At 70.4% G+C, this 55,681-nt stretch carries 53 protein-coding genes (2 of these 53 cut by a window edge); 21 read left to right on the forward strand and 32 right to left on the reverse strand.

Going from position 1 to position 55,681, the window contains the following annotated elements:
• The 3 genes in view from KLK06_RS07750 to KLK06_RS07760 are tightly spaced (at most 58 nt apart) and all read right to left on the reverse strand, a layout consistent with a single transcriptional unit that may run on beyond the window.
• On the reverse strand, nt 1-149 hold the 5' portion of the coding sequence (locus KLK06_RS07750) for an ABC transporter permease (protein WP_214634594.1). Its footprint begins 727 nt before the window's first position; only the first 149 of its 876 coding nucleotides appear in the window; its start codon is at nt 147-149; the stop codon falls past the left edge of the window.
• 10 nt (nt 150-159) lie between these two features.
• Nucleotides 160-993 (reverse strand): ABC transporter permease, encoded by an 834-nt coding sequence (locus KLK06_RS07755; RefSeq protein WP_214634595.1) that lies wholly within the window; start codon nt 991-993, stop codon nt 160-162.
• Between the two features lie 58 nt (nt 994-1,051).
• Nucleotides 1,052-2,071: an ABC transporter substrate-binding protein gene (locus KLK06_RS07760; protein ID WP_214634596.1), complete on the reverse strand. Its 1,020-nt coding sequence runs from the start codon at nt 2,069-2,071 to the stop codon at nt 1,052-1,054.
• Between the two features lie 404 nt (nt 2,072-2,475).
• On the opposite strand from KLK06_RS07760, the gene KLK06_RS07765 reads away from it, so the two are divergent.
• From KLK06_RS07765 to KLK06_RS07775, 3 genes are all read left to right on the forward strand, one after another.
• On the forward strand, nt 2,476-3,024 hold the full coding sequence (locus KLK06_RS07765) for a nuclear transport factor 2 family protein (RefSeq protein WP_214634597.1): 549 nt from the start codon (nt 2,476-2,478) through the stop codon (nt 3,022-3,024).
• Complete coding sequence (locus tag KLK06_RS07770) at nt 3,021-4,358, forward strand: FAD-binding oxidoreductase (protein ID WP_214634598.1); 1,338 nt, start codon at nt 3,021-3,023, stop codon at nt 4,356-4,358. The genes KLK06_RS07765 and KLK06_RS07770 overlap by 4 nt, the downstream gene beginning before the upstream one ends.
• 150 nt (nt 4,359-4,508) lie before the next feature.
• On the forward strand, nt 4,509-5,231 hold the full coding sequence (locus KLK06_RS07775; RefSeq protein WP_214634599.1) for a VIT1/CCC1 transporter family protein: 723 nt from the start codon (nt 4,509-4,511) through the stop codon (nt 5,229-5,231).
• Between the two features lie 26 nt (nt 5,232-5,257).
• On the opposite strand, the gene KLK06_RS07780 is transcribed toward KLK06_RS07775, so the two are convergent.
• The 8 genes from KLK06_RS07780 to KLK06_RS07815 all read right to left on the reverse strand — a co-directional run bounded on the left by KLK06_RS07780 (nt 5,258) and on the right by KLK06_RS07815 (nt 15,482).
• Nucleotides 5,258-5,449: a LysE family transporter gene (locus KLK06_RS07780; protein ID WP_214634600.1), complete on the reverse strand. Its 192-nt coding sequence runs from the start codon at nt 5,447-5,449 to the stop codon at nt 5,258-5,260.
• A gap of 145 nt (nt 5,450-5,594) precedes the next feature.
• Nucleotides 5,595-5,948, reverse strand: coding sequence for a spore germination protein GerW family protein (locus KLK06_RS07785; protein ID WP_250904974.1), 354 nt, complete (start codon nt 5,946-5,948; stop codon nt 5,595-5,597).
• Between the two features lie 24 nt (nt 5,949-5,972).
• Entirely contained in the window at nt 5,973-8,069 is a 2,097-nt protein-coding gene (locus KLK06_RS07790; protein ID WP_214634602.1) for an alpha-galactosidase, read from the reverse strand.
• A gap of 66 nt (nt 8,070-8,135) precedes the next feature.
• On the reverse strand, nt 8,136-9,509 hold the full coding sequence (gene zwf / locus KLK06_RS07795) for a glucose-6-phosphate dehydrogenase (protein ID WP_308168143.1): 1,374 nt from the start codon (nt 9,507-9,509) through the stop codon (nt 8,136-8,138).
• 1 nt (nt 9,510) lies between these two features.
• Nucleotides 9,511-11,142 carry a glucose-6-phosphate isomerase gene (gene pgi / locus KLK06_RS07800; protein ID WP_214634603.1) on the reverse strand — a complete coding sequence of 544 codons (1,632 nt, stop codon included), beginning with the start codon at nt 11,140-11,142 and terminating at the stop codon, nt 9,511-9,513.
• 71 nt (nt 11,143-11,213) lie between these two features.
• Nucleotides 11,214-12,920, reverse strand: a complete 1,707-nt coding sequence (locus KLK06_RS07805; RefSeq protein ID WP_214634604.1) for an IlvD/Edd family dehydratase — start codon at nt 12,918-12,920, stop codon at nt 11,214-11,216.
• Nucleotides 12,921-13,079: 159 nt separating this feature from the next.
• Nucleotides 13,080-14,966, reverse strand: a complete 1,887-nt coding sequence (locus KLK06_RS07810) for a hypothetical protein (protein WP_308168144.1) — start codon at nt 14,964-14,966, stop codon at nt 13,080-13,082.
• Between the two features lie 132 nt (nt 14,967-15,098).
• Nucleotides 15,099-15,482 (reverse strand): ATP-binding protein, encoded by a 384-nt coding sequence (locus KLK06_RS07815; protein WP_214634605.1) that lies wholly within the window; start codon nt 15,480-15,482, stop codon nt 15,099-15,101.
• A gap of 108 nt (nt 15,483-15,590) precedes the next feature.
• On the opposite strand from KLK06_RS07815, the gene KLK06_RS07820 reads away from it, so the two are divergent.
• From KLK06_RS07820 to KLK06_RS07835, 4 genes are all read left to right on the forward strand, one after another.
• Entirely contained in the window at nt 15,591-17,894 is a 2,304-nt protein-coding gene (locus KLK06_RS07820) for a phosphoketolase (RefSeq protein ID WP_214634606.1), read from the forward strand.
• Nucleotides 17,870-19,057, forward strand: a complete 1,188-nt coding sequence (locus tag KLK06_RS07825) for an acetate/propionate family kinase (protein WP_214634607.1) — start codon at nt 17,870-17,872, stop codon at nt 19,055-19,057. Before KLK06_RS07820 ends, KLK06_RS07825 begins: the two co-directional genes overlap by 25 nt.
• Before the next feature lie 480 nt (nt 19,058-19,537).
• The gene (locus KLK06_RS07830; protein ID WP_214634752.1) at nt 19,538-20,482 is read left to right on the forward strand and encodes an acyl-CoA desaturase; all 945 of its coding nucleotides are present in this window, start codon (nt 19,538-19,540) and stop codon (nt 20,480-20,482) included.
• A gap of 393 nt (nt 20,483-20,875) precedes the next feature.
• Entirely contained in the window at nt 20,876-21,892 is a 1,017-nt protein-coding gene (locus KLK06_RS07835) for a hypothetical protein (protein ID WP_214634608.1), read from the forward strand.
• A 155-nt stretch (nt 21,893-22,047) separates the two neighbouring features.
• Here the strand turns inward: KLK06_RS07835 and KLK06_RS07840 are convergent, their stop codons facing one another.
• The 3 genes from KLK06_RS07840 to KLK06_RS07850 all read right to left on the reverse strand — a co-directional run bounded on the left by KLK06_RS07840 (nt 22,048) and on the right by KLK06_RS07850 (nt 24,603).
• The gene (locus tag KLK06_RS07840) at nt 22,048-23,463 is read right to left on the reverse strand and encodes an NAD(P)/FAD-dependent oxidoreductase (protein ID WP_214634609.1); all 1,416 of its coding nucleotides are present in this window, start codon (nt 23,461-23,463) and stop codon (nt 22,048-22,050) included.
• 97 nt (nt 23,464-23,560) lie between these two features.
• Complete coding sequence (locus KLK06_RS07845; RefSeq protein WP_214634610.1) at nt 23,561-23,767, reverse strand: hypothetical protein; 207 nt, start codon at nt 23,765-23,767, stop codon at nt 23,561-23,563.
• Between the two features lie 260 nt (nt 23,768-24,027).
• Nucleotides 24,028-24,603, reverse strand: coding sequence for a TetR/AcrR family transcriptional regulator (locus KLK06_RS07850; protein WP_214634611.1), 576 nt, complete (start codon nt 24,601-24,603; stop codon nt 24,028-24,030).
• 114 nt (nt 24,604-24,717) lie between these two features.
• On the opposite strand from KLK06_RS07850, the gene KLK06_RS07855 reads away from it, so the two are divergent.
• On the forward strand, nt 24,718-25,371 hold the full coding sequence (locus KLK06_RS07855) for a DUF2218 domain-containing protein (RefSeq protein ID WP_214634612.1): 654 nt from the start codon (nt 24,718-24,720) through the stop codon (nt 25,369-25,371).
• A gap of 262 nt (nt 25,372-25,633) precedes the next feature.
• The gene (locus KLK06_RS59650; protein ID WP_250904977.1) at nt 25,634-25,894 is read left to right on the forward strand and encodes an NlpC/P60 family protein; all 261 of its coding nucleotides are present in this window, start codon (nt 25,634-25,636) and stop codon (nt 25,892-25,894) included.
• 386 nt (nt 25,895-26,280) lie between these two features.
• Here the strand turns inward: KLK06_RS59650 and KLK06_RS07865 are convergent, their stop codons facing one another.
• Nucleotides 26,281-26,733, reverse strand: coding sequence for a calmodulin-binding protein (locus KLK06_RS07865; RefSeq protein WP_214634614.1), 453 nt, complete (start codon nt 26,731-26,733; stop codon nt 26,281-26,283).
• 198 nt (nt 26,734-26,931) lie between these two features.
• Complete coding sequence (locus KLK06_RS07870) at nt 26,932-27,153, reverse strand: hypothetical protein (RefSeq protein WP_214634615.1); 222 nt, start codon at nt 27,151-27,153, stop codon at nt 26,932-26,934.
• Nucleotides 27,154-27,256: 103 nt separating this feature from the next.
• Between KLK06_RS07870 and KLK06_RS07875 the strand changes: the two genes are divergently transcribed.
• The gene (locus KLK06_RS07875; protein ID WP_214634616.1) at nt 27,257-27,598 is read left to right on the forward strand and encodes a hypothetical protein; all 342 of its coding nucleotides are present in this window, start codon (nt 27,257-27,259) and stop codon (nt 27,596-27,598) included.
• Between the two features lie 227 nt (nt 27,599-27,825).
• Entirely contained in the window at nt 27,826-28,557 is a 732-nt protein-coding gene (locus tag KLK06_RS07880) for a peptidase inhibitor family I36 protein (protein WP_214634617.1), read from the forward strand.
• Nucleotides 28,558-29,731: 1,174 nt separating this feature from the next.
• Here the strand turns inward: KLK06_RS07880 and KLK06_RS07885 are convergent.
• From KLK06_RS07885 to KLK06_RS07935, 11 genes are read right to left on the reverse strand one after another with little or no spacing between them, the layout of a single operon-like run.
• Nucleotides 29,732-31,060: a lanthionine synthetase LanC family protein gene (locus tag KLK06_RS07885; RefSeq protein WP_214634618.1), complete on the reverse strand. Its 1,329-nt coding sequence runs from the start codon at nt 31,058-31,060 to the stop codon at nt 29,732-29,734.
• 43 nt (nt 31,061-31,103) lie between these two features.
• Nucleotides 31,104-32,165, reverse strand: a complete 1,062-nt coding sequence (locus tag KLK06_RS07890; protein ID WP_214634619.1) for an LLM class flavin-dependent oxidoreductase — start codon at nt 32,163-32,165, stop codon at nt 31,104-31,106.
• A 1-nt stretch (nt 32,166) separates the two neighbouring features.
• Nucleotides 32,167-33,159 (reverse strand): aldo/keto reductase, encoded by a 993-nt coding sequence (locus KLK06_RS07895; RefSeq protein WP_214634620.1) that lies wholly within the window; start codon nt 33,157-33,159, stop codon nt 32,167-32,169.
• A complete protein-coding gene (locus KLK06_RS07900) occupies nt 33,156-34,181 on the reverse strand; it encodes an aldo/keto reductase (protein ID WP_214634621.1) in 1,026 nt (341 codons plus the stop codon). Before KLK06_RS07900 ends, KLK06_RS07895 begins: the two co-directional genes overlap by 4 nt.
• An 11-nt stretch (nt 34,182-34,192) precedes the next feature.
• Complete coding sequence (locus tag KLK06_RS07905; RefSeq protein WP_214634622.1) at nt 34,193-35,407, reverse strand: acyl-CoA dehydrogenase family protein; 1,215 nt, start codon at nt 35,405-35,407, stop codon at nt 34,193-34,195.
• Complete coding sequence (locus tag KLK06_RS07910; RefSeq protein WP_214634623.1) at nt 35,404-36,366, reverse strand: hypothetical protein; 963 nt, start codon at nt 36,364-36,366, stop codon at nt 35,404-35,406. The genes KLK06_RS07905 and KLK06_RS07910 overlap by 4 nt, the downstream gene beginning before the upstream one ends.
• Entirely contained in the window at nt 36,363-37,592 is a 1,230-nt protein-coding gene (locus KLK06_RS07915) for an LLM class flavin-dependent oxidoreductase (protein ID WP_214634624.1), read from the reverse strand. The genes KLK06_RS07910 and KLK06_RS07915 overlap by 4 nt, the downstream gene beginning before the upstream one ends.
• Nucleotides 37,593-37,601: 9 nt before the next feature.
• Nucleotides 37,602-39,245, reverse strand: a complete 1,644-nt coding sequence (locus KLK06_RS07920) for an ABC transporter ATP-binding protein (RefSeq protein ID WP_214634625.1) — start codon at nt 39,243-39,245, stop codon at nt 37,602-37,604.
• On the reverse strand, nt 39,242-40,099 hold the full coding sequence (locus KLK06_RS07925) for an ABC transporter permease (RefSeq protein ID WP_214634626.1): 858 nt from the start codon (nt 40,097-40,099) through the stop codon (nt 39,242-39,244). The genes KLK06_RS07920 and KLK06_RS07925 overlap by 4 nt, the downstream gene beginning before the upstream one ends.
• Nucleotides 40,100-40,110: 11 nt before the next feature.
• Nucleotides 40,111-41,073: an ABC transporter permease gene (locus tag KLK06_RS07930; protein ID WP_214634627.1), complete on the reverse strand. Its 963-nt coding sequence runs from the start codon at nt 41,071-41,073 to the stop codon at nt 40,111-40,113.
• Nucleotides 41,052-42,767, reverse strand: coding sequence for an ABC transporter substrate-binding protein (locus tag KLK06_RS07935; RefSeq protein ID WP_214634628.1), 1,716 nt, complete (start codon nt 42,765-42,767; stop codon nt 41,052-41,054). Before KLK06_RS07935 ends, KLK06_RS07930 begins: the two co-directional genes overlap by 22 nt.
• Before the next feature lie 192 nt (nt 42,768-42,959).
• On the opposite strand from KLK06_RS07935, the gene KLK06_RS07940 reads away from it, so the two are divergent.
• Entirely contained in the window at nt 42,960-44,018 is a 1,059-nt protein-coding gene (locus KLK06_RS07940; protein ID WP_214634629.1) for an LLM class flavin-dependent oxidoreductase, read from the forward strand.
• 21 nt (nt 44,019-44,039) lie between these two features.
• On the opposite strand, the gene KLK06_RS07945 is transcribed toward KLK06_RS07940, so the two are convergent.
• Nucleotides 44,040-45,152: an LLM class flavin-dependent oxidoreductase gene (locus tag KLK06_RS07945; protein WP_214634630.1), complete on the reverse strand. Its 1,113-nt coding sequence runs from the start codon at nt 45,150-45,152 to the stop codon at nt 44,040-44,042.
• A gap of 91 nt (nt 45,153-45,243) precedes the next feature.
• Nucleotides 45,244-46,017: an IclR family transcriptional regulator gene (locus KLK06_RS07950; RefSeq protein ID WP_214634631.1), complete on the reverse strand. Its 774-nt coding sequence runs from the start codon at nt 46,015-46,017 to the stop codon at nt 45,244-45,246.
• Nucleotides 46,018-46,143: 126 nt separating this feature from the next.
• On the opposite strand from KLK06_RS07950, the gene KLK06_RS07955 reads away from it, so the two are divergent.
• From KLK06_RS07955 to KLK06_RS07990, 9 genes are read left to right on the forward strand one after another with little or no spacing between them, the layout of a single operon-like run.
• The gene (locus KLK06_RS07955; RefSeq protein ID WP_214634632.1) at nt 46,144-47,118 is read left to right on the forward strand and encodes an ABC transporter substrate-binding protein; all 975 of its coding nucleotides are present in this window, start codon (nt 46,144-46,146) and stop codon (nt 47,116-47,118) included.
• Nucleotides 47,111-48,097, forward strand: coding sequence for an ABC transporter substrate-binding protein (locus tag KLK06_RS07960; protein ID WP_214634633.1), 987 nt, complete (start codon nt 47,111-47,113; stop codon nt 48,095-48,097). Before KLK06_RS07955 ends, KLK06_RS07960 begins: the two co-directional genes overlap by 8 nt.
• Nucleotides 48,094-48,915, forward strand: coding sequence for an ABC transporter permease (locus tag KLK06_RS07965; RefSeq protein ID WP_214634634.1), 822 nt, complete (start codon nt 48,094-48,096; stop codon nt 48,913-48,915). Before KLK06_RS07960 ends, KLK06_RS07965 begins: the two co-directional genes overlap by 4 nt.
• Nucleotides 48,912-49,622, forward strand: a complete 711-nt coding sequence (locus KLK06_RS07970) for an ABC transporter ATP-binding protein (protein WP_214634635.1) — start codon at nt 48,912-48,914, stop codon at nt 49,620-49,622. The genes KLK06_RS07965 and KLK06_RS07970 overlap by 4 nt, the downstream gene beginning before the upstream one ends.
• A 57-nt stretch (nt 49,623-49,679) precedes the next feature.
• Nucleotides 49,680-49,805, forward strand: a complete 126-nt coding sequence (locus tag KLK06_RS61345) for a hypothetical protein (RefSeq protein ID WP_284734900.1) — start codon at nt 49,680-49,682, stop codon at nt 49,803-49,805.
• On the forward strand, nt 49,805-50,596 hold the full coding sequence (locus tag KLK06_RS07975; protein ID WP_214634636.1) for an LLM class flavin-dependent oxidoreductase: 792 nt from the start codon (nt 49,805-49,807) through the stop codon (nt 50,594-50,596). Before KLK06_RS61345 ends, KLK06_RS07975 begins: the two co-directional genes overlap by 1 nt.
• Nucleotides 50,586-51,689 carry an LLM class flavin-dependent oxidoreductase gene (locus tag KLK06_RS07980; RefSeq protein WP_214634637.1) on the forward strand — a complete coding sequence of 368 codons (1,104 nt, stop codon included), beginning with the start codon at nt 50,586-50,588 and terminating at the stop codon, nt 51,687-51,689. Before KLK06_RS07975 ends, KLK06_RS07980 begins: the two co-directional genes overlap by 11 nt.
• A complete protein-coding gene (locus KLK06_RS07985; protein ID WP_214634638.1) occupies nt 51,686-52,591 on the forward strand; it encodes an ABC transporter substrate-binding protein in 906 nt (301 codons plus the stop codon). The genes KLK06_RS07980 and KLK06_RS07985 overlap by 4 nt, the downstream gene beginning before the upstream one ends.
• Before the next feature lie 5 nt (nt 52,592-52,596).
• Nucleotides 52,597-53,616 carry an LLM class flavin-dependent oxidoreductase gene (locus tag KLK06_RS07990; protein WP_214634639.1) on the forward strand — a complete coding sequence of 340 codons (1,020 nt, stop codon included), beginning with the start codon at nt 52,597-52,599 and terminating at the stop codon, nt 53,614-53,616.
• 27 nt (nt 53,617-53,643) lie between these two features.
• Here the strand turns inward: KLK06_RS07990 and KLK06_RS07995 are convergent, their stop codons facing one another.
• The 3 genes in view from KLK06_RS07995 to KLK06_RS08005 are tightly spaced (each overlapping or abutting the next) and all read right to left on the reverse strand, a layout consistent with a single transcriptional unit that may run on beyond the window.
• Nucleotides 53,644-55,080, reverse strand: a complete 1,437-nt coding sequence (locus KLK06_RS07995) for an MFS transporter (protein WP_214634640.1) — start codon at nt 55,078-55,080, stop codon at nt 53,644-53,646.
• A complete protein-coding gene (locus KLK06_RS08000; protein ID WP_214634641.1) occupies nt 55,067-55,552 on the reverse strand; it encodes a GNAT family N-acetyltransferase in 486 nt (161 codons plus the stop codon). Before KLK06_RS08000 ends, KLK06_RS07995 begins: the two co-directional genes overlap by 14 nt.
• A protein-coding gene (locus KLK06_RS08005; protein ID WP_214634642.1) for an ABC transporter substrate-binding protein crosses the window boundary here: on the reverse strand, nt 55,549-55,681 show its final stretch. 845 nt of this gene lie beyond the right edge of the window; the window shows 133 of its 978 coding nt (coding positions 846-978); the start codon falls outside the window, past its right edge; it ends in the stop codon at nt 55,549-55,551. Before KLK06_RS08005 ends, KLK06_RS08000 begins: the two co-directional genes overlap by 4 nt.

Raw genomic sequence — 55,681 nt, forward strand, 5'->3', positions numbered from 1 at the left:
GTCCAGAGCGCTCCGGCCATCTCCGAAAGCGGCGGGAAGTAGAAGCTGCCGCTCCTCGCTGTGGCCACCCACAGGACGGCGACCACCACCACCGGCAGCCAGAGCTGCTTGAGGAAGGACCTGACGAGGCCGTTGGACACGATATGCATTCTCCTCACCTCAGCTCGCCTGCGCCGGGGGCCGCCAGCGCAGCAGCCTGGTCTCCATGACACCTGACAGCCGATTGATGGAGTAGCCGATCACGCCCGCCGTGATGATGTAGGCGTAGGCGGCGGCCGAGTTGCCGCTCTGCTGTTCCTGGGTGACCATGTGGCCGATGCCGGGCAGGGTGGTCAGGATCTCCACCCCGATCGCCACCAGCACCGAGGTCGTCGCGGCCAGCCGCAGACCGGTCATGATCGATGGGAGGGCGCTCGGCAGGATCACGCGGCGGAAGCGGAGCAGCCGCGGAATCCGGTAGCCGCGGACGGTCTCCTGGATCATCGGCTCCACGCCGCGAGCGCCGTACTGCGCCTGCAGGAAGATCGGGAAGACGCAGGCGATGAACACGACCGTGGCCTTCATCCCCGATGTGGACCCGAGCACCAGCAGGAAGACCGGGAGCAGAGCGATGACGGGGAACGACCTGAGCACGTCCACCAGCAGCCGTGAGGACTGCTCGACGGCGGCGTAGGTCCCGCTCACCAGGCCGAGCGGGACGCCGATCACGATGGCCGCCGCGAGCCCGGCCACCGCGCCGCGCAGGGTGTCGCCGAGCGCGCCCCAGAACTCGCCCGTGCCCGCCATGGCGGCCAGTTCTCCCGCCACCGCGCGCGGGCCGGGCAGCGCGCTCGCGCTCACCATGCCCACGGCGCTGACCAGCGTCCAGACCGCGAGTACGAGCAGGAAACAGAGAAGCTGAAGCCATATGGTCTTGTCACGGCCGTCGCCGGCCTTCGAGCCCCGCGTGGACTCGTAGGCCGGCGCGGATCCTCGGCCGGTCGATGTCGCCATCAGTCGCCGCCTCGAAATCGATGTCGGTGTGCCGTGCTGACGCCGTTGTGCCGCCGGCTCAGCTGGAGGTCGTGGTGGTCGGGGCCTTGTCCCAGTAGAGGGAATCCTGGGCGGGTGCCGACTTGATCAAGCCGAAGGCGACCATCGAGGTGATGACCGTCGAGAGGGTCTTCGTGTTGATCTCTTTGCTGTAGATCTGGATGGTCCGCTTGGCGATGTAGTCGGCCGGCAGCTTGGTGTACTTGGTGTCGACCGCGCGCACGGCGTCGGGGTGGGAGTTGGCGTAGTCGATTCCCTTGGCCACCGCGCCGATGAACTTCTCCGCCACGGCGGGGTTCTTGGCCAGGAATTCGGTGCTGGAGAAGATCAGCGCCTGGGGCAGGCCCGGCAGCGCGTTCGTCCCCTCGCCGATGGCGCGCATGCCCGCGGCCTTGCCCGCGTCGTAGAACGTGGCGAAGGTGTAGGCGGCGTCGACCTTGCCCGTGCCCACGGCGTCGATCAGGGACGTCACCGGCAGCGCGACGAACTTGATCGTGCCGGGGTCGGCGCCCGCCTCCTTGGCCGAGTACTCGCAGATGAACTGGAGCGTACCCCCCAGGGCTGGCAGGCCGATGGTCTTGCCGCCGACGTCGGCGAAGGTCTTGATCGGGCTATCGGCCTTGACCAGCAGGCCGTCGGAGGGCGCGGTCTTGGTCGTGGAAGCCTGAAGCTGGGTGACGATCCTGACCGGCAGCTTCTGGGCTGCCGCCTTGAGGAATCCGGAGCTGTCAGTCATCGCGAACTGTGCCTCGCCGTTGGCCACCGAGGGCGCGTTCTGCGAGGTGTCCGCGGCCCCTTCCTTGATCGTGACGTTGAGGCCGGCCTCCTTGAAGAAGTTCTGGTCCTGCGCGATGAAGAGCGGCTCGAAGGTGGATCCGGTCGAGCGCAGGATCGTGACCGACGTCAGCCCGCCGGCGTCGGTCTTCACCTCGGAGCCGCCCGCGCCGCAGGCGGCGAGGGCGGTGACCGCGACGAGGACCGCGGCGGCGGCGCGGAGGCTACCGAGGGTGGGGCGGAGGACAATGCTCCGTGACGACATTTGTGCTCCTTTGCCAACGCGTTGTCGCGGTGGTTCAGCGAGGGCTTCGACCGTGGCGAGTAACCAGCGGCAACGTGGCCGAAACATACTGTCGACATTTGCCTCCGTCAAGGCTTTGGCCGAAATCGACCCGAATCCTGTCGACACTCCCCTTGTGGGCGAGTGGTCGAACGGCCTCGGAATCGCGGCCCACCACTCCCACGAACCCTCTCAGATAGCCCTCTGACATCGCCTTTGGAGCAAGAGCGGGGGCTTCGGCGAAGGCCGCGATCCGTCGGCCGACATGCGGAGGGCGGACCCTCGATTTCTCTTCCACTTTGCAGGGTTGACCCGCATTACTGTCGACACTATGTTGCAAAGGGCGATGTGCTGAGGCCCCACGCCGACACGGGAGAGAGACCTTCATGACCACCAAGGCCGGCGCCCGGACGCTCCCCCCGCAGGCATGGGCCCACCGCCAGGGAAAAATCGACATGCGACCGCTCGAACCCGGCGACTGGAGTGCCGGAGCACTCGCCGCGCGGGCCCAGATCGCCGAGGCGTTCAACCGATTCGCCACCGCGCACGACGAGGCCAGGGTCGACGTGGTTGTCTCGTGCTTCACCGAGGACACCGTCTTCGAGGTCGCCCAGGGCAAGGCGGAGCCGTTCACCAGCTTCACCGGCCGGGCCGAGCTGTTCGACCGGCTCACCCGGATCATCGCCGAGCAGGGCGACCAGCGCAGGCACGTGATGGGCAACATCCTCGTCGAACGGCTCGACCTGGCCGAGGGCACCGCCGCCGCGCTCGCCTTCAGCGTGGTGACCGTGGCGGCCGACGGGCTCACCCTCGGCGCGAGCGTGATCTACACGGCCGAGTTGCGGCGGGAGGACGATGGCTGCTGGCGTTTCGCGTACTTCTTCATCGGCATGGACTCCTACTCCGGTGAGCGGCCGAAGGCCGGCGAGAAGTGACCACAGGCGGGAGGAGTGAGTTCACCGGCCGTCTGGTGGGCCGCTACGACCCGGGCTACGAGCGACTGCGCCGCGCCGCCATCTGGAACGCCCGGCGCCCGGACCGCTTTCCCGACCTCATCCTGCTCGCCGCCGACGAGGCCGATGTCGCCAGGGGCGTACGGCTGGCGGCGGACCGCGGGATGCGGGTGGGCATCCGCTCCGGCGGGCACAGCTGGATCGCCAACGGCGTACGGAACGGCGGCCTGCTCATCGACCTGTCCCGGCTGGCGGAGATCCGGTTCGACGAGGCGACCGGGCTGGTCGCGCTGGGACCCGCCGCCCGCGGTGCCGCCGTCGACGCCGCCCTCGCGCGGTTCGGCCGTTTCTTCCCCACCGGGCACGCGCCGAGCGTCGGCGTCGGCGGATTCCTCCTCGGCGGCGGGTATGGCTGGAACTCCCGCGTGCACGGGCCGGCCTGCCTCAGCATCGAGGCGGTCGACGTGGTCACCGCGACCGGTGAGATCGTGCGCGCCGACGCGGGCGAGCACCCCGGCCTGCTGTGGGCCGCCAGAGGCTGCGGACCCGGCTTCTTCGGTGTGGTCACCCGCTTCCATCTCCGTACGTACCGGCGACCGACGATCCATCGGGCGGTCCGGACCTACCCGCTCGATCGGCTCGACGAGGTGGTGACCTGGTCGCAGGAGACAGCCCCGTGGCTGCCCGCGCGGCTGGAGATCGCCATCAAGATCGGCGCCCCACCCGGGGAAGCGGAGAAGGTGATCACGATCGTCGGCACCGCGTTCGGCGAGGACGGCGCGGCACTGCTCGACGCCCTCGCCGACGCTCCCTTCGCCTCGCCTACCGGCGACGGGTCACCGCCCTCGCCCATCACCATGGCGGACCTCTACGAGGAGTCGGGAAGGTGGTCGGAGGCCGGCCTGCGCTGGGCGGTCGACGGGATCTGGACCGACGGCCCGACCGCCGACGTGGTCGCGGGTACGCGGGCGATGGTCGAGGCGATCCCCGGCTCCGGCTCATTCGTGTTCATCCTGCCCTGGGGCGCCTACCGGGCCGACGTACCGGCCGCCTGGTCGGTGCAGGCGGCCAATTACGTCTCTCCGGTGGCGGCATGGACGGACCCGGCCCTCGACGGCCGGCACCGCGCGTGGGTGACGGACACCACCAAGGCGATGGAGCCGGTGTCGCGCGGCGTCCAGTTCAGCGACGCCGATCCCGCCTCCCGCCCCGACTCGGGCCTGTCACCGCGATCCCAGAGCCGGTTGGCCGACCTTCGCCACCATTACGACCCCAACCGCGTCTTCACCTCGTATTTGACCGCCGCCGACCTGTGACCCTCGGGGTGAGCGGGGGGTGAAGCATCCCGCACACACGTTCGCAACCCGCTGCTCCGCCGCAGGTCAGGGAAGCCTCCCCTTCGTTGCGGATCATCGTGATATCTGCCTAAATTTCGTACTAAGGCGTTATCGAAGCGGAGGACTTTCATGACCATCGAGCTCGACCGGCCGTACTCTCCCGAGAGGCACCACCGCCACCGAGACGTGACCGGCGGCTGGCTGCGGCCGGCGGTGTTCGGGGCGATGGACGGGCTCGTGTCCAATTTCGCGTTGATCGCCGGAGTCGTGGGCGCGGCGGGTGCGGGGCGGGGTGCGGTGCTCGCCGGGTGCGCCGGGTTGATCGCGGGGGCGTGTTCGATGGCCGCGGGCGAGTACACGTCCGTGAAGTCGCAGACGGAGCTGATGCGGGCCGAGATCGCCGTGGAGCGTCGTGAGCTGGCCCGCGACCCCGAGGGGGAGCTGGCGGAGCTGACCGCGATCTACCGGGCCCGCGGGCTGGACGCCGAGCTGGCGGGGCGGGTGGCGGCGGGGCTGTCGGCCGACCCCGAGCAGGCGTTGCGCGTGCATGTGCGGGAAGAGCTGGGCGTCGATCCCGACGACCTGCCGTCGCCGTACGTCGCGGCCGGGTCGTCGTTCGGCGCGTTCGCGGCCGGGGCGCTGGTGCCGCTGGCGCCGTTCCTGTTCGGGGCGTCGGGGCTGGCGGTGGCGCTGGTGCTGAGCCTGGTGGCGCTGTTCGGGTTCGGTGCGGCGGTGGCGCGGATGACGGCCCGCCCGTGGTGGCTGGGCGGCCTGCGCCAGCTCGCGCTGGGCGCCGGGGCGGCCGCCGTGACGTTCGGCCTGGGCCACCTGCTGGGCGTCACCGTCTCATAAGCGGCTACTCCAGCGTTCGTAGGCGGCTACGGCCGGGTGGCGTTGGCCAGGTTGACGCCGAGGGCGATGAGGGGCGCGCCCGTCAGCCCGTCGACCGCCTTCCGCACCGTCGGCCTGGCGAAGACCTTGCGCAGCGCCCCCACGATGTTGGCCACCAGGAGGAACCACAGCACGGTCCCCGCCAGGGCGATCACCGACAGCGTCAGCGTGTCGCCCATGGACGCACCCTCGCTGACGAACTTAGGCGGCTCCGACGACCTTGACGATGGTGAACGCCATCGCCGAGGCCGCCAGCATCACCACACCGGCGAAGGCCACCACTTGCGGCACAGAGGTCATGACGCTCACCTTATGGAAGAAAAATCAGCGCTTGCGGCTTTTCTTGAGGATCGCCCGGATGGTCAGCAGCAGCACGACGGCCACGATCTGGCCGCCGATGACGATGCGGTTGACGTCGACCGCCGGCTGCCAGCGGACGTCGCCGTCCTTGACCACGTACACCCCGGCGGGGATGGCGCCGTAACCGAACCCGCCGCCGCCGCCTTCGCCGCCGGGCACGGCGTCCGGCCCCGAGGAGGCCTCCTGCCTGCCCATGCCCCCGCCGCCGCCCTGGATGATCCGGGCGACGGGGATGACCGTGACGTCGCCCTGCTGAATCGGGTCGCCGAAGACCCGCTTGACGGTCACGGAGTCCTTCGAGCGTTCCACTAATTCCATGAAGTTCATTCCCACATGCTGACCCTAGACCCGGCGCAGCACCACCATCTCGCTGCGGTAGTCGGGGCCGGAGTGGAACCACGTGGACAGGGTGAGCCCGTGGTGCATCAGCGTGGCCCCGTGCCAGGAGCCGTCGGGCCCCGCGTAGACGGCCGCCGGGTCGAGCCCGGCCAGCCGCAGCCGCCGGGGTGGCTGCTTGTCCAGCGCGAACGGGTTGTAGGCGAGCACGACCACCTGGTCGCCGAGCGTGTACTGGACGGCGGAGGCGGTCTCGCCCGGCGTCCCGGCCAGCCGGTGCAGCGTTCCGTGCTGGATCACCGGCCGGACCGCCTTGTAGTCGGCGATGAGCCGCCTGGCCTCGTCGAGATCCGCGGCGCTCCATCGGGTGAGGTCGCCGCCGACGCCGAGCGTGCCCGCCATGGCCACGTGGAAGCGGTAGCGCAGCGGCACCTCCCGGTGGGTGATCGGGTTGGGGCTGTCGGTCACCCAGCACGACATGGCGCTCGCCGGGTAGAGGTAGGAGAAGCCCCGCTGGATCACCTGCCGGTCGCGGGCGTCGGTGTTGTCGGAGGTCCACACCTGGTCCGTACGGTGCAGCATGCCGAAGTCGGCCCGGCCGCCACCGCCCGAGCAGGATTCGATCCGGAGCCGCGGATGGCGTCTGCGCAGCTCGTCCATGATCGCGTAGACGCCTCGGGTGTGCTCGATCCAGAGCAGGTCGCCGCCCTCGGCCCAGCCCGCCTGGCTGAAGCTGCGGTTCATGTCCCACTTGAGGTAGTCCAGGCCGTACGCGCGGACGAGCTGGTCGAGCCAGCCGAGCGCCCACTGGCGCACGTCGTCGCGGGCGTAGTTGAGCACGAGCTGGTTGCGCATGGTGTCGCGGCGGCGCTCCGGGTAGTGCAGCACCCAGTCGGGGTTCTTCCGGTACAGGTCGCTGTCGGGGTTGACCATCTCGGGCTCGACCCAGAGCCCGGCGCGCAGGCCAAGGTCGTGTACGCCCTGGAAGAGGGGGCGCAGGCCGTCCGGGAAGCGCTCGGGGTTGGGCCACCAGTCGCCGAGCCCGCGCGTGTCGTCGGTGCGGGCGCCGAACCAGCCATCGTCCACCACGAACAGCTCCACGCCGAGATCGGCGGCGCGGCGGGCCAGGTCGAGCTGGCCCTGCTCGGTGACGTCGAACCCGGTGGCCTCCCACGAGTTGTACAGGACGGGCCGTTCCTCACCGGGCGTGGGCAGGACGTGCTTGCGGGCGTAGTCGTGCCAGGCCCGGCTGGCGGCGCCGTACCCGCCGGCCGTGTGCAGGCCGAGCGCGGACGGGGTGCGCAGCGACGCGCCGGGGGCGAGCGGCCAGGTGAGGCCCTCGTGGCCGAATCCGGCGCTCACCGCCACGTCGCCTTCGGGGCGGCGCTGCGTGGTGAGCCGCCACGAGCCGCTCCAGGCGAGCGCGACGGTCCAGACGTCGCCGGTGTCCTCGGTGGCGTCGCCGAGCATGATCCACGGGTTGGCCTTGTGCGAGGTGGTGCCGGTCCGGCTGCCGAACGTGGTCTCCCCCGCCGGCAGCTCGCCGCTCCGCAGGTGCGTCTCGCGGCCCCATCCGCCGGCGGCGCCGGTGTAGCGGAAGCCCGCCTGTTCGGGGATCACCCAGCTACCCGAGTCGAGCCGGCGCAGCCGTACCGGCGCAGCCGACTCGTTGGTGACGCTCACCCAGCGCTCGACGACGTCGCAGTCGTCGTGGACCCGTACGTGCAGGCCCACCCGGAGGCCGTAGGCGTGGTCGCGCAGGACCACCTCCATCTCGTTCTCCCCGAGGACGGCGTCGTCGAAGCCGAGCTCGACGGAGCGGATCTCGCCCTCGTAGACGGCCTGGAGCGAGGGCACGCCCCAGCGCCGGCCGCCGTCGACGGGCAGCAGTTCGGACGCGTCGTCGGGGTCGAGGAAGCCGGTGACGATCCAGCCGGGGGCGTGCTCGGCGACCTGGCCGAGGGCCGCGGCGGGTAGCCGCGGCCCCCAGTACCACTGCACGACACGGGTGTCCTCGCCGGATTCGACGCCGAAGACATAGGAGGTATTACGGGTGAGTGCCGCCCAAGTGTGCTCGTGGGCCGGAACAGGGATGAGGGGCATGCCTGCGATCGTCGGACCTATCGGCCCCGCCGTCAATGCCACCCACCGGTCCCCGCCCGCCCGGGATCAGTCGAAGGAGGTCGAGATCTCGTGCCACCCGCCGGGCGCGATCTTCTCGGCCTCCTTGGGCCCCCAGCTCCCCTTCGGGTACGGCAGCGGCCGGTCCGGCAGGTCGAGGATCGGCTGGACGATCCGCCACGACTCCTCCACCAGGTCGAACCGGGCGAACCGCCGGGGATCGCCACTCACCGCGTCGGTCAGGATCCGCTGGTAGGCGGCCTCCAGCGGCCCGAACACCTTGGTGAAGTCGACGCTCACCGGCACCACCCGGGTCCGTTGCTGGCCGGGCTCCTTGGCCAGCACGTCGAAGGTCACCCCGGCGTCCGGCTGCAGCCGGAACCTGACCAGGTTGGGGCTCAGGTGCGGATCGTCCTCGAACAGCGTGACCGGCGGCTTGCGCAGCTCGGCGACGATCTCCAGGTCGGTCACCGGCAGCGCCTTGCCGGAGCGGATGCAGAACGGCACCCCGGCCCACCGCCAGTTGTCGACGTAGGCGCGCAGCGCGACGAACGTCTCGGTGGTCGAGTCCTTCTTGACGCCCTTGGTGTCGAGGTAGCCCTCGTACTGGCCGCGGACCACGTCGGCGGGCGTGACGGCCTGGACGGCGCGCAGCACCCGCCACTTCTCGTCCAACTGGGCGCGGGCGTCCTTGGACGGCGGCGGGTCCATGGCCAGGATGGCGAGGAGTTGCATCAGGTGGTTCTGGACGACGTCGCGGATCGCGCCGTTGGCGTCGTAGAAGGCGCCCCGGTCGGCCACGTCGAAGTCCTCGGCCATGGTGATCTGGATGCTGCGGATGTAGTTGCGGTTCCAGATGGGTTCGAGCAGCATGTTGGCGAACCTGAACACCATGAGGTCCTCGACCGGCTCCTTGCCCAGGAAGTGGTCGACCCGGCGCAGGTGGTCCTCGTCGAAATACTTCAGCAGCTCGGCGTTGAGCGCCCGGGCCGAGTCCAGGTCGCTGCCGAACGGCTTCTCCACGACGAGCCTGGCGTCCCTGTTGAGGCCCTCCCCGGCCAGCCCCTCGGCCACGGCCGTGAAGAACGCGGGCGGCACGGCCAGGTAGTGGACCAGGAACCCCTTGCCCGCCACCTCCTCGCGCAGCCGGGCGAACGTGGCGGAGTCGCGGTAGTCGCCCGCCACCAGCCGCAGGTTGCCCGCCAGCTTCTCGAACGCCGCGTCGTGCACGCCGCCGCAGGCCGCGCGGGCGTGCTCGCGCAGCCCGTCGAGGTCCAGGTCGGTCTTGGCCACGCCGATGATCGGCAGATCGAGCTCGCCTCGGGCGGTGAGCTGGTAGAGGGCGGGCAGGAGCATCTTGCGCGCGAGGTCACCGGTGATGCCGAACAGGACGAGCGCACCCGCGCCCTTGATCACCTTCACCTCAGACGCGCCTTCCGCGCAGCTCGCGGTAGCGCCGGACGAGCCGTTCGGTGGAGGCGTCCGGGAAGTCGCCCGGCGGTTCGTCCGAGGTGAGCGCGGGCGCCAGGTCGAGCGCCATCTTCTTGCCCAGCTCGACGCCCCACTGGTCGAAGGAGTCGATGCCCCAGATGGTGCCCTCGACGAACGTCATGTGCTCGTACAGCGCGACGAGCTGGCCGAGCGTGGACGGGGTGAGCTTGGTGGCCAGGATCGTGGAGGTGGGCCGGTTGCCGGGCATCACCTTGTGCGGCACGATCTCGGCGGGCGTGCCCTCGCCGGCGATCTCCTCGGCCGTCTTGCCGAAGGCCAGCGCCGACGTCTGCGCGAGCAGGTTCGCGGTGAGCAGGTCGTGCATGCCCTCCCGGTCCTCGTACGGCTCGGCGAACCCGATGAAGTCGGCGGGCACCAGCCGGGTGCCCTGGTGCAGTAGCTGGTAGAAGGCGTGCTGGCCGTTGGTGCCCGGCTCGCCCCAGAAGATCTCGCCCGTGTCGGTCGTGACGGGTGTGCCGTCGGCGCGTACGGACTTGCCGTTGGACTCCATGGTGAGCTGCTGCAGGTAGGCGGGGAAGCGGTGCAGCCGCTGGCTGTAGGGCAGGACGGCCCGGGTCTGGGCGCCGAAGAAGTCGTTGTACCAGACGCCGAGCAGCCCGAGCAGCACCGGCATGTTGGCGTTGAACGGCGCGGTGCGGAAGTGCTGGTCCATGGTGTGGAACCCGGCCAGCATCTCGCGGAACCGATCGGGCCCGATCGCGATCATCAGCGACAGGCCGATGGCGCCGTCGTAGGAGTAGCGCCCGCCGACCCAGTCCCAGAAGCCGAACATGTTCGCGGTGTCGATGCCGAAGCCGGCGACCTTCTCGGCGTTGGTCGAGACTGCCACGAAGTGCTGGGACACGGCGTCCTCGCCGAGCGCGCCGACCAGCCACTGGCGGGCGACCTTGGCGTTGGTGAGGGTCTCCAGCGTGGTGAACGTCTTGGAGCTGACCACGAACAGCGTGCTCGCGGGGTCGAGTCCGGCCAGGTTGCCGGTGATGTCGGCCGGGTCGATGTTGGACACGAACCTGGCCGTGATGCCGGCGTCGGCGTAGTCGCGCAGCGCCTCGTACGCCATGGCCGGGCCGAGGTCGGAGCCGCCGATGCCGATGTTGACGACGGTGGTGATCGGCCGGCCGGTGGCGCCCGTCCAGTCCCGCCGCCGGACCCGGTCGGCGAAGGCGCTCATCTTGTCGAGCACGGCGTGCACGTCGGCGACGACGTCCTGGCCGTCGACCTCCAGGTTGGCGTCCCGGGGCATGCGCAGCGCGGCGTGCAGGACGGCCCGGTCCTCGCTGACGTTGATGTGCTCGCCCCGGAACATCGCGCCGATCCGGTCGCGCAGCCCGGCTCGCTCCGCCAACTGGACGAGGAGGTCGATCGTCTCGTCCGTGGCGCGGTGCTTGGCGTAGTCGAGGTAGAGATCACCGGCGGTCAGCGTCATCCGCTCGGCGCGGCCGGGATCCTCCGCGAACAGCTCGCGCAGATGCTTGCCCGCCAGCTCCCCGTGGTGCTTGTCCAGTGCCGCCCACTCCTGGCTCTGGGTGATGTCGCCGCCCACTCTTCCTCCTGATGCCGTCAAGCCGATCACATTAGTCCCGTACCCGGGAAGATATCGCGCGGGACTCCAGGTCAGTGGGATTCCCTGCCCACGGCGTCCCCACTCGAACCTGTGAGGAAGTCCAGGTCGACGCCCTTGTCGGCCTGCATGACGTGGTCGACGTACAGGCGCTCCCAGCCGCGCCGCGGGGCGGCGTACCCGTTCACGACCGGCTCCCTGGCCGCCAGCTCGGCGGCGGGGACGTCGACGTCGAGGCGCCTGGCCGCGACGTCGAGGACGATCGGGTCGCCGGTCCGCACCCGGGCGAGCGGCCCGCCGGCCGCCGCCTCGGGCGCGGTGTGCAGCACGACCGTGCCGTACGCGGTGCCGCTCATCCGGGCGTCGCTGATGCGGACCATGTCGCGCACGCCCTTGGCCAGCAGTTTCGCGGGCAGCGGCAGGTTGCCGACCTCGGGCATGCCCGGGTAGCCCTTGGGCCCGCAGCCGCGCAGCACCAGCACCGACGTCTCGTCGACGTCCAGGTCCGGCGAGTCGAGCCGGGCGTTGAGGTCCTCGACGCTGTCGAACACGACCGCCCGGCCGCGGTGGCTCAGCAGTTCGGGCGAGGCGGCGGCGGGCTTGATCACCGCGCCGTCCGGCGCGAGGTTGCCGCGTAGCACCGCGATCCCGGCATCGGGCAGCAGCGGGTCGGCGCGCCGTCGGATGACGCTCTCGTCCCAGATCTCCGCGCCGGCGAGGTGCGCCACGAGCGGACGGCCGCTGACGGTCAGCGCCGCCGGATCGAGCAGGTCCTCGACCTCCTTCAGTACGGCCGCCAGCCCGCCCGCCCTGAACAGGTCGTCCATCAGGTGCCGCCCCGCGGGCTGGAGGTCGGCCAGCAGCGGCACCCCGCGGCCGGTCCGGTCGAAGTCGTCCAGCTCCAGCTTGACGCCGAGGCGCCCGGCGATGGCCAGCAGGTGCACGACGGCGTTCGTGGAGCCGCCGATCGCGGCCAGCGTCACGATCGCGTTGAGGAACGATCCCCTGGTCATCACCTGACTCGGCCGGCGCTCCTCCTTCACCAGCTCGACGGCGAGGCCGCCGGTCTCGTGGGCGCGTTCGAGCAGTCTGCTGTCGGGGGCGGGGATGCCCGCCGTGCCGGGGAGCGTCATGCCGAGGGCCTCGGCTACGCAGGCCATGGTGGAGGCGGTGCCCATCGTGTTGCAGTGGCCGCGGCTGCGGATCATCGACGACTCCGAGCGCAGGAACGCCTCGCCGGACAGCGTCCCCGCGCGTACCTCCTCGCTCAGCCGCCACACGTCGGTGCCGCAGCCGAGCGGGACGCCGCGGAAGTGACCGGTCAGCATCGGGCCGCCGGGCACCACCACGGCGGGCAGGTCCACCGAGGCGGCGGCCATCAGCAGCGCCGGGATGGTCTTGTCGCAGCCGCCGAGCAGCACCACGCCGTCGATCGGGTTGGCGCGCAGCATCTCCTCGGTGGCCATGGCGGCCAGGTTGCGCCAGAGCATCGCGGTGGGCCGGACGTTCGTCTCGCCGAGGGAGACGACGGGCAGGTTGAGCGGGACGCCGCCGGCCGCCCACACGCCCTGCTTGACGCTGTCGGCCACCTCGTCGAGGTGGGAGTTGCACGGGGTGAGGTCGGAGGCGGTGTTCGCGATCGCGATGTGCGGACGGTCCCCGTCGAACGCGGCGTCCGGCAGGCCGCGGCGCATCCAGGCGCGATGGATGTAGGAGTTGCGGTCATGGCCCGAGTACCAGCGTGAGCTGCGGAGCGGCATGCCCTCATCCTGGCATCCCGCCATTTGACGATGAAACCGGCGGCCCGTGCGGAGGCACGGGCCGCCGGGGGCGTGATCTCACCGGCCGCCGGGCGTGAGATCACGATCCTGGGTGGATACATCTCTTAAGGCGTTCCATCCTGTTCCATCCCGTTCCATTCACGCTGGGTGATAGCTACATCGCACCCCCGTCTGTACGGCGCCGCGCAGCCGCTCCCCGATGACCGGATCGGCCTCACCGATACGCACCAGGGCCCGCCTGATGGCCTTGCCCACGGCGATCCTGGCTCGCTCCTCGCTGCCCGCGAACTGACGCGCCCGCCCGGCCAGCCCGGTGGCGGCGGCCAGCTCGTCGATCAGCCAGTCGCGCTCGGCCCGCAGCGTGGCGGCCCGCTGGAGATCGTGCATCGCCTCCATTTCGTCGATCTCGGCCTGCAGCCCGGACAGCCGCCGCTTGTAGGTCTGCCTGGCCTGCTCGTCCAGCACCGGCTGGGCGGACTCGGCGGCGTCGCTCGCCGCCGCGCCCGCGGCCAGGTCCACGGCCGGGATCTCGCGACCGGGGTTGGCCAGCAGGGTCGCCAGGTGGGCCATCCCCACGATGTGCTCGACGAGCACGGACCGGCCGTCCAGCTCGATCCGCCACTTGCGGCCACGGCGCACGCAGACGACCTCCGCCGCCGGTGGCACCGGACAGTCGGCAGGCAGCGCCATCCCCATCGACGCGGCCTCCTGCCGGGCCAGTGCCAGGATCCTGCGCGACTCCTCGGTCCCGCGCAGGGCCTGGCCGAGCCGGAGGCGGGAGAGCACGACGGCGGGCCAGTGCCCCAGCGCGAGGTTCTCGTGCACGGCGGCCCGCAGGTGGGCGATCGCCTTGTCGGTCTCGCCACAGGTCAGCATGGCCACGCCGAGTGGATGGTGAACCGAGCCGAGGCAGGTGACACCCAGGCTGACGATGACGGGCAGCCGCTCGAAGGGGCGGAGCACGGCGTAGATCTCGGCCGCCGTGCCGGCGTCGCCGAGCAGGTACGCCGCCTCGATCCCGCCGTACATCGAGATGAGCCAGGTACTGGAGCGCGGCAGCACCGTCAGATCCTGACCGCGCAGCCGGGCCAGCGCTCCCGCCGCCAGCCGCCGCTCCCCCGCGGTGGCCGCGGACACCGCGAGCACCGCCAGCAACGACCTGTCCACCTCGCTGAGGTCCGGCGAGTTGACCAGGTCCGTCACCATCGGGACGAGTTCGGCGGCGCGTCCCTGATACCAGCGGATGGCCGCGATCTGACCCGCGTACCAGCCCGCGCTGTCGATGTCACCGGCGGCCGCTCCCCGATCGGCGCAGGTGCCGGCCATCGCCTCGGCCTCGGACAGCCGGCCGCCCCTGATGCTGAACATGACCTCCATCGCGTCCACGACGAACCCGACCGCCAGATGGTCCTCCTTCGACAGCAGCCCGCGTAGTTCCGCCAGCGCCCGCTCGGCATGCGGGTCGGCGGCCAGCACCAGGTCCACGGTCCGCCAGAGCAGCCCCATCAGCAGATCGCCCCGGCGCCCGGTCCGCTGCGCCTCCTCGATCAGCTCCTGGGCCAGCGCCAGGCGTAGGGCGCCGTGCTCGGGCCCCAGAACGCAGTGGTGGGCCAGGCTCAGCGCCTCGGCCAGCGCGACGGGATCGCCGGCCCGCCTGGCCTCCTCGACCATGGCCAGGATCCTGTCCTGCCCGCCGCTGCGGTAGTCGTCCTCGCCGGCCAGCCGTACCCGCAGCCGTAAGGCCAGTGAGGACTGTGGTCCGACCAGCGCCAGAGCCTGGCGCTGACGGGTGCGCACCACGGCCGCCTCGGCTGCGGTCCGATGCTCGTGCACCCACAGGCCGCCCAGCCCGAGCGCGGCCCGCGCCATTCCGTCCATGTCACCCTGCTGTTCGGCCTCCTGATAGGCGACGTCGAACCACCGGCGGGCCGCCCGCAGGCTGCCCTCCACATATAGTGCGTGCTCTCCTGACAGCAACGACATCTCGATGCCGTCGTGTACCGCCAATCCCCGCGATCCGCCCACAGGCGTCCTCCGCACCCCGTTGTGGCAGCACGCGTACAACGCGTACTTCCAGCGACTGCGGCCCCCCATCGCTATGACGGATGCTAACCGAATGGGGTTCAACTAGGTGGCAGCAAATTCAACTAAATCCGCTCAGGAGATTTCCATCGCGATCCGTACGGCGGTGCCGCCCGGTCCGGTGGTGATGGCCACGCGGTCGGCCAGGCGGCGTATCACCCATATCCCCCAGCCGCCGGGCGCCGCGGGCACGGGCGGGTCGGGCTTGGCGAGGTAACGGGAGGGCAGGCCGGGGCCGGAGTCGCGGACCTCGCAGAGCAGGCTCACGCCCTCGCGCCACAGGCGCAGGCGCCCACGGCCGCCTCCGTGGAGGACCACGTTGGCCACCGCCTCGTTCACCACGATCACCAGGTCGGCGGCGCGTTCACCGCGCAGGCCGTGCTCGTCCGCGAGCCTGAGCGCGGCGAGGCGCGCCCGCGCCAAGTCGCTCTCGGTGAAATCCATCGCGAACGTGTCCATCGTGCGGAGCCCCCTTGACCTCTCGGTCCGCCGGCACAACCTCACTTCTGCCACAGGAAGCGACTTCTAATCTGGTTGAGCGGCGTTTCTGGAGGAATCAGCAAAGACATGGAGCGAATAGACGCTTACTGGCGCGCGGCAAACTATCTGTCGGTAGGCCAGATATATCTACTGGACAATCCACTACTAACGACGCCATTGACCCCAGAGCACATCAAACCCCGCCTGCTGGGTCATTGGGGCACCACACCGGGGCTGAACTTCTGCTTCGCCCATCTCAACCGGGTCATCCGCGAACGCGACCAGGACCTGATCTACATCGCCGGCCCCGGCCACGGCGGTCCCGCCGCGGTGGCGCACGCCTGGCTGGAGGGCACCTACTCCGAACGCTATCCGGACGTCTCTCAGGACGCGGCCGGGATGCGGCGGCTGTTCCGGCAGTTCTCCTTCCCGGGCGGCATCCCCAGCCATGTCGCCCCGGAGACACCCGGCTCCATCCACGAGGGCGGCGAGCTGGGCTACTCACTCGCGCACGCCTACGGCGCCGCCTTCGACAACCCCGGCCTGGTCGTGGCCTGCGTCGTGGGCGACGGCGAAGCCGAGACCGGGCCGCTGGCCGCGAGCTGGCATTCCAACAAGCTGCTCGACCCGGCCCGCGACGGCGCGGTGCTGCCGATCCTGCACCTGAACGGCTACAAGATCGCCAACCCCACCGTACTGGCCCGCATCCCCGCCCAGACGCTGGTCGCGCTCATGGAGGGGTACGGCTACCGCCCCCACCTGGTCGGCCCCGACCACCAGGAGATGGCCGACACGCTCGACACCGTCTTCGACCAGATCACCGACTACCAGCAGGGCCGGTCCGACCGGCTCCCCATGATCATCCTGCGTACGCCGAAGGGCTGGACCGGGCCCAGCGTCGTGGACGGGCTGCCGGTGGAGGGCACCTGGCGGGCCCATCAGGTGCCGCTGGCCAAGGTGCGGGAGAACCCCGAGCACCTGGCGATGCTGGAGGAGTGGATGCGCTCCTACCGTCCCGAGGAGCTGTTCGACGGCGACGGCCGCCCGGTGGCGTCGATCCTGGAGACCGTGCCGCCGGGCAACCGCAGGATGAGCGCCAACCCGCACACCAACGGCGGCGAGCTGCTCGAACCGCTGCGGCTGCCCGACTTCCGCGAGCAGGCCATCGACGTCAAATCGCCCGCCACCCAGTTCAGCGAGCCCACCAAGGTGCTCGGCAGGCTGCTGCGCGACGTGATCGTCGCCAACCCGCGTACCTTCCGCCTGATGGGCCCGGACGAGACCGCGTCCAACCGGCTGCAGGCCGTGTTCGAGGTCACCGACCGGGCCTGGAACGCCCGCCTCGAACCGACCGACGAGAACCTGGCCCCCGGCGGCCGGGTGATGGAGGTACTGAGCGAGCATCTGTGCCAGGGCTGGCTGGAGGGCTACCTGCTGACCGGCCGGCACGGGCTGTTCAACTGCTACGAGGCGTTCATCCACATCATCGACGCCATGTTCAACCAGCACGCCAAGTGGCTGGAGTCCTCCCAGAAGATCCCCTGGCGCATGCCAGTGGCGTCTCTGAACTACCTGCTGTCCTCGCACGTCTGGCGCCAGGACCACAACGGCTTCTCCCACCAGGACCCCGGCTTCCTGGACGTCGTGGTCAACAAGAAGGCCTCCGTGGTCCGCGTCTACCTGCCGCCGGACGCCAACACGCTGCTGTCGGTCGGCGACCACTGCCTGCGCTCGCGCGACTACGTCAACGTCATCGTGGCCGGCAAGCAGCCGGTGCTCGACCTGTTCACCATGGACCAGGCCATCGCCCACTGCACCCGCGGCCTGGGCATCCTGCCCTGGGCCTCCACCGACCAGGGCCACGACCCCGACGTGGTGCTCGCCTGCGCCGGCGACGTCCCCACCCTGGAGACCCTGGCCGCCGCCGCCCTGCTCCACGAAAACCTGCCCGACCTGCGCGTACGCGTCATCAACGTCGTCGACCTGATGCGCCTGCAACCGCCGTCAGAACACCCGCACGGCCTCCCGGACGCCGAATACGACGCCCTGTTCACCACCGACAAACCGGTCATCTTCAACTTCCACGGCTACCCCGCCCTCATCCACCGGCTCACCTACCGCCGCCACGGCCACGCCAACCTGCACGTCCGCGGCTACAAGGAGGAGGGCACCACCACCACACCCTTCGACATGGCCATGCTCAACGACATCGACCGCTACCACCTGGTCATCGACGTCATCGACCGGGTGCCGGGGCTCGGCAGCAGCGCGGCTCACCTGCGCCAGTCGATGACCGACACGCGCCTGCGCGCCCGCGCCTACACCCGTGAACACGGGGAGGACGCGCCCGACATCCAGGAGTGGACATGGCCGGACAGATTCTCGTCCTGAACACCGGCTCCTCCTCCATCAAGTACGAGCTGGTGGACGTGGAGTCGCGGGCCCGCCCGGCCAGGGGGCTGGTGGAGCGGATCGGTGAGGAGGAGGGGCGGCTGACGCATCATGCCGGTGACGGCCCGCCGTACGAGCGGAAGGAGCGGTTCGGCGATCACGCGGAGGGGCTGGCCGCCATGCTGGCGGCCTTCGCCGACGCGGGGCCCGCGCTCGATCCGGTGGCGGTGGGGCATCGGGTGGTGCACGGCGGGACCCGCTTCCGGGAGGCGGTCCTGGTGGACGACGACGTGATCAGCGCCATCGACGACCTGTCGCCGCTCGCGCCGCTGCACAATCCGGTCAACCTCACCGGCATCCGGGTGGCCCGCGAGGCCTTTCCCGGTGTGCCGCAGGTGGCCGTGTTCGACACCGCCTTCCACCGGACGCTGCCGCCCGAGGCGTACACCTACGCCGTCCCGCTCGACTGGCGTGACCGGCTCGGCGTGCGGCGGTACGGCTTCCACGGCACCTCCTGCGCGTACGTGTCGGCGCGGGCGGCGGCGCTGCTGGAGCGCGAGCCGGCGCGGACGAACCTGATCGTGCTGCACCTCGGCAACGGCGCGAGCGCCACCGCGATCGAGGGCGGCCGCAGCGTCGACACCTCCATGGGGCTGACGCCGCTGGAGGGGCTGGTCATGGGCACCCGTTCCGGCGACGTGGACCCCGCGCTGCCCGGCTACCTGGCCCGCGCGGGCGACATGGACGTCGCCCGGACGGAGGAGGACCTGTCGCGCCGCAGCGGCCTGCTCGCGCTCACCGGCACCGGCGACATGCGCGAGGCCCGGCACCGCGCCGGCGAAGGCGACGAGCGGGCACGGCTCGCGCTGGACATCTACGGCCGCCGGATCAGGAAGTACATCGGGGCCTACTACGCGCTGCTCGGCCGGTTGGACGCGATCGTGTTCACGGGCGGCGTCGGCGAGCACGACCCGGCCACCCGCGCCTCGGCGCTGGCCGGGCTGCACCGCCTCGGCATCACCCTGGACCCCACGCGCAACGAGGCCGCCGAGACGGGCGAGCGGTGGGTGTCCACACCGGAGTCGGAGGTGGCCGTGCTGGTCGTACCCACGGACGAGGAATGGGAGATCGCTCGCGAGGCGCGCGCACTGCTCCGTTTGTGACCTACGACGTATTTCGCCACCGACGCCGGCTTGAGCTCGAACGACACAGCAGTCTCCTGCGCGGATCAAGCGGGAAGGGCGCATAGGATCGGCAGCGCCCGCTGCCGCGGCGGCCAGCTCGATGGTCTCGCGCTTGATGACCTGTTCCGCCGCATCCAGCACCTGATCGGGGTACGGCGGTGGGAACGTCTCGGCCCGCTCGCCGAAGTCCTGGAGCCCCAAACCCGTCATGTCCCGCAGCGCGTATCTCCTGACCTCGGCGAGCCGCGGAGGTAGGGCCAGCCCTACCTCCAAGACGGGTGACAGCAGGACTTCGCGATCTCGGTTATCCCGAAATGCTAATAGTGAACGATCAGCAATCGAGTCTGGAGCATCGGAGAATCTGTGACTGACGTGAGCACTACTCGCGCCGCCACGGCCTCGGAAGAGAGGGGGAGCGACTTCGCCCGCCTGTCACGCCGGGTCGCCCAGGCGGGCCTCATGGAACGACGACCCGTCTACTACGCCGCGCGGATCGGTGTGGTAACAGGCCTCTTCGCGGCGGGCTGGGTGGCGTTCGCCCTGGTAGGCGACTCCTGGTGGCAGCTTCTGGTCGCGGTGTTCCTCGCGGCGATGTTCGGCCAGGTGGCCCTGCTGGCGCACGACCTGGCCCACGGGCAGGTGTTCCCGTCCCGGCGCACCAGCGCGATCGCGGGCCTGCTGGTCGGCAACCTCGGCATCGGACTCAGCTACGGGTGGTGGCAGGACAAGCACACCCGCCACCACGCCAACCCCAACCACGAAGACCACGACCCCGACGTCGCGCCCGACATCCTGCTGTGGTCGGAGAAGCAGGCCGAGGCCAGCCGGGGACTGCCCAGGTTCGTCGGCCGGTACCAGGCGTTCCTGTTCTTCCCGCTGCTGACCCTGGAGGGCCTCAACCTGCACATCTCCAGCGTCCGGGGGCTGAGCCGCGACTCGCTCAAGAACCGGACGGCCGAAGGGTTGCTGCTGCTCGCGCACTTCGTCATCTACCTGGGTGGCGTGTTCGCGGTCCTGCCCTTCGGGAAGGCGCTGCTGTTCCTGGTCGTGCACCAGGCATGTTTCGGCGTGTACCTGGGGTGCACGTTCGCCCCCAACCACAAGGGCATGCCGGTGCTGACCGCCGAGGACGAGCTGGACTTCCTCCGCCGTCAGGTGCTCACCTCCCGCAACGTACGCGGGGGCCGGGTGGTCAACACGGCCCTGGGTGGGCTCAACTACCAGATCGAGCACCACCTGTTCCCCGGCATGCCGACCCCCAACCTGCGCAAGGCGCAACCACTGGTGCGGGAGCACTGCGAGTCGCTGGGGGTGGCGTACGTCGAGTGCGGCCTGCTGGCCTCCTGGGGGCAGGCGATGCGGCACCTCCACGAGGTCGGCGCGCCCCTACGGGCCCGCCGCTAGCCCGGGGGCGCCCCGCCCTCGGGCGCCGCGCCCCTTGAACCCCTCGCCCCTCCCCCGGCTCGCCGGCTCACGGACGGGGCGAGGATGCTCTGCACGGCGCGCTGCCACATGCGCGCCGTGCACGCGCACGCGCTGCGCGCCCCGCCCGGCGTCATATACGCCGCACTAATTTGCGCCCCGTCTGGCGCCATGCACGCCACACTGACGTGCCCCCGTCTGGCGTCATGCACGCCGCACTTCCCCATGTGCACCGCCCGGCGCTGTACACGCGTGCCAGGCCTGACCGCTTGCGGCGCGTCCCTTCAGACCGCGTGCGTGGTGTTCCTTCAACTCCCTGGACCCTCACCTGCGCGCCTGTAGGGTGGCGCGCAGGCGGGCAGAGGTGGTGTGGTGATGCGGGTCGGGGTGGCCAGGGAGGTCGCGCGGCGGTGGGTGGCCGAGGTTGGGGCCGGGTTGCCGGGGTTCGGTGGGGCCTTTTTGACCGGCTCGGTGTTGTGGTCGCCGGAGGACGCGGTCGTGGCCGGCAGCTCCGATGTGGACGTGATGGTGGTGCTGGACGTCGCGGAGCCGCCAGTTAAGCCCGGCAAGATGCGATACGGCGGCGTGTTGTTGGAAATTTCGTTTATGTCGGCCGAGCGGTTGGCGTCGGCGGAAGGGGTCCTGGGCGACTACCACCTGGCGGGCAGCTTCCACCTGCCCGGAGTGCTGGCCGATCCGAGCGGGCGGCTGGCCGCTCTGCATGAGGTGGTGGTCCGCGAGTTCGCCGACCGGCGGCGGGTGCTCCAGCGGTGTGGCGCCGTGATGGACGGCGTGCGTCGCGCGATCGCCGCCATGGATGAGGCGGCGCCGATGGCCGACCAGGTGACGTCGTGGCTGTTCGGCACGGGGGTCACGACCCACGTGCTGCTCGTCGCCGGGCTGCGGAACCCCACAGTGCGCCGACGGTACGAGGCCGTACGGGAGCTGCTGGCCGTACGGGGGATGCTTGATCACCACGAGGCGTTGCTGGAGCTGCTCGGATGCGCGGGGATGGGGGCGGCGCGCGTGGAGCGGCATCTGGGGGTGCTGGAGAAGGTGTTCGACGCGGCCAAGGACGTCCGGGTGCCGTCGTACCCGTTCTCGTCGGACATCAGCGAGGCCGCCCGGCCGCTGTCGATCGACGGCAGCCGGGAGCTCATCGCGCGCGAACTGCCCCGGGAGGCGGTCTTCTGGCTGGTGGCGACGTACGCGCGCTGCCTGAAGAAGCTGTCACTGGCGGGGGTGTCCGGTGAGGTGTACGAGGAGGGGTTCCGCGAGTTGCTCGCGGATCTCGGCGCCGAGACGTTCGCGGGCCGGCGGCGGCGCGGGGAGCGCGTACTGGACGCGCTGCCCGACCTGTGGCACACCGCCGAGACCCTCGCACCCGCCTGAACCCCAACAGCCGAAGCGTGCGACCGCCTGCCACCGGCCCGATCGTGTCCCGCTGAGCCATGTCCGATCGGTCGCCCGCATGTGACCCGCCCGGTGGTCCGCTGGTTGGTCCGCCGGGCGGTCCGCCGGTTGGTCCGCCCGATGGTCCGCGTGCGTCAGAGGCCGTACTCCTCCAGGAGGCGCAGCCAGATCTCGCTGACCGTGGGGAACGACGGGACCGCGTGCCAGAGCCGGTCGAGCGGCACCTCGGCGGTGACCGCGATCGTCGCCGCGTGCAGCAGCTCCGCCGCACCGGGGCCGGCCAGCGTGACGCCCAGCAGCACCCGCCGCTCCTCGTCCACGACCGCCTTGGCCCGGCCGCGATAGCCGTCGCCCAGGAGGTAGGCCCCCGAGACCTTGCCCAGGTCGTATTCGACCACCCGCACCGGGAACCCGGCCTCGCGGGCGGCGGCCTCGGTGCGGCCGACCGCGCAGATCTGCGGGTCCGTGAAGACCACCTGCGGCGCCCCGTACCCGTCCGCCATGTCGCGCATCGCAGGGAGAGTGTCGTCGCCGCCCTTGGCGCGTGCCGCGATGACGTCGCCGCAGGCCCGCGCCTGGTACTTGCCCATGTGCGTGAGCAGCGCGCGGCCGTTGACGTCGCCGACCGCGTACAGCCAGCCGCCCTCGACGGCCGTCGCCCGCATGCTGTCGTCGACCTCGACGGAGCGGCCGCCCGGCAGGCCGACGGTGTCGAGCCCGAGGTCGGCGGTGGCGGGCACCCGGCCGGTGGCCACCAGTAGTTCGTCGGCCTCCAGCGGCGGGCCCTCGGCCAGGTGCACGGTGACCTTGCCGCCGAGCTCCGGCCGCTCGACGCGTACGACGCCCGTGTGGGTCCGCACGTCGATCCCGGCGCCGGCGAACGACTCGGCCAGCAGCTCACCGGCGAACGGCTCCAGCTTGGACAGCAGCGACCCGCCGCGTATCAGGACCGTCGTCTGCCGCGCGCCGAGCCCGTGCATGGCCTGCGCCATCTCACAGGCGACGACTCCGCCACCGAGGACGACCAGCCGCTCCGGCACCGCCTTGGCGGCCGTGACCTCGTGGCTGGTCCAGGGCTTCGCCTCGGCCAGCCCCGGAATCGGGGGGACCATGGCGGTGCTGCCGGTGGCCAGCACGACGGCGTGCCGCGCGGTCAGCACGCGTTCTGGGCCACCGTCTCGCATGGTCACCCGCACCCGCTTGACACCGTCGAGCCGTCCCCTGCCCCGCACGAACTCGATGGGCACGCTCTCGATCCACCCGACCTGCCCCGAGTCGTCGAAATGCGACACCGCCTCGTCGCGCCGGGCGAGCACCTCGCTCACCTCGATCGGGCCGAGCGACAGGCCCGGCACCCGGCTCACCTCGGCCGCCAGGTCCACCGGGCGCAGCAGGGCCTTGCTCGGGATGCAGGCCCAGTAGGAGCATTCGCCGCCGGCCAGGCGGTCCTCCACGATGGCGGCGGTCAGACCGCCGCGCACGGCTCTGGCCGCGGCGTTCTCGCCGGCAGGACCGGCGCCGATCACTATGACGTCGAACTCGTCGGTCATGCCTACCTCTCCCATAACGCTCGCCACGCTGTCGCGGCTCTTCCCAGCAGTCTCCCACCGGTGCCCTTCGAGCGTCGCCGAGGGAGGTTCGCCCGGCTCAGTTCTGCTCGGGTACCGCTCCGGGCGGCCGGTTCTGCTGGTGTATCGCTCCGGACGGCCAGTTCTGCTCGGACGCCGTACCGGGTGGGTTGGCGATGACGAGCATCTCGCTGCCGCCGAAGTCACCGACCACCCGGAACCCGGCCTGTACGAGAATCGTGCGCAGGGCGAGTTGTATGGCGGTACGGATGGTCTCGTACTTCACCGTGTCGGCTTTAGCGAGATCGGGAGAGGCCTCCCACGAGACGACCACACCACGGCCAGGCTCGTGCCGGAGGCTGAGACCGCCGTCGCCCGGCGTCCCGGACGGCCCGTTCGATCCGGACGGCTTCGGGGACTCGACGGTGAATCCCGCGTTCGTTAACTCTTGCCGGATGAGATGTTCCAGGTTCGCTGGGTCGTACCGTGCGGGTTTCACCTCGTCCTGCTGCCCTCACAGCGCCCTGTCATGCGGGCCTCCCGTCGTCATGGACGTAACCCGGCCAAGGTGACGGCGACCAGGCGGTGGATCGCGTCGTGGCCGGGGGCGGCGCCGGCCGCCGTGAGGGCGTGCAGGCAGTAGTCGGCCAGCTCGCCGGCCGGTACGTCGTCGCGTACGTCACCTGCCTGGGCGGCCTCGGCGAGCAGGTCTTGGAGGAAGTCGTGTAGCCGTCGCCGCGCTCGATCGACGTGTTCGTCGCGGTGCAGCAGCGTGGCGAGTTCGCCGCCGTGGTGGGCCGCTGCTGAGTGGTGCTGGATCCCCGCGTAGGTCCGCAGGACGGCTCGCAGGCGTACGAGGGCGGGGTCAGCGGGGTCGGCGGCGGCGGCGAGCTGGTCGAGGTGCGCGGTGATCTGACGTTCGTGCCAGGCGGTGAGGACGGCGTGGGCGTCGGGGAAGTACTTGTACAGCGTCGCCCGGCCGATACCGGCCCGCTCGGCGATCTGCGACATCGTCAACGCGACCAGCCCGTGCTCCGCCACCAGCTTGGCCATGGCGTCCAAGGCCGCGTCCCGCACCGCGGCGCGGTGCTTGTCGATCGTCTCGTTCCACAACTTGGGCACGCCCCTGATCGTACATGCCGTTAATGTCCGATACATTGTGACATTGACAGAGACAACATGTATCGATAAATCTGATGTCGGCAGAACGCCACCCCGGCGACCAGAAGGAATGCGATGCCGATCCTGAAAGCTCAGATCGAGACCGAGCGGGCGAGCCGGTATCTCGTCCAGTTCTGCAAGCACGCCGCCGCCATGGGCCGCGGCGGCGGCCACACGCCGCGCATGCACCTGCGCGGCATGATGGACCGCCGCGAGCTGCAGGTAACCGCCGAATGGTCCGACACCGAAGGGACGGTCACCTTCGCCCCGTGGGGCCAGTGCACGCTCGCCGCCGAGGCCGGCGCCCTGACGCTGCTCGTCGAGGCCGCCGATGAAGACGGCCTACGTCAGATCCGGGACATCGTCAGCCGGGACTTCGAGCGCTTCAGCCGCCGCGATCCACTGACCGTGACCTGGCATCGGTCCGAGACCTCCGACGCCGCTCCGGAGATCGGCGCGCCGACACCTCCGGAGAACGGCGCGTCGGCACCCACGCACCGGCGAGGCCGGCTGCGTGCCAACCTCCAGGCGATCCTGCTCGCGGCGGCCGTGGTCGTGATCATCGGCCTGCATGTCGGGCTGGCCGGCACCGTCGTGGCGAACTCGGCGTGGACCGGCATGGCCGCCAACGTCGTCGTGGCGCTCGTCGTACTGAAGATCGCGTTCATCGCCCTGGCCCGCTTCGGCCTCCGGCGCCGCAAGGCCGCCAAGACGCCCGACGGCAGCTGAAGGAAGGCCGCGTCCCGCGGTCATCATCGGGGCGCGGCGCCCTGGCCCGACGCCTCGGCCTCTTCCGCTCAGCCTGCCACGATCCCCGGACCCGGTGCCGCACGTAGCCCATCCCCACCGAATGGAGCCCCGCCTTGATCTCAACTTCCGCACTCAGCGCTCTTCGCTCCTACATCCGGCACGCCCCCGGCCGCCCGGGCAGAGCACTGCTGGTAGAGCGGATTCAGGACGCGGTGCGGTCGCTCTCGAAGCCACGCCCAAGATGATCGGCGTGCCGTACTCCTGGGGTGGCGGCGGCGCGAACGGGGCAAGCTACGGAATCGGCCGCGGCGCCGGGATCAGGGGCTTCGGCTGCTCAGGTCTGGCCGAGTATGCCTGGGTCAAGGCAGAGACAAGGATCGGCGGAGACACCTCGGCACAATGGCGCGCAGGTATTCGTGTATCTCGTTCCCAGCTCAGGGCCGGAAACCTGGCGTCTTCGCCACCAACCCGCAGAACCCGTCCACCATTCACCACGTCGTGATGAACATCGACGGCACGCGCTAGGTGCACGCGCCCCATACCGGTAGCAAGGTGCAGATGGGGTGATGGACCGCCACACGGGAAGCCGAATACGCAGGCGCAGTACGCCCCGGATGATCTCGACGTACGCTAAAAGCGACCCGCTCTCGCCTTTTGACCAATCGGTATGAGTAGGTCGGCGGAAGGGCCGGCCCCACGTGCGCAGGCCCTTCCGTTTTTGCCACCGCTCCGGACTGCAGGCCGTTTATGCACCCCGTTGCAGGATCATGCAGCCCTCGACCGGCCGAATCTACGCCGACACCCGGGCCGCACATCGCGGCCCGGGTGTCGGCGTTCGTCGGCGGGGCTGCGGCCTTCGCGGCGTACGTCAGCGGCGAGCCGCAAGGTCTACGGTGCGGGGAGCTCTCGCACCAGGCGTGAGGTCCAGGGGCACCAGATGAGGCCGGGCAGGAACGGGCCGCCCGCTTCGTCCAGGTGCTCTTCGACGTAGGGGATCGTGGCGTCGCACACTTCGAAGGCGTTGTCGAAGAAGTCGACCGTGTCGGGGTTGTAGTGGTAGCTCCAGCGCCAGTTGTAGGGGGCGGGGCGCTTGATGATTCTGCCGATGACGTGGGGCTCGCTGGTGGTCGCGCCGCTCAGCAGGTCTCTGGCGTGCTGGATCTTGGCGGGGTCGGTGAGCTTGAGGACAGCCGTTGCCTGGGTGATGTCGGTGTACTCGAAGTAAGCCTCCGAGGCGGCGGCGCGGTGGGCCGCGTCGGCCTGCTGGGCCTGGGCGGGTGTGGCCAGGGCGAGCATCGCGACCGCTGCGAGGGCGGCGATCTGGGGGGTGATACGTCGCATGGGCATCTCCTGTGCCTGGTGGGCCGTGTTCACGGCCCGTCGTTGCGTACTGCAAGAGAAGGATTCGTTGGGGCTTGCAGTTGTCCTCGTCTGGACTGGGCGGTTACCGGTGCATCCGGCGGGCTAGGCGGGCGACGTCGCGGGTCCCGGCCGAAAGAGCGGCGCGGGCCTTCTGTCCTTGATGCGATGGAGAGGAAGTCACAACTTCACGAGCACGCCGTCCCGGCACACGTAGATTGCGCCGTTGTAATAGCCGTAGTCGCCGTCGAGCCACAGGCCGCCCAGGGGGTGCATGCCGCAGTGGTTCCCGGCTGCCGGTGCCGAGTCGGCTTGGGCGCTGGCGATGGTGATGGGGGCCAGCAGGGCGGCTGCTGCCGCGGCTCCCGCGACCAGGACGCGCAGTCCAGTGATCATGCGCATGCTTGATCCACCTTTCAGGGGTCTGTATCTGGAGAGCGCGCAAGACGAAGGCCATGCCGCCCACCCGCCAGCATTACATAAAGTAACTACAAAGTCACTGTCCGTGTTGCGGGAGGCCGACAGGCCATCATCAGGGGCGCAGACCATCGGTCGGGCCAGCGTCCTCGACCAACCGCTGCCGGACCTCGCCGCCATCGAGCTCCTGACCGGGCCAGTCATCGCCATCGCAGACATCACGATCACGCCGTACGATCCCCACAGAGTGTGCCCCGACCCCTACGACTGGCGCTTGGGCGCTCTCATCGAAACCCGCGACGACGCCTTGAGCGACGAGCGACGCCAGCACAGCTGCTGGGTTTGCACAGCCGACGCACCCTCGCTATCTCTTGATTCCCGCCCGTGCGCCTACGTCATGCGTGATCCGGACGCCACCGACCAGGATTGACGCGTCAAGTGCGAAACCCCACGTGTCGTTACGTTGAGTAGTGGAAAGACCGCATAGTGTGTTGGCCAGGGCGTCTGTGCCGTTTCCGTCGTCACGATTGCTGGTTTCGCCCTCGAACAGCACCCGGGAAGCCACAGTCCGCAGAATCCGGCGGCTGCCCCCAGGGTGCCGACCACCGTGCCGGCCCCGGTGCGGCCGCGTCAGCTGTAAAAGGTAAGGAGAGTGCAGTGACCGACAACGAGCCGAAACTGATCTACGGCCAGGGGGCCGATGCATGTCCCGAGGGGCACTTCTGTCTCTACCGGGCCAATAGCTTCAACGCGGGTCAGACCCCGGGGCGGGGCGACAAGATCCTGGCCATTCCGACGGGTGCGCACGTCAACGACTTCTCCAAGTACGGGTTCGACCACAGCGGCGACGGAGTGAGTTCCGTCGTCAACAACACAGCCGAGGACAACGCGCTCTTCTCGGCCGCCGACCAGCAGGGACACTCGCTGCCGGTGGAGCGTGGGGCCACGATCGCCAGACTGTCGGACATCCCCATGGCCGGGAGTCCGAACGGCTCCTGGAACGACCAGGCCCAGTCCGCGCTGGCAGCCCGCTTCGTGGGGAACCTACGCGTCGACCAGGAGCTGCGAGGCCACTGGTCGGAAGGCTCAGGACACATCTACTCCTACCGGCTCACGATGCACGCCGAGGACACCCGCGTCCTGAAATGGGCCGTGGGCTTCGGTGACCTGCCGGAGGGAACCTCACTGTCCAAGAGCTTCATCGACAACTTCTGGGGCGAGATCCTCCGCAACGGCACCGACGGCGCCGTCCTGCTCGGCTCCCCCGAAGGCGGCGGACACAGCGTCGATCCTGAGACGGCCCTCCCCATCGACATCCAGATCCTCTACCCCGACGAAAGTCCCGCCTACGAACGCCTCACCGGCCTGCACGCCCAGCAACTGGGCTGACCCGGCACTCCGCCCACACCCAGGCCCTGGACGTACATAGCTGTCAATTCCGCCCCGGCGAGAAGTACCTGCAGATGGAGACGGGATTGCCGTTCCACAAATCAGTAGAGGAACGGACAAACTTCCGGACGAGCTGTGCGATGGCCTTGGCCTCTTGTTGAGCGAGGCCGAGAGCCATTGCATTTCACAGCGAATTGACCATTCTTCTCATTAGTGGCCGCCTGGCCACACGCCCGCATTGCAGCCGTCCCAGACGACGCGCTTGTCCGGACCCATATGTCGGTAACAGATCTTGAACGCCTTAACCGATCCCCAGATCGACTCATCGACAACGCCGCCGCCCTGTGGGGCCCTTACCTCGAACACCGGCCTTGCGTGATAGCGTTGTCGTTATGCCAGACCGCCTTATATGCGCGGTTGTCGTTCTTTCCATCGCACACCTTGATCGACAATCGGTCGGAGGGTTCGGTCACGCTGCCGTCCACATAGCCGTCGCGCCAGCCCGACGCTTGCGCCGATGCCCAGCACCAGCCCGCCAACCAATAGCGCCGTTGCTCCGCCTGTCTGTACGAGCCGGGCACGTAGGTGTCGCGCTGGACCCCGCGATCGACGTCGCCAAACGATCCCGGTCGCCACGCTACACACTTCCTCTGGCGGGTGATCGACGCGCGTATTCATCAGCCCCGAACAACCCAACCCCTGCGGCAACACGGGGCGCGAAATCTTCGTCCACGGCAACAGCGGCCCTGCAGCGGACATCAGCGTGCCCTGACCACGACACCTGACCTCGAATGACCCCAAGAGAGGGACCAGGCTACCTGTCCCTCTCTCACTTCTTGCCGAACTGGGCGGACACGATCCTGCTCCTGCTCCGCAATACAGCCTGGCATAGGTCCGAACGGCACTGTGATACCCGGCACGGCTGGCTTGCGCTCGATCCTCCTGAAAGCCGCGACTGATGCCCACCACCACGTCCAACAGCGTTTCTGGCACGCCGGTGGCCCACAGCAGTGCTGTCTGTGCATTCCGTACGCGATCCACACCATCAGCGTGAACCTTCAACGGCCGAAACCGCCCGCGAGGACGCCGCCTGGGACGTGGCCGCCGCGCATGTTCTCTAAACCACCGCGCTGACAGCACGCTCCCCTTGTGGGATTGACGCGGGTTATGGGGTCTAGGGAAGCGCAGTCGGCGGTACCGGGATCGCGGGGAAAGGGTTGTCAGGCAGGAGCAGGACCCGGCGCGGCCGGTCCGGCTGCCCGGCCGCGTCCAGGTGGAGCAGGGCCGCGCCGATGCCCGCCGCGCCGACCATGTAGCCCGTGTCCGCGCTCACCTCGCCGGGCCGCAACCGCCGGTACGCCTGGTACCAGCGGTAACCGCGTCCCTCGTGGTCGGTGGCGCGGGCGACCAGGTCCGCGGCGAGGGTACGGGCGAACTCCAGGCAGGAGGCCCTCCCGGTGGCCGCCCACAGCCCGACGAACAGCTCGACCAGACCGGCCGTGCCGCAACACTGGCAGGCCACGTTCCAGTAGCCGTCCGTCCTGCGCGGCGGGGCGGCGCTGTCGACCACGCCGTGCGCCAGCCGTTCCATCCAATCCAGGTCGCCGGGATCGCCTGTCACCCGGTACAGCTCGTAGAACATCCTGGCCGCCCCGGCCGCGCCCGAGCAGAAGCCGGCGTAGTGCAGCTCGCGCGCCTGCGGCACGTGATGCGGGACCATCGCCCATCGGTCGCCGACCGCGCTGACCTCGCGGACGAAGCCGGCCCCGCTGCGCGCGGCACGCAGGAAGCGCTCGTCGCCGGTCACTCCGTACAAGCGTGCGAGGAGGAACACCGTGCCGGCGGTGCCGGCGAGGAATCCGGGCGTGATCGCGTCCGGCGGCGCGCCGTCGACATCGCCGAGACGGTGGCCGGGAACGGGCAGTCGGGCGATGCGCAGGCCCGCCTCCACCGCCGCCGCCTCGTAGGCGGGCATCCCCAACTGGGCGGCGGCGCGCAGCAGGCCCAGGATGATGCCGCCGTCGCCACGCTGCGTCGGGTCGTGCGTCCAGCCGAAGCCGTCCGCGCCGGTGCGCCCGCTGCTGACGATCAACTCGGCGATGGCCGCCGCCTCGGCGGTGAGCCGGTCGTCGCCGAGCATCCACCCGGCCTCCATCAGCGCGATCATCGTGCCGGTCAGCCCGTGGTAGAGCGACAGATCGTCGTCCCGCCGCCAGGTGGCCGCGAGCCATTCGGCCCCGCCCCGCGCGTCCTCCAGGTACGCCTCCTGCCCGGTGGCGACAGCCAGTTCCAGGAAGAACAGCACGACTCCGGCCGCACCCGAATACAGGGATCGAGGCTGCGATCCGACTGCCGATCTGCCGTGCGGGTCGGGGTTGGCCACCCAGTGACGGCCGTGCTCACCATCGACCCCGGCGGATCTGATCCAGCGCGCCGTCGAGACGGCGGCGGTCAGCGGAGAGGCGGCACGAGCGCTCTTCGGGCGGATCTCGTCCAAGCTCATGGCCGGGACTATGGCATACCCCTTATCCGATTTCATGTGTTTCCTATTTATTTGATAGGGATTTTGCGGAGGATGCCGGACGCCAGCCAAGCTGCGGTGCCAGCTCCCGCGCGACAGAGGCGAGCAGGCGGACGTGCTCGTCGAAGTCGGGTACGCCGGGGACGAAGCTCACCAGCAGGTCGGTGATCTGCCGCAACGCCGGATCGGCGGCCAGTTCGGCGGCGAGTGCCTCCGGTGGCCCGAGCAGCGCACGGTCGGCCTCCAGGTACTCCTCGACGCTGAGCCCCGCGACCTCGCGCTTGGAAGACAGCCAGCCCTGCCAACGACGGGCGCCGGGCGTGACCGAACGGATCGCCTCCGCCCGGTCGGTGTGGGGGTAGACGGCCCGGGAGACCTGCACCCGGGGCTGACGGGCCGCCGCGCGGTAGGCCGCGATCCACTCGGCCTGCTGCTGCTGGGCCTCGCGCACGGTGGTGCCTCGCCAGCCGGTGGCCCGCGAGAGCTGCAGCCCGTCGCCGGCGCGGCCCGCGGCGGCCGCCGCCGAAACCGCCAGTGATGGGTCGCCCGTGGTGGCCTGCCACAGCCGCGAACGTACACCGGCCCCGGGCGGATGGAGCACCTCGCCGAGGCTGTTGAGCGCCACGCCCTCCAGCACCTCGTGGAGCCGCGCCACTGAAGCCTCGAAGAGCTTGTGCCGGTCGGCCAGGTCTTTCCCGAACGCCTCCCATGCTCCCGGGAAGGGCCCCGACCCCACCCCCAGCTCGAGCCGGCCGCCGCTGAGTTCGTCGAGCGTCGCCGCGTCCTCGGCGATCTTGAGGGGATCCTCCAGGGGAAGCACCAGTACGCCGGTGCCCAGCCGGATCCGCGTGGTGTGCTGGGCGATCGCGGCGAGCACGACCAGCGGCGCGGAGACGTTCTCGTTGCCTTGGCGGAAGTGCCGTTGGATGACCCATCCCGAGTCGTAGCCCAGCTCCTCCGCGGCCACGAAAAGGTCGATCGCCTCTTGGTAGGCCCGGGCCGGGGGCAGGTCGCTGTCGAGGTGCAGCAGGAATCCCAGGCGGAAGGGCCGGCCGTCCTCGACACCTGCCCCGATCAGGTCAGCCATGTCAGAGCCTCACTCCGGTCCCGTGTACGCCGTGCTCGTCGATCAGCGCCAGCTCCTCCTCCGTCAGTGGCGGGAAGTCGAGCGCCTTGACGTTGTGGTCGAGCTGCGCCGTAGAGCTGGCTCCGATGAGTGCCGAGGTCACCTGCGGCTGCCGGAGCACCCACTGAAGGGCCAGCTGCGCCAGCGACTGGCCGCGCCGCTCGGCGATCCCGTTGAGCGCGGCGGCCCGCTGCCGGTAGGTGTCGTCGATGACGTCGGGCGAGAGGAACGCGCTGTTCTCCGCACGCGCTCCCGCCGGGATGCCGTCGAGGTACTTGTTCGTGAGCAGGCCCTGCGCCAGCGGCGAGTAGACGATCAGGCCGAACCCGTCCTCGGCCGCCAGCTTGAGCAAGCCGTTGAGCTCGGGCCGGCGATCGAAGATCGAGTACCGCGGCTGGTGGACCAGCAGCGGCACCCCCGCCCGGCGCAGCAACTCGGCCGCCTCGTGTGCCCGCTCGGGGGCGTAGTTGGAGATTCCCACGTACAGCGCCTTGCCCTGCTCCACGGCGCTGACGAGGGCGCCGACGGTCTCCTCCAGCGGCGTGGTCAGGTCGGGACTGTGGCTGTAGAAGATGTCGACGCGGTCGGTGCCCAGGTCGCGCAGGCTGTGCTCCAGCGAGGTGAGCAGCGACTTGCGTGATCCGCCCTTGAGGTACGGGCTGGGGCCGATGGGGTTGCCGGCTTTGGTGGAAAGGAGGAGCTCGTCCCGGTACGGTGCCAGGTCCCGCTTGAGCACCTGCCCGAAGACCTGCTGCGCGGCGCGGTGCGGCGGGCCGTACCGGTCGGCGTTGTCGAAGTGGGTGATGCCCAGATCGAAGGCGTGCAGCACGATGTCGCGCTGCGTCTCGTACGGGTGGTCGGTGCCGAACTTCTGCCACAGGCCGAAGGAGAAGGCCGGGAGGTCGAGGCCCGAGTGCCCGGCGCGCCGGTACTCCATCTTCTCGTAGCGGCTCATGAGCGGTTCCCCCGGCGCAGGGCGGCCGGCTGAAGGGACGGGGTGTCCCGGCCGGTGTCGCGTTCGAGGAAGTGGGTGCCCGGGTCGACGATCTCGTCGATGCGGTCGAGGACCTCGCCACTGAGCCTGACGGTGGCCGCTTTGAGGTAGCTCTCCAGGTGGTCGAGCGTGCGCGGGCCGATGATCACGCTGCTGACCGCCGGGTGGTTGAGTGCGAACGCCAGGGCCAGGTCGACCAGCGTCAGGCCGTTGTCCTCGGCGAGCCGGGCCAGCGCGTCGGCGGCGGCCAGCTTGCGCAGGTTGCGCTCCGAAGCGATGTCGAACCGGCCGGGGATGAGATCGGCGCGCGCCGAGTCCGGCTGTTCGCCGTTGACGCGGTACTTGCCGGACAGCCAGCCGGCGGCCAGCGGTCCGTAGCTGAGAACGCCGACGCCGTACTTCCGCGCGATGGGGAAGACCTCCCGCTCAGCGCTGCGGACGAGCAGGGAGTACGGCAACTGCTCGGTGTGGGGGGCGATGAGCCCGTGCTTGTCGGCCAGCCACTGCGCCTCGACGAGCTGGTGCGCCGGGAAGACCGAGGTGCCGTAGTAGCTGATCTTGCCCTGGCGGATCAGGTCGTCGAGCGTGCGCAGCGTCTCCAGCAGGTCGGTGTGCGGGTCCGGCCGGTGCGCCTGGTAGAGGTCGATGTGGTCGGTGCCGAGCCGGCGCAGGCTGTTGTCCACGGCGCGGATGACCCAGCGGCGCGAGTTGCCGGCGTGCTGGGGGTTGTCGCCGATCTGCCCGTGGAACTTGGTGGCCAGGAAGACGTCGTCGCGGCGGCCCTTGATCGCCTTGCCGACGATCTCCTCCGACACGCCCTGGGCGTAGACGTCGGCGGTGTCGAGGGCCGTGATGCCGGCGTCGAGGGCGGCGTGGATGATCCTGATGCTCTCGCCCTCCTCCTGCCACCGGCCGAAGTTCATGGTGCCAAGGGTGAGCGGGCTGACCAGGACGCCGGTGCGGCCCAGTATGCGGTCGGTCATGGAATTCCTCTCTAGAACAGACCGGTCGTCGGCGGGTCCTCGCCGGTCAGGTGGTACGCGCCCGCCACCGCCGCCTTCCACTGTCTGGGGTTGTGGTTGGCGAGGGTGCGGGCGTTGCGCCAGTGCCGGTCGAAGCCGAGGTCACGGTTGGTGATCGAGCCTCCCGCGACGTCGAAGACCAGCTCGGCGGCCCGCAGCGCGGACTCGATGGCGATCACGCCGGTCTGCGCCACGGTGACCGCGGCCTCCGCGCCGGCGGCACGCGCCCGCTGACCGGTCAGGCCGCGCACGCCCTCCAGCGCTTCGGCGGCGAGCAGCACCGCCGATCGGGCGGCCTGGGCCCGGGCGGCGATCTCGCCCACGGTCTCGCGCACGTACGGGTCCTCGACGCTCTTGCCCGCCGTGCTGTGCTTGATCGGCCGGGCCTTCTCACGGGCGAACCAGATCGCGTCGTCGAGCGCCGCGGCGGCGATGCCGGCCTCGACCGCGGCCAGGTAGAGCTGGGCGAACGAGCCCAGCCAGGGGTTGTCCAGCCGGGTGTTGTCGCGGGCCACGACCTCGTGCTCGTGGGCCCGCACGCTCTTCAGCCGCGTGGTGCCGCTCGCGGTCAGCCGCTGGCCGACCGCGTCGAAGTCGTCGAGGCGCTCCACGCCCTCGCGATCCACCGGCACTGTGAAGCCCAGCAGGGTCCCGTCCTCGTCCTTGGCCAGGCCCGAGAACCATGAGGCGTACAGCGCGCCGGTCGAGTAGTACTTCTCGCCGTCGATGACGTACCCGTCGCCGTCACGCCGGATGGTGGTGCTGACGGACCCGCTGGCGCCGCCGGTGCGCTCGTTGGCGGTGCCGGCGAACAGGTCGCCGTCGCGCAGCCGCCGTAGCGTCAACGCCCGGTGGGGCAGGTCGCGGCGGCTCGCCACCTGATTGGCGACGAGGAAGCTGCCGCGCAGCGCCTGGGCAACGTTGGAGTCGGCCCGGGCGACGGCGATGACCAGGTCGATCACGTCCCGCAGCGAGCCGCCGGCGCCGCCGTCCTCCTGGGCGATGCCGACCAGCGTGATCCGCTGCCCGGCGAGCGCTCGGACGTCGTCGAAGGCGTACTCGCGGGCGAGCTCGCGCTGATGGGCGCCGGTACGGAGGCGCTCCAAGATCGGGGAGACGGCAGCGCGGATGCCTGAGACGGTGTAGGCCATGGCAATGTCCTCAGTGGTGTTATCGGTGCCGATCACGCCGGCACCGCCGCGAGCTCGCGCAGGCCGAACGCGGCCCGCAGGGTCGGGGGCGACGAGCCGGCCGCGTCCGCCAGCCGTGGCACCAACGCTCGCAGCAGGCTGACCACCGCCGCGGTGCCGCCCGTGGGCACCAGCTCGAATCCATCCAACCGGTGCGCTCCGGCCCAGGTACGAAGATCGTCAGCGGCAGCCGCGGCGAAGGCGGGGGCTGCGGCCGGGTCGTCCACCACGGCCTCGACCCGGCCGAGCAGCGCGACGTCGGCCCGGGAACGACCGGCTCGCCGCAGCGCCTGCGTCAGCGCAACGTCCGCACCGGCGGCCTGCTCCCGCTCCACCACGACGACGTCCGCGGACTCCGCGACCGCCGTCGCGTCAAGGGCGCCCAGGTCGGCGACGACGACCGGGCGTCCCTGCACCGACGACGGCCCGTCCAGCGGACCGGCGACACGGTAGAAGGAGCCCTCGTGGCCGATCGGCTTGATGCGTGTGTCCTCGACGACGATCCCCGCCTCCTGGTCGCCGATCAGCGCCGCACGCGGGAACGACTCCCACAGCCGGGTCAGCACGTGGGCGTACTCCGTCCAGCGCCGGGCGGGATCGCTCGCGCCGGGGTCCGGAGCGCTCGCCTGGCTCACCTCGTCTCCCCCGCCCGCCCGCAGGGCGACGCCGCTGCGGCCGCCGGTCGCCCGGTCGAGGGAGAGCACGCGCCGTGCGGCGTTGTACGGAGCGTTGTGGGTCGTGGGCAGCTCGGCGACGTAACCGACGTCACCATGGATGCCGGCGAGGTAGGCGCCCACCACGGTCGGGTCGAGCGCCCGGCCGTCCAGGAGCCGGATGGCCGCGACCCCGACCTCTTCGGCCACCGCCGCGATGACGACGGCGTCCGTGAGCGACACCAGGGCCGGGTGGCCGGTCGGCTCCCCGACCGCGAGCGCGAGCTGGATGGCTGTACTCATGAGGAGATCACTTCCGGTTGAGGGACCCGGCCCGGCACCGCGGGCAGGCCGAGTCCGAGATGGTCACGGAGGGTCGTCCCGTCGTATTCGGTGCGGAACAGGCCACGACGCCGCAGCTCGGGAACCACCTGGTCGGCGAAGTCGGCGAAACCGGACGGCAGCACGTCGGGCATCACGTTGAAGCCGTCCGCCGCACCCGCGCGGAACCACCGCTCGATGTCGTCGGCGATCTGCTCCGGCGTCCCCACGACGATCCGGTGCCCCCCGCCGCCGGAGAGCTTCTTCAGCAGTTGGCCGAGCGTCGGCCGCTCCGCGTCGATGATCGCCTTGACGACCCGGTAGAAGGTCTGGGAACCACCGGCCTCGTCGGGATCGACGAGGAGCTCGGCCGGGATCGGCTCGTCGTCGGACAGCCCGTCGAGGGAGATCCCGAGCTGAGCGGCGAGCCGGCCCCGGGCGTAGGCGTCGGGAAGGATCTCGTCCAGCAGCTCGCGCCGGGCCTTGGCCTCGGCCTCGGTGCTGCCCACGACGGTGGACAGTCCGGGCAGGACCACGATCTCCTCGGGACGCCGCCCGAACGCGGCCGCGCCGGCCCGGATCTCGGCGCGGAACGCGCGGGCATGGTCGAGATCCTGGTCGGCGGAGAAGATCACCTCCCCGACCCGGGAGGCGAGCCTGCGGCCGTCGCTGGAGCCGCCGGCCTGGACCACGACCGGCCGGCCCTGCGGGGAGACGAGCTCGGTCCGGCCCGCCCAGCCGGCGACGACCTGCTCGGTGAACTCGGCGGCGCGGCGGTAGCGCAGCGCGTGCTCGGGCTCGCCGCTCCGGCCGAAGTTACGCGCCGCCACCGGTCCGGCGGTGGTCACGACGTTCCAGCCGAAGCGACCACCACTGACGTAGTCGAGGTCGCCGAGCCGGCGCGCCAGCTCGACCGGGTCGTTGTAGGACGATGACAACGTCGCGATCAGACCGATCCGCTCGGTCTGGGCGGCGATCCGCGCCAGTACCGTCGTGGGCTCCAGGTTGTTGCCAGGGCGGTGCCTGACGGACGGGTCGAGCAACGGGCCGTCCGCCAGGAAGACCGCGTCCAGCTTGGCTTCCTCGGCCTTCTTCGCGATCGAGGTGTAGTGCTCGATCGTGTAGCTGGCGGTGCCGTCGGTGTTGGGGAACCGCCACGAGCCGCCGAAGACGCCCGCGTTGAGGATGTTGACGTTGATGTGCAGCACGATCTCTCCTTAACGTGCGACGGCGAGCCGGACTCCTGGGATCGCCTCCAGCAGTTCCCGTGTGTGGTCGTGCCGCGGCGAGCCGAACACCTGCTCGACCGGGCCGGTCTCGACCACGGCGCCGTCCTTCATCACCGTGACGTCGTCGCCGATCAGGCGTACGACGCCCAGGTCGTGGGTCACGAACACGTAGCTGAGCCCGAGCCCGGCCTGCAGGTCGACCAGCAGTTGCAGGATCTGGGCCTGGACCGACACGTCGAGCGCGCTCACCGCCTCGTCGAGCACCAGGATCTCGGGGTTGAGCGCGAGCGCCCGCGCGATCGCTACCCGCTGTCGCTGACCGCCGGAGAGCTGGCTCGGGAGCCGGTGCAGGTAGCTCTCGTCCAGCGCCACCGCCTCCAGCAGCTCGACCACCCGCGCCTTGCCGGTGGCCACGCCGAAGGCACGCAGCGGCTCAGCGATGATCTTGCCGACGGTGAACCGCGGGTCGAGCGAGGTGAACGGGTTCTGGAACACGAACTGCAGGTCCCGGCGGATCTCCCGCAGCTGCCCGCGCCTCAGGCCGGTCAGCTCCCGATCGCCGACGTGCACCGTGCCGCTGTCGGCGGTGGTGAAGCGGACCAGGATGCTCGCCAGCGTCGATTTGCCCGCGCCGGACTCGCCGACGATGGCGTGCGTGGTGCCCTTGCGTACGATCAGGTCGGCGCCGTCAAGCGCGCGCAGCTCACGTCTTTGGCCTCGGCCCCGCAGGTGGTAGGTCTTGGTGAGCGCGTGTGCCCGCAGCACCGCCGACGCGGTGGCGGGGTCCGGCCGCGCGCCTGACGTCGGCCGGAGCCGGCCGGTGTGCCGGGCGGGGGCCGCGTCGAGCAGCCGGCGGGTGTAGTCGTCGGCCGAGTTCTCCAGCACCTGGTGCACCGGGCCCTCCTCCACGATCTCGCCGTTCCGCATGACGAGGATCCGGTCGGAGCGATCCAGCGCGACGCCGAGGTCATGGGTGACCAGGAGAATGCCGATGCCGAGTTCCTCGCGGAGCCGTACCAGGTGGTCGAGGATGACCTTCTGGACGGTGACATCGAGCGCGCTCGTGGGCTCGTCGGCCACGATGATCTTCGGTTTGCCCGCCAGCGCGATCGCGATGAGCGCACGCTGCTTCATGCCGCCGCTGAGCTCGTGAGGGTACTGGTGGAAGACCCGCTCGGCGTCCTTGAGCCCGGCTGTGCGCAGGCTCTCCAGCGCGGCTTCCATGTGCTGGGCCGCGTTGCCGGCCTCGGGCTCGTTGAACCGGACCGCCTCGATCACCTGCTGCCCGATCTTCTTGACCGGGTTGAGCGAGGTGTTGGGGTCCTGCGGGATGAAGCCCACGTAGTTGCCGCGCACCAGTGCCATCCGCCGGTCGTTCCAGCCGGTGACGTCGACGCCGGAGTAGGCAATCGAGCCGCCGCAGATCCGCGCGGCGGCCGGCAGCAGGCCGAGCGCGCCTTGGACCAGGGTGGTCTTGCCCGAGCCGGACTCCCCCACGAGCGAGACGAACTCGCCCGGCTCCACGTGGAGGCCGGCGCCGCGGACGGCGGGCGTCCACTCACGGCGTCCCGACCGATAGTCGATCGCCAGGTCGGTGATCCGCAGCAGCGGATCCTTGGACGGGTCGGTCATCGGCGGTGCTCCTTCCGGTACGAGGTGCTGATGCGGTGAGTGGCGATGACGACGATCGCGAGCGCCACGCCGGGCAGGATCGAGGCCCAGGGATGGACCGCGACGTAGTCCCGGCCCTCGGCCACCAGCAGGCCCCACTCCGGCTGCGGCGGCGGTGCGCCGTAGCCGAGGAAGCCGAGCGAGGCGACGGCGAGCACGGCCGTTCCGACCTCGAGTGCCGCCAGCGCGATCACCGAGCTGAGCGAGTTGGGGACGACGTGCCGGAGCATCACGCCCAGCCGGCCGACACCGAGGCCGTACGCCGCCTTGACGTAGTCCTGGGTCACGACCGCGAGCACCTGGGCTCTCATCACCCGCGCGAACGAGGCGATGGAGGAGATGCCGACCGCCAGGGCGATGTTCTGCGTGGAGTAGCCCAGGACCGAGACCACCACCATCGCGAGCAGCAGGCTCGGGATCGCCAGGAACACGTCGACCACCCGCATGACGGCGGTGTCGACGATCCCGCCGACGAAGCCGGCGACCAGCCCGACGACCGTGCCGATGCCGAAGGCGATGAGGACGGCCAGCAGGGTCGCGGTCAGGGTCGTGTGCGCTCCGTACACGCTGCGGGCGAACAGATCCCGGCCCAGCCGGTCGGTGCCGAACCAGTGCTCCGCGCTCGGCGGCGCGAAGCTCGCGCTGGTGTCGCCGTCGAAGGGACTGTAGGAGGTGAAGAGGCCGGGGGCGACGGCCCAGCCGATCACCACCAGCACGACGATCCACGAGGCCACGAGGATCGGCTGCCGCGTGAGCTCACCGAGGCGCTTGACCAGCGGGCGCCCGAGGGCGGGGGCGGCGAGTTGGACGGTCATCACGATCCTCCTCAGGCGACGGCGAGCGTGGCCCGCAGCCGCGGATCCAGCAGCGGGTAGATCAGGTCGACGATCAGGTTGATCAGCGCGAAGCTGGCCGCCACCAGCACGACGATCCCCTGCACCAGCGGGACGTCCAGCGTGTTGATCGCGGCCTGGGTCAGCCGGCCGATGCCCTTGCGGGCGAAGACGGTCTCGGTGATGACCGAGCCGGCGATCAGGTTGCCGAACGTGATGCCGGCGATGGTGAGCGCCGGCAGGCTGGCGTTGCGGAAGACGTCGCGGATGATGATGCCGTTGCGAGTGGCGCCCTTCGCGTAGCTCGTCGTGACGTAGCCGGAGCGGAACTCGGTGGCGAAGCTGCGGACGAGGAGCTGCGCGATCGGACCCGACACCGGGACGGCCAGCGTGATCAGTGGCAGGACGACGCTTCTCGCGCCGCTGTCGCCGAAGGCCGGGAACCAGCCCAGCCGGAAGGAGAAGATCTGCAGCATCAGGATGCCGGACAGGAAGACCGGCACCGAGACCGCGCCCGACGGCAGGGCCTCGACCAGGTTGCGCACCCATGGGCGGCGGGTCGAGGTCGTCACGAGCGCGATCACGAAGGCGATGAGCAGCGCCAGCACCAGAGCGCCGGAGGCGAGGACGAGAGTGCTCGGCAGCGCGTCCAGGATCGTTTCGGTGACCGCCCGCCCCGACTGCACCGAATTGCCGAAGTCACCGGTCAGCGCGTGTCCCAGCCGGTTGAAGTACTGCAGGAACACCGGCTTGTCGAAGCCGTAGCTCTCCGCCACCTGCTCGCGGACCTCCGGCGGAATGCTGTTGATCTCGGCGGGGTCGAAGAGCAGATCGGCCGGGTTGGCCGGCAGCACGAACAGCAGGACGAAGGTCAGGGTGAACGCGGCCCAGACCACGAACAGGGCCCGGCCGACCTTCAGCGCCAGGTAACGCGTCACTTCCCGTTGCTCTTCCATGCGTCCACGAAGTGGTTGCGGGACTGGGCGTCGAAGACGATCCCGTGGACGTAGTTCGCGTGGGCGATCACCTGCGACGGGTTGTAGACCGGGTTGACCAGCGCGTACTTGTCGATCAGGAGGTCCTGCGCCGCCTTGGCGTACTCCTTGCGCGCGGCGGGATCGAGCGTCTGGTCGAGCTTGCCCACGGTCTGGGTGACCTCGTCCACGTCGACCCCGGTGGACTCCTTGGCGAGGTAGGTGACGTTGCCGAGCAGCGGACTGTACTGGAGGTTGAGGACCGCGGGGTCGTTACGCGAGCGGTTGGAGGCGGTGACGTTCCAGTCGGTCTTCGCCTTGGCCAGGTTGGCCGTGTAGTCCGGGATGGGGACGACGGTGAGCTGCAGGTCGATGCCGATCTTCTTCAGGTCCTGCTGGATCGACTCGTAGGCCGGCTTGTTCACCACCAGGTTGCTGATGCCGAGCAGCTTGACCACGAGCTTCTTGCCGTCCTTGACCCGGATCCCGTCGGGGCCCTCGCTCCAGCCGGCCTCCTGGAGGAGCTGCTTGGCCTTCTCGGGGTCGTACTTCAGGACCGAGCCGCTGTAGTCGGCGTACCCGGAGACCGACGGTTCGAGGATCGAGGTGGCGATGGAGTAGGAGTCGGTGAGCACCGTCTTCTTGATCGCCTCACGGTCCCAGCCGAGCTGGATCGCCTTGCGTACCGCGATGTCGTTGGTCGGGAACAGCTGGGAGTTGAAGTTGAAGAGGATGGCGGTGCCTGAGACGGCCCGGTGGATGATCGTGAAGCCCTGGTCGGCCAGCGACTTCTCGTCCGTGGTGCCCACGTCCAGCGTGGCGTCGATCGCGCCGGACGCCAGCGAGCCGGTCCGGACGCTGGCCTCCGGGATCGTGTTGAACACGACCTTGTCCAGGTACGCCGCGCCCTGGTGCTTGAGCGCCGGCGGGGACCAGGTGTAGCCCTTGCGCTGGACCAGGACGGTCTTGACCTGCGGCTCCCACGAGTCGTACACGAAGGGACCGGTGCCGATCACCTTCCTCGGGTCGTTCCGCTCCTTCGCGCTGAGCCGCAGCGTCGAGAGCGACAGGAAGCCGGGCTGCGCGTTGGCGGTGAAGGAGGAGGCCTGCAGGAAGCTCGCGAGCGGCTTCTTGAAGCGGACGACGGCGGTGTACGCGTCCGGGGTCCGCGTCTCGATGTAGCCGGACAGCAGGGCGGCGCCGTTGGGGTTGATGCCCAGCTTCTGGTCGCCGCGCACGTACTGGTCGAAGTTCGCCTTGACCACCTCGGCGTTGAACGGGCTGCCGTCACTGAACGTGACGTCCTTGCGCAGGTGGAAGGTGAAGTCGGTCAGCTCCTTGTTGTACTCCCACGACTGCGCCAGCCACGGCGTGATCTCACCGGTCTTCGGGTCCTGCCAGGTCAGCTTGTCGGTGATGTTGTTGCCGATGAGCGACTCGGCGTAGTTGGTGCCCCATTGCGGGTCGGGGCTGCGCTGATAGTCGATCAGGGCGAACTGCAGCGTGCCGCCGCGGACGGGCGCGCCGCCACCGGCGGCCGCGCCGACGGAGCCGCCACCGCGGGTGATGGCGAACCCGCCCCCGGCGAGGAGGAGGACGGCGACGGCACCGGCGGCCCAGGGCCACGCCTTGCGCCGGGGAGCGGCGCGCTCGATGGAACTGCGAAGGTCTGACATGAACTTTCCTCGTTGCTCGATGCGGACGGTGTGAGAGAGCCGATCAGCGCGGACACAGCGCGCCGGCGAAGAAAGCGAAGTCAATCTCGCGCCTGGAGTACCGAAGCAACGTCGTCACAATCTACACTTTACCTACATGAACAGTAGGTTTTAAAGGGTAATCTGAGTCACAAGTCAGGAAGGACCCATGTGATGAGCCTCGAGTTCCTCTGGTACATCCCGAATCAGGCGCACCCCGGGCACCGCGGCGACGACGTCGTCACGGACCACAACAGCCTGGAAACGCTCACCAGCCACGCCAAGGCCCTTGAGGAGCACGGGTGGGGTGGGGCGCTCATCGGCACCGGCTGGGGACGGCCCGACACGTTCACGGTCGCCGCCGCGCTGGCCGCGCGGACGACGACGTTCCAGCCGCTGATCGCGGTCCGGCCGGGCTACTGGCACCCGGCCAAGTTCGCCTCCGCCGCCGCCACCCTGGACCATCTCACCGGTGGACGGGTGCTGGTCAACATCGTGTCGGGCAAGGACAACCTGGCGGCGTACGGCGACAGCGAAGGCGACCAAGCCCACCGCTACGCCCGTACCAAGGAGTTCCTCCAGATCGTGCGCAAGCTGTGGAGCGAGGAGAACGTCACCTACCACGGCGAGCACTTCAGCGTCACCGGCTCCACCGTCGTGCCGCGGACAGCCGTTCGGGACGGACGCACGCATCCCCCGCTCTACTTCGGCGGCGCCTCCGAGGCCGCCGAGCAGGTGGCCGCCACCGAGGCCGATGTCCAGCTCTTCTGGGGCGAGCCACTCGACGGCGTCGGCGAGCGGATCGAGCGGCTCAGGCGTCTCGGCGAGAAGCTCGGACGCGAGCACGCTCCGCTGGAGTTCGGGCTGCGGATCACCACGCTGGTGCGGGACACCACCGAACAGGCCTGGGCCGACGCCGAGGCCAAGGTGGCGGAGATGGCCAGAGGCGACATCTCACGCGACCCGAACCGGCACGCCGCCGTCGGCCAGCAGCGGCTGCTCGACCTGGCCGCGCGAGGTGAGGTGCTCGACGACAACCTCTACACCGCCCCGGGCAAGTTCGGCGGCGGCGGCGCGGGCACCACCTGGCTGGTCGGCTCGGCCGAGGACGTGGCGAAGTCGCTGCGCAAATACCAAGCCCTCGGCGTCACCCACTTCCTGCTCTCCGACACTCCCTACCTGCCGGAGATCAAGCGTCAGGGCGATCAGCTTCTCCCGCTGTTGCGAGGGTGAGACCAGCGCACTCGGGCACGGTCATGGCGCGACCGGGCGCAGCGGCGCCCGGGCCGCCCGCTGCCGGTCCCGTTCGGCGACCCCCTCGCGGACCAGCGGGATCACGTGCCGCCCGAAGTCGATGGCGTCGTCCAGGATGGCGTAGCCACGGGCCGAGAGGATCTCGACGCCCAGGTCGTAGTAGTCCAGCAGGGCCTCGGCGACGGTTTCTGGGGTGCCGACCAGCGCCGTCGAGTTGCCCCCTCCTCCCGTGGCCGCGGCGGTCGGCGTCCACAGCGCGCGGTCGTGCAGTTCGCCCTTGGCCGCGACCGCGAGCAGCCGCTGCGAGCCGGCGTTCTGCGGCGGGCCGGACAACCGGCGCCGGTTCGCCTTCGCCTGGTGCAGGTCGCCCAGGATGCGCCGCGCCTTCTCCCACGCCAGTTCCTCGGTCGGCGCGATGATCGGCCGGAACGCCACCTGGAATCTGGGCACGTCAGCGCGCCCCGCCTGCTTCGCCGCCTGTTCGACCGAGGCGATCTGCTGGGCCGTCTCGGCCAGCGGCTCCCCCCACAGGCAGTAGATGTCGGCCTCCGCCCCGCCGGCCGCATAGGCGGCCTCCGACGAACCGCCGAAGGACACCCTCGGCCGCGGATGCTGCGCCGGGAACACATCCGAGACGAAATCCCTGAAGGAGTAGTGCTCGCCCTCGTGGTCGAACGGCTCCTTCGACGTCCACCCCTTCTTGACGATCTGGATGTACTCCCTGGTCCTGGAGTAGCGCTCGTCCTTGGTCAGGACGTCGCCCTCCCTGCCTTGCTCCTGGTCGTTGCCGCCGGTGATGAAGTGCACCGTCAGCCGCCCGTCGCTGATCAGGTCGAGGGTGGCGAAGGTCTTGAGCGCGTACGTCGGGTAGGAGACGTTCGGCCGGTGCGCCAGGAGGATCTGCAGATCCTCGACCCTGGCCGCCACGTAGGCCGCCACCTGCGCCGGGTCGGGCGAGCCCGAGCCGTAGGCGAACAGCACCCGGTCCCACCCGTACTCCTGGTGAGCACGAGCGAGCCGCAGCGTGTACTGCTTGTCGAAGGAGGGACCAGAGCGCGGAGAGGTCTCCGAGCCGTCGTTGGTCCCGCCGATCCCAAGGAACTCCACAGGCATGAGCCGAGGCCTTTCTGAGGTTCGTCAGCGAATCTCAGCTCAACACGCCCACCCTAAAACCGTCAAGACCTACTGGTTTAGTAGGTTTTATTCACCCGGACGCGCTCGGCCTGCGTTCGGCGGGCGGGAGCAGGAGTACCTCCAGCGCCCGGGCGCAGGCCCGCGCGTGCGTGACGAACCAGCCGATCCGCGCGTCGCTCATCACGCGCGGCGTGGAGCGCACCGCGAGCGCGTAACGCACGTGATCGAGCCGGTCGAGCACCGGCACCGCGACCGTCCGGATGCCGTCGTAGGACTCCCCGTCGTTGAGCGCGTATCCGGCTTCGCGAACCTTGCGCAGCTCGGCGCGTAGCTCGGCGTGGTCCACGATCGTGCGACCGGTCAGCGCCCGCAGTGGCCCGAGCGCCTCCAGGTCCGCCCTGCCCTCCGGCGCCCAGGCCAGCAGCACCTTGCCCAGCGCCGTGGAGTGCAGGGGGCGGCGCAGGCCGACGCCGCTGTCGGGGTTGAGCGAGCCGCCGCTCAGGATGACCGCGTGCCTGTCATTGCGTACGGCGAGGTCCACGGTCGCGGAGGTGACGCGGGCCAGCTCGGTGAGTTCGGGCGCGATCCTGTGCAGGCCGCGGCGGTGGAAGGAGAGCTGCCCCAGCTCGGTGATCGACGGCCCGAGCCGGTAGCGGCCGGTGCGCGCCTCCTGTTCGAGGAAGCCCGCGCCGGTCAGGGTCCTGGCCAGGCGGTGCGTGGTGGAGGTGGGCAGCTCCATCCTGCGCGACAGGTCCGACAGGCTGAGCGAGGGATCCCCGCCACCGAAGCAGCCGAGCATGCCGATCGCCCTGTGTACGGCCTGAACGCCACCTTCTGCTGCCATGCGGGAATCTCCGAGTTCCGAGTAGGGAGAGCCGAGCCCAGGTGAGAGCCCTTTCGGGGAAAAGATCTTCCCGCATCGCGGGACATTCTTTGCATTTCCTACCAATTTACTAGCAAACTCTCCCGCATGACCACAGCCGCACTCGACACCCTCTGGTTCACCCGCTGTCCCGTGCCGACCGCGACCGGTATCGCGGCCGACCAGGGCTGGCTGGCCGAGGAGTTCGCGGACGACGGGATCGAGGTCAGGTCCCTCCAGGACGACACGCCCGGCGTCCCCCGCGAGACGCACTACACCCACGCGCTGACCGGCCTGTTCCGCGAGGGCGGCAACGTGCCCGCGCTGTGGGCGCGCTCCCGCGGCGAGGCCACCCGGCTCATCGGGCTCACCTGGATCGAGGAGCGGCAGGCCATCCTGGTGCGCGGCGGCACGGGACTGGAGCGCCCCGAGCAGCTCAAAGGTCTGCGTCTGGCCATACCTCGGCACCGCATCGCGATCGACTTCTGGCGGGCCATGGCGCTGCACGGCTTCCACGGCGCGCTGTCACTGGCCGGGCTCGGCCTGGGCGACGCGGAGCTGGTCGACGTCGAGGCCGAGCCGGGCGGCGGCCAGTGGGAATCCGAACTGGCCGCGCTGGCCGCCGGCGACGTGGACGCGGTCTACGTCAAGGGCGCGCTCGCCGTCGAGGCCGCCCTGCGTCATGGCGCGGAGGTGGGAATCGACCTGGACGCCGTACCGGACCGTCGGGCGAGGATCAACAACGGCACCCCCCGTCCGATCACCGTGCACCAGCGGCTCCTGGACGAGCGTCCCGACGTGGTCGCCCGTTTCCTGGGCGTCCTGCTGCGCGCCGCCGACTGGGCCACCGAACATCCGGCGGAGGTGGCCAGGATCCTCGGCGCCGAGACCGGCGCGGGCACGGCGGGCGTGGCCGCCGCCTACGTCCCCGGCGCCTCACTCCACCTCGACCTCTCCCCCGAACGTCTCGACCTGCTGGCCGAGCAGGAGCGCTTCCTGCGCGGCCACGGCTTCCTCAAATCACCCGTGGACGTCGCGGCCTGGGCCGATCACACCCCTTTGCTAGGAGTCACCGATGCGTAAGCTGCTGCTCGCCGTCCCCCTTGTCCTGCTGACAGCGGCCTGCGGCGGCACCACGGCCACCGGCGCGCGGGAGCAGGTCGTCGTCAGGATGGCCGACCCCGGCAACAGCGGCTTTCTGGCCGTCGCGAAGAAGGACGGCAGCCTCGACGCCGCCCTGGCCAAGGTCAACGCGAAGGTCAAGTGGGCCGGCGACTTCTCCGTGTTCGCCCCGGCCGCCCAGGCGATCAACGCCGGCTCGCTCGACGTCGCCACCGGCTCGATCACCGCCGGAGTCACCGCCCTGGCCGTCAAACCCAGCTTCAAGATCTTCGCCACCGTGCCGCCCGACCTGGCGGGCGAGGGGATCGTGGTCAAGACGGGCTCGCCGATCAAGTCGGTCGCCGACCTGGCCGGGCACAGCGTGGCCGTCGGCCACGGCGGCACCAGCGAGTATTTGCTGCTCAAGGCGCTGCAGACGTTCAAGGTCCCGGTGGACAAGGTCAAGCGCGTCTACCTGCCGCCCCCGCAGACCGCGCCGGTGTTCGGCTCGGGCAAGGTGGACGCGTGGTCGACGTTCTCCACGTTCCTCATCCCCGCCGTCACTGATCTGGACGCCCGGATCCTGGCCGACGGCGAGGCGATCAAGTCCGACAACTACGTGATCTACGTGGCCGCGAACAAGCTCCTCGACGAGCACCCGGAGGTCGTCAAGACCCTGTTCGGGTTCATCCGCGAGGGCAGCGCCAAGGAGATCGCCGATCCGGCCGCGTACCTGAACGTCTTCACCCAGGCGGGACCGCAGGCCGTACAGGGTGCGCAGAAGAACCTGGTGGTGGACATCCAGAAGAAGGGCAAACCCGCTCAGGCGGTCACCGCCACTGAGATCGCGAAATATCAGGACATGGCGAAGTTCTTTCTCGACCAGAAAGTGCTCACCGCGCCGCTGGACGTCTCCCAGCACGTCGTGGACGTGACGACGCTCGGGAACACGAAGCAATGAGCACGACCGTCGAAGGGCTCGTCGCGCCGAACCCGCCCCGCACCGCCGGGCGGCCTCCCGCGCTGACGTTCGCGCTGCGGATCATCGGCCCCGTGCTTCTGCTCGCGGCCTGGTACGCGGCCACCTCGTCGGGCGCGCTCACCAAGGACGTGCTTGCCGGTCCCCAGGACGTCATCGCGACCTTCGGCGAGCTGTGGGCGGACGGCCAGTTGCCGGAGGCGCTGCGCGTGTCGGTCACCAGGGCGGGCCTCGGCCTGGTGCTGGGCGCGTCCACCGGGCTGCTGCTCGGTGTCGTCTCCGGGTTCACCAGGCTGGGCGAGGAGCTGGTGGACTCCTCGATGCAGGCGCTGCGCGCGATCCCGTTCCTGGCGCTGACCTCGCTGTTCATCGTCTGGTTCGGCATCGAGGAGGCGTCCAAGATCCTGCTGATCGGGGTGGCCTGCACGTTCCCCATGTACGTCAACGTCTCCAGCGGCGTGCGCAACGTGGACCGCAAGGTCGTGGAGGCAGCCCGCTCGTTCGGGCTCGGCCACCTGGCGATCGCCCGCGAGGTGGTGCTGCCCGGCGCGCTGCCGTCGATCTTCGCCGGGCTGCGCCTGTCCACCACGCTGAGCGTGATCGCGCTCATCGCCGCCGAGGAGATCAACGTGACGGCCGGGCTCGGCTACCTCATGGCCAGGGCCACCGACTACCTGCGCACCGACATCCTGGCGTTGTGCGTGCTGTTGTACGCCGTGATCGGGCTGCTCGCCGACCTGGCGCTGCGGCTGGCCGAACGGTTCACGATGCCCTGGCGCAAGGCGGTGACGCTGCGATGAGCCTGGCCGTACGTACGACGGGACTGCGCAAGGTCTTCGGCGACCGCGCCGTGCTGGACGGGGTGGACCTGGAGGTACGGCGCGGGGAGTTCCTGGCGCTGCTCGGCGCGAGCGGCACCGGCAAGACCACGCTGTTGCGCATTCTCGCGGGTCTGGACGCCGCCACCGGCGGAAGCGTGCTGGTGCCGCCGGTGCGCACGGTGGTGTTCCAGGAGCCGCGGCTCGTCCCCTCCAAGCGCGCCCTCGCCAACGTCATCATCGGGCAGGGCCGCGCCGCCCGAGCCAAAGGGCTGGCGGCGCTCGCCGAGGTGGGGCTGAGCGGACACGCCGACGCCTGGCCCGCGACGCTGTCAGGGGGTGAGGCCCAGCGGGTGGCGCTGGCCAGGGCCCTGGTACGCGAGCCGGAGCTGCTCCTGCTCGACGAGCCGTTCGCCGCCCTCGACGCGCTGACCCGGCTGCACATGCAGGACCTGATCGCCGAGCTGTGCGCCCGGCACCGCCCTGCCGTGGTGCTGGTCACCCATGACGTCGAGGAGGCGATCCTGCTCGCCGACCGGATCGCGGTGCTGCGCGAAGGCCGGTTCGTCACCGATCTGACCGTGCGCCTGGATCGGCCGCGCGACCGCACCGACCAGGACTTCGTCGAGCTGCGCCGCAGGCTCCTGGCCGACCTGGGCGTGGACACGCACGCCGGAGCGGCGCCGTGACGGCACTGATCGACAGGACGCCGCCCGTCTCCGCTGAACCTCTAGGAAAGATCTGACATGACCGTCTTGTTCATCTCGGGGAGCCCCTCCGCCGCCTCACGTACCGGTCGCCTGCCCGCCGAGGCGCTGCGCCCGCGCATCGACGCGCTCCTGGGAGAGCTGCCCGTGGCGGCGGTGGCGTGATGGCGCGCGACACCACCAGCCCGTCCCGCTTCCATGTGATCCTGCCCACGAGGAGCCCCGTCCGTGCGGAGTTGCCCGCCTTCGTCAGCGACGTGCGCCCCGCGCTCGCCGACCCGGCCGGGCGGACCGCCGTGGCCGCCGACCTGGCCGGGCTCGCCGGCGCGCTGGTGCCCTTCGACCCCGGCGGGCAGGAGTCACTGACCGTCGCGGCGAACGTCCTGCGCCGCACCCGCCACCTGCGCGTCGTCGCCGAGTTCCACCCCGGCGTCGCCACGCCCGTCTACGCGGCCAAGCTCTCGGCCTCCCTGCAGCGGTTCGCCGCCGGCCGCCTCGGCTGGCAGGTGGCGGTGGACCTGGACCCGGGCGTGGCCAGGGCGCAGGGCGACTTCCTGACCGGCGACGACCGTTACGCCCGTGCGGAGGAGTTCCTGACCGTCGCCAAGGGCGTCGGGCAGGGCACCTTCGACTTCCGTGGCGACTTCTACGAGGTGGCGGGGGGTGGCTTCGCGCCGCCGCTGTCGGCGCCGCCCTTCCCGGAGGTGTACCTGTCGGGGACCTCGCCGCGGGCTCTGGCCCTGTCACGGCGCCACGCGGACGTGCACGTCTTCTCCGCCGACGACGATCTGGGCACGCTGATCCCCGAGTTGCCCGGTCTGCGGTACGGCCTGCGCCTGTCATCCCTCGACGCCGTCGGCGAGTACGCCGCGCAGGGTGTCACCGAGTTCTTCGTCCAGACCGAGGACGTCTACCACCTCGGCGAGCATGTGAAGGAGCGGGCTCTTGCCGGTTGACATCTACTGGCGCATCCACATGGAGGGTGACCAGCCCTCGCTGCGCCGCCGGGTCCGCAGCCGCGGCGGCTTCACCCCCGGCGGCACCGCGCCCGGCACGCGAGACGGCCTGGACGACGGCTACAGCCACGCCGACTACATGGCCGAGGTGGCCAGGGCCGCCGAGGAGTCGGGCTTCGTCGGCGGGCTGCTGCCGAACTTCCCGCACACCGACGACCCCTGGGCGGCCGCCGCGACGCTGGCCCGCGAGACCACCTCCTACCGGTTCATGGTCGCCTTCCAGCCAGGCTTCCTGCATCCGGTCCAGGCCGCCCGGATGACGGCCACGCTCCAGCAGGCGACCGGGGGCCGGATCGTCTACAACGTCATCTCCGGCGGCGGCGGTCCCGCGCAGCTGTGGTGGGGCGACAAGGTGGACCACGACGACCGCTACGCCCGTACCTCCGAGTTCCTGGACGTGCTCAAGGGCGTCTGGGAGGGCGGCCACACCCACCACGGCCGCTTCTACCAGGTCGAGGACGCGGGACTGCCCGAGGAACTGGCGGGGCAGCCGTTCCCGGAGATCTTCTTCTCCGGCTCCTCCCCCGCCGCCATCGACGCCGCCGGCCGGCACGCCGACTACTACCTGTCGTGGCTGGAGCCGTTCGAAGCGCTGGCGGAGAAGTTCGACGCCGTGCGCGCGCACAGCGACACCCCGCCCCGGTTCGCCGTCCGCGTGGACCTGCTCGCCCGCGAGAGCGAGGAGGAGGCGTGGGAGGAGATCAGGCAGGGCTGGCAGGCCCGCGCCGCCGAGGAGGGTCACGCCGGGCGGGGCGACTCGGTCGGTGTGCGGCGCAGTCGCTCCTTCCTCGCCGAGGCGGGTGACGACTACCGCGGCTTGGAGGTCGCGCCGAACGTGTGGGGCGGGTTCAGCGCGCTCCGCGACGGCCCCGCCTTCGGCCTGGTCGGCGACTACCACCAGGTGGCCGAACGCCTCGACCAGCTTCTCGACCTCGGCGTGGACGCCTTCATCCTGGCCGGGGTCCCTCATCTCGAAGAGGCCCGCCGTGTGGGCCGCCACGTGCTGCCGCTCTTGAAAGGACGCACCTCATGACCACCCGAGTCGGATTCTTCCCGCAGAACAACACGCTGTGGGTGGCCCGCCACCGTGACCTGCTGCCCGATGTGGAGTGGGTGGACCTGAACGCCCTGGGCCGGGGCGAGCGGGTCGATCCCACCAAAGCCCTCCCGTCCGCGCACGGCGACCACCTGTTCGACGGCGGGTACGACTTCATCGGCACCGGCTCCACGCCCCCGGTCACCGCCCAGGCCAAGGGGCACGACATCGTGTACGTGGCGATCTCCGGGCCCCGCGTCGAGAACGGCCGCCTGGTGGTCCGGGAGGACTCGCCGATCGGCTCGGTGGAGGAGCTGAAGGGCAAGAGGGTCGCGCTCGGCCACGGCTCGTGGCAGACCACCCTGCTGTTGCTGGCACTGGAGCGGGCCGGGCTCGGCTGGGGCGACATCGTCCCCGTCGACGCCTACGGCAACGCCGCCGAACTGCTGGTCAACGGTGACGTGGACGCCTGGGTGGGCTCGTATCCGTACCTGACGCCGGTCGAATCGCGCACCAGGACCCTCGTGGAGACAGACGGGCTGTTCAGCCACCGCTCCCTGTGGTTCACCCGCCGCGACTTCGCGCGGGAGCAGCCCGAGGAGCTGGCCAGGATCGTCGCCGCGCTGCAGCGGGCCGACCGGTGGACTGAGGAACACCCGCGCGAGGCGGCGGCCCTGTTCGACGGCGACCTCGACGCGTGGGAGCACGCGCTGCGCACCCGGCCGTGGGGCCTGCATCCGGTGGGGGAGGAGTTCGTCGCCGAGCAACAGCACGCCGCCGACCTGTTCCACGCCAACGGGCTGATCCAGCGGAAGATCACCGTAGCGGACGCCGTACTCCCCGAAATCGGCGAAATCGTTGAATACCATAATTCTTCCGGAAAGCAGCCGAAGGAGTAACGCATATGCCGCTGCCCTCGCAACCGTTGCGCAAGCTGGGTTTCCTCACGATCGGGCTGTTCGACGAGGCTGATCCCGGCCGCGGCCACGAGTCGACGCTTGGCGTCATCGAGCTGGGTGAGCGGCTGGGTTTCGACAGCGCGTGGGTGCGGCACCGCCATCTGCAGTACGGCATCTCCTCTCCGGTCGCCGTTCTGGCGGCGGCCTCACAGCGGACCAGCCGCATCGAGCTGGGCACCGCGGTCATCCCCGTGGGATGGGAGAATCCGCTGCGTCTGGCCGAGGACCTGGCGACGGTGGACGTCCTGTCCGGAGGCCGGCTCAACCCGGGCGTCAGCGTCGGCCCGCCGATGCACTACGACCAGGTCAAGGAGGCGCTCTATCCCGACACCGGCGACCTCGAGGACTTCGGCTATGAACGCGTGCGACGGCTGCTGAGCTTCGTCCGCGGCGAGCCGGCCACCGACTTCAGCGGGGTCGAAGGCTTCGAGGTCTTCTCCCATCGGGTCCAGCCTCACTCCCCCGGCCTCGGCAGCCGGATGTGGTACGGCGGCGGCAGCCTGCGCTCGGCCCGGTGGGCGGGCGAGAACGCCATGAACTTCCTGACCAGCAGCGTCGTGAAGGCGGAGCAGTCCGAGCAGTTCGCCGAGATCCAGCTCTCCCACATACGGGAGTTCCGCGCGCACCACCCCGACGGCGACCGCGCCCGCGTCTCCCAGGGCCTCGTGGTCATCCCCACCGACACCGCCTCGTCCGAGCAGCGCGCCAGGTACAAGGAGTACGCCGAGAAGCGCACGCCCAGGACCGCCACACCCCAGGGGCCGGCGCGGATGATGTTCGCGCCCGATCTCGTCGGCGACTCCGCCGAGATCGCCGAACGGCTCTACGCCCATGCCGCCTTCCAGGAGATCGACGAGGTCGCGTTCGCGCTGCCGTTCACGTTCGAGCATGAGGACTACGTACAGATCCTCACCGACATCGCCACCCGCCTCGGCCCTGAGCTGGGCTGGCGGCCCCGTCCCTAGAGAGCGGCCGTCAGGGGTGGGACGGGCTCACCTTCTCGCCGCCGCGGCCGTCCGGATCCCGAGGAGCGAGACGATCATCGCGCAGGCGGCGACCCCCGCGCAGGCGAGCGCCGCGTGCAGGTACGCCGGGCCGTACCCGCCGGCCTCGGAAGCGTTCAGGTAGACGCCCGACACCGCCGAAATACAGATCGCGGCCGAGATGCGCTGCGCCATCTGGAGAATGCCGCCCGCCACTCCGGCCGCCTCCGCCGGCGCGTGCTGGAGCACCGACGCCTGGAGCGGCGAGATGACCAGCCCGGAGGCGGCGCCGGCGCACATGGCGCACACCCCCAGCAGCAGGGGCTGGCCGGCCCGAGGCGCGAGCAGCCCGGCGAGGCCGCTGGCCAGCATGGCACAGGCCGACAGCGCGAGCCCCACCGAGACCGTGTGGCGGCCGAAGCGCCGCGCCACGCGCCAGGCCAGCGCGGAGCTCGCCGCCATGGCCGCCGCGGAGGGCAGCGTGACGGCCGCCGCCGCGATCGCCGACAGCCCGAGGCCCTCCTGCAGGAACATGGCCAGGACCAGCGTCGACGCCAGCCCGGAGCCGAAATATCCCATCGCCGTCACCGCCCCCGACGCGAACGGCAGCGAACGCATCAGCGCCGGATGCACCAGCGGCCGACGACCGGAACGCGCGTAGCGCCGCTGCCACAACACGAACGCCCCGGCCAGCACACACACTGTGGCGGCCCAGAGACCCCAGGCCGAGCCGGCCGAGGGCTGGACGAACGGCAGCATCATCGCCACCGTCAGGCCGCCCATCAGCAGCAGGCCGACGACGTCGAGGTCCGGCGAGCCCACGCGACCGCGCGCCGGAGGCAGGTGACGGGCCGCGAGCATCAGCGTGACCAGACCGAACGGCACCGCGAGGAGGAGGACGACCCGCCAGCCCACGCCGGGTCCCGCGGCTGCGATGACGGCCCCGCCGAGCGGCGGCCCGAGCCCACCCGCCACGCCGCCGGTCACCGCGTACAGGCCGAGGGCGCGCGTCCTGGCGTGGCCGGTGAACACGTCCTGAATCGTGCCGATCATCTGGGAGTTGACCAGCCCGCCGCCGAGCCCTTGGAGCAGCCGCGCCACGACGAGCGCCCACGGGTGAGGGGACGATCCGGCCAGCGCCGCTCCCACCGTGAAGATCGCCATTCCGGCGAGGAAGAACGGCTTCCTGCCCCGGATGTCGCCGAGTCGCCCGCCGGGCACGAGGGCGAGACCGAAGGCCAGGGAGTATCCGGCCACCATCCACTGCACCTGCGTGACGTCCGCGTGCAGCGAGTCGCGCAGCGCCGGGATGGCGATGTTCAGCACGGATTGGTCGAGCAAGGTGGTGAATCCGCCTGCGGCGCAGACGACCAGCACCCGGCGCCCGGCGGGGTCGAAGCTCCTGGTCGACTCCGGCGGGCACGTGGCCGGCTCAGTTTCGCTCATGCCGCGCGGTCAGTGTCCTGGCGAAGGCCAGCGGGCCCGCGGTCGGCGGGTCGGCCACGTCGAACTGCGGCTCGTACCCGCTGGCCAGGTAGAGGCGCACGGCCTCAGGCTGGCGTGGCCCGGTGGTCAGGTGGATCCGGCGGTACCCTCGGCGCACCGCCTCGCGCTCCAACTCGCGCACGACGAGGCGGCCGAGCCCGGTTCCCCGGCGACGCGGGTGCGTCCAGACGCGCTTGAGCTCGGCGGTCGCCGCGTCGTAGCGGCGGAAGGCGCCGCCCGCCACGGTCTCGCCGCCGCACACCACGATCAGGAACGCGCCGTGCGGCGGCGCGAACTCGGCCTCCGGATACCTCGCGAGCTCGTCGTTGGAGCCGTAGCGAGAGGTGTACTCCAGGTGCAGCCCGGCCAGCAGCGGTTCGGCGGCCGGGTCCGACATAGGGACGAGACGCACCTCGGCGGCGAGTTCGCTCACGACTTCTGCCGGGGTAGCCCGGGCGGGTTGATCTGCGACCGGGGGATCGCCTCGTTGGCCAGTCCCCAGCGTTCGAGTACCTCCTTGTACCTGCCGTCCCCGATCACCGTGTTGAGCGCCTCGTTGAGC

The sequence above is a fragment of the Nonomuraea sp. NEAU-A123 genome, from assembly GCF_018603905.1.
Classification (GTDB): Bacteria; Actinomycetota; Actinomycetes; order Streptosporangiales; family Streptosporangiaceae; genus Nonomuraea.

Coding starts and splice junctions, on each gene's coding strand:
- KLK06_RS07975 (WP_214634636.1), top strand. CDS start 49,805: ATGGCGCGCGACACCACCAGCCCGTCCCGCTTCCATGTGATCCTGCCC.
- KLK06_RS07870 (WP_214634615.1), bottom strand. CDS start 27,153: ATGCGCATGATCACTGGACTGCGCGTCCTGGTCGCGGGAGCCGCGGCA.
- KLK06_RS07820 (WP_214634606.1), top strand. CDS start 15,591: ATGGAGCGAATAGACGCTTACTGGCGCGCGGCAAACTATCTGTCGGTA.
- KLK06_RS07855 (WP_214634612.1), top strand. CDS start 24,718: ATGCCGATCCTGAAAGCTCAGATCGAGACCGAGCGGGCGAGCCGGTAT.
- KLK06_RS07895 (WP_214634620.1), bottom strand. CDS start 33,159: ATGAGCCGCTACGAGAAGATGGAGTACCGGCGCGCCGGGCACTCGGGC.
- KLK06_RS07920 (WP_214634625.1), bottom strand. CDS start 39,245: ATGACCGACCCGTCCAAGGATCCGCTGCTGCGGATCACCGACCTGGCG.
- KLK06_RS07890 (WP_214634619.1), bottom strand. CDS start 32,165: ATGGCTGACCTGATCGGGGCAGGTGTCGAGGACGGCCGGCCCTTCCGC.
- KLK06_RS07945 (WP_214634630.1), bottom strand. CDS start 45,152: ATGCCTGTGGAGTTCCTTGGGATCGGCGGGACCAACGACGGCTCGGAG.
- KLK06_RS07755 (WP_214634595.1), bottom strand. CDS start 993: ATGGCGACATCGACCGGCCGAGGATCCGCGCCGGCCTACGAGTCCACG.
- KLK06_RS07995 (WP_214634640.1), bottom strand. CDS start 55,080: ATGAGCGAAACTGAGCCGGCCACGTGCCCGCCGGAGTCGACCAGGAGC.
- KLK06_RS07985 (WP_214634638.1), top strand. CDS start 51,686: ATGACCACCCGAGTCGGATTCTTCCCGCAGAACAACACGCTGTGGGTG.
- KLK06_RS07775 (WP_214634599.1), top strand. CDS start 4,509: ATGACCATCGAGCTCGACCGGCCGTACTCTCCCGAGAGGCACCACCGC.
- KLK06_RS07965 (WP_214634634.1), top strand. CDS start 48,094: ATGAGCACGACCGTCGAAGGGCTCGTCGCGCCGAACCCGCCCCGCACC.
- KLK06_RS07900 (WP_214634621.1), bottom strand. CDS start 34,181: ATGACCGACCGCATACTGGGCCGCACCGGCGTCCTGGTCAGCCCGCTC.
- KLK06_RS07885 (WP_214634618.1), bottom strand. CDS start 31,060: ATGAGCTTGGACGAGATCCGCCCGAAGAGCGCTCGTGCCGCCTCTCCG.
- KLK06_RS59650 (WP_250904977.1), top strand. CDS start 25,634: ATGATCGGCGTGCCGTACTCCTGGGGTGGCGGCGGCGCGAACGGGGCA.
- KLK06_RS07815 (WP_214634605.1), bottom strand. CDS start 15,482: ATGGACACGTTCGCGATGGATTTCACCGAGAGCGACTTGGCGCGGGCG.
- KLK06_RS07835 (WP_214634608.1), top strand. CDS start 20,876: ATGCGGGTCGGGGTGGCCAGGGAGGTCGCGCGGCGGTGGGTGGCCGAG.
- KLK06_RS07930 (WP_214634627.1), bottom strand. CDS start 41,073: ATGGAAGAGCAACGGGAAGTGACGCGTTACCTGGCGCTGAAGGTCGGC.
- KLK06_RS07780 (WP_214634600.1), bottom strand. CDS start 5,449: ATGGGCGACACGCTGACGCTGTCGGTGATCGCCCTGGCGGGGACCGTG.
- KLK06_RS07760 (WP_214634596.1), bottom strand. CDS start 2,071: ATGTCGTCACGGAGCATTGTCCTCCGCCCCACCCTCGGTAGCCTCCGC.
- KLK06_RS07840 (WP_214634609.1), bottom strand. CDS start 23,463: ATGACCGACGAGTTCGACGTCATAGTGATCGGCGCCGGTCCTGCCGGC.
- KLK06_RS07865 (WP_214634614.1), bottom strand. CDS start 26,733: ATGCGACGTATCACCCCCCAGATCGCCGCCCTCGCAGCGGTCGCGATG.
- KLK06_RS07935 (WP_214634628.1), bottom strand. CDS start 42,767: ATGTCAGACCTTCGCAGTTCCATCGAGCGCGCCGCTCCCCGGCGCAAG.
- KLK06_RS07830 (WP_214634752.1), top strand. CDS start 19,538: ATGGAACGACGACCCGTCTACTACGCCGCGCGGATCGGTGTGGTAACA.
- KLK06_RS07805 (WP_214634604.1), bottom strand. CDS start 12,920: ATGCCGCTCCGCAGCTCACGCTGGTACTCGGGCCATGACCGCAACTCC.
- KLK06_RS61345 (WP_284734900.1), top strand. CDS start 49,680: ATGACCGTCTTGTTCATCTCGGGGAGCCCCTCCGCCGCCTCACGTACC.
- KLK06_RS07960 (WP_214634633.1), top strand. CDS start 47,111: ATGCGTAAGCTGCTGCTCGCCGTCCCCCTTGTCCTGCTGACAGCGGCC.
- KLK06_RS07970 (WP_214634635.1), top strand. CDS start 48,912: ATGAGCCTGGCCGTACGTACGACGGGACTGCGCAAGGTCTTCGGCGAC.
- KLK06_RS07790 (WP_214634602.1), bottom strand. CDS start 8,069: ATGCCCCTCATCCCTGTTCCGGCCCACGAGCACACTTGGGCGGCACTC.
- KLK06_RS07950 (WP_214634631.1), bottom strand. CDS start 46,017: ATGGCAGCAGAAGGTGGCGTTCAGGCCGTACACAGGGCGATCGGCATG.
- KLK06_RS07765 (WP_214634597.1), top strand. CDS start 2,476: ATGACCACCAAGGCCGGCGCCCGGACGCTCCCCCCGCAGGCATGGGCC.
- KLK06_RS07785 (WP_250904974.1), bottom strand. CDS start 5,948: ATGGAATTAGTGGAACGCTCGAAGGACTCCGTGACCGTCAAGCGGGTC.
- KLK06_RS07990 (WP_214634639.1), top strand. CDS start 52,597: ATGCCGCTGCCCTCGCAACCGTTGCGCAAGCTGGGTTTCCTCACGATC.
- KLK06_RS07910 (WP_214634623.1), bottom strand. CDS start 36,366: ATGAGTACAGCCATCCAGCTCGCGCTCGCGGTCGGGGAGCCGACCGGC.
- KLK06_RS07955 (WP_214634632.1), top strand. CDS start 46,144: ATGACCACAGCCGCACTCGACACCCTCTGGTTCACCCGCTGTCCCGTG.
- KLK06_RS07940 (WP_214634629.1), top strand. CDS start 42,960: ATGAGCCTCGAGTTCCTCTGGTACATCCCGAATCAGGCGCACCCCGGG.
- KLK06_RS07825 (WP_214634607.1), top strand. CDS start 17,870: ATGGCCGGACAGATTCTCGTCCTGAACACCGGCTCCTCCTCCATCAAG.
- KLK06_RS07925 (WP_214634626.1), bottom strand. CDS start 40,099: ATGACCGTCCAACTCGCCGCCCCCGCCCTCGGGCGCCCGCTGGTCAAG.